The organism is Mesorhizobium sp. M0848, from assembly GCF_040319805.1.
Lineage (GTDB): Bacteria > Pseudomonadota > Alphaproteobacteria > Rhizobiales > Rhizobiaceae > Mesorhizobium.
Genome location: NZ_JAMYOM010000006.1, coordinates 1 through 56,713, shown reverse-complemented (window position 1 = coordinate 56,713; position 56,713 = coordinate 1). Strand labels below are relative to the sequence as shown.

Genomic DNA, 56,713 nt, shown 5'->3' with positions numbered 1-56,713 from the left:
GTGAAAGCACAGCCGCCCCTCGCCGCCGAGCACCACGACGTCACCGCTTTGCAGCCTGAACGACTTGGTGGCGCCATCACGCGTAGTCTGGCCGACTCGGAACAGGCAGTCGTCGCCGAGCGAGACGGAGACGACCGGCGCCGAAAAATCGGCCTCGTCGCGGTCCTGATGCAGCCCCATTTTTGCATCCGGCGTGTAGAAATTGATCAGGCATGCTTCCGGCGGGTGCGGATAGCCCGAGACCTCGCGCCACAGCTCGAGCAGCGCATCCGGAATTGGCGGCCAAGGCGCCCCGGTTACCGGATGCGCCGGCTGGTAACGATAGCCGTGCTCCTTGTCGGTGACCCAGCCGAGCGGCCCGCAATTGGTCATGCGCACGCTCATCTCCTTGCCGGTGCGCGGCATGGCCGGCACGAACAGCGGCGCCTGCTGCACGATCCGTCTCACCTCATCGACCAGCGCTTCCTGCACGGTGCGTGACAGATAGGCCGGCATGTGGCGGACACCTTTGGGCAGAACGAGCACGGATTCGGTCACCTCCCGGATGGTTCGGAACCGTAAAATGTCACGATCAAAAGAAAACGGCGACCCGAAAGCCGCCGTTCTAACTCTTTGTTTGGCACAATTCCGGACGGAAAACCGTTTCACACTTTTCCTGGAATTGCTTTTCGCAAATTGGCATCGCCTTGATCAGGCGAGATCTGGGATGCGCAGCACCTGGCCCGGATAGATCTTGTCGGGATGGGTCAGCATCGGCTTGTTGGCCTCGAATATGACCGTGTTCTTGACGCCTTGGCCCTGGCCGTAGCTTTTCTCGGCGATCTTCCAGAGATTGTCGCCCTTCTTCACCGTGTAAAAGGTGGGCTCCTTGGCCGGGGCGGCGGCCGTGCCAGACGCTGGCGCGACCTGCAATTCGTCCGCCTGCACCTTGGAGACGCCGAGCGTGTTGCCGACGGCGATGACTGCCTTTTCGAAGATCGATTGATCCTTGACCACGCCCTTCAGCACCGCCGTGTCACCCTTGACGACGACCTCGACGCCATCGGTGCCGAGTTTGTGCGAATCGAGCTCCTTCTTGAGTGTGTCGGCCGAGGGTGCGGCTTCGTCGTCACCGCCGATGCCCAGTTTCTTGCCGACGCTCTTGACGAAATCGAACATGCCCATCCTTGGGTCTCCCTTGCTAATGGCAATGGTTGAACCTTGCATCTGCGGTCCAAAATGGGAAGTCGTTTTGTGCGCGTGCCTAGATCCAAGAGATAGAGCATGATGTCGCCCGAAACCGCTTCACACTTTTCGGCATCATGCTCTGGTGTGGTGCTTAATCGTTCTCCACCCGGCCGCGCAGCTTCTTGATCGTGCCGCGCCCGGCCTTGCTCTTCAGCCGCCGCTCCACGGCGCCCTTCGATGGCCGTGTCTTCTTGCGCGGCGGCGGTGGCGGTTCGGCGGCCTTGGCGACCAATGCCGTCAGCCGTGCCCGCGCATCCGCCCGGTTCTGTTCCTGGGTGCGGAAGCGGCCTGCCTCGATGACGATGACACCGTCCTTGGTGGCACGCTGGCCGGCAAGTTTGATCGTCCGCTCGCGCACGCGCTCCGACAGACCCGTTGCGTTGGCCGCGTCGAAGCGCAGCTGCACCGCCGTCGCCACCTTGTTGACGTTCTGGCCGCCGGGGCCGGACGAGCGGATGAAATCCTCGTGCAGGTCGCCCGGATGGATAACCGCATCGCCTGATATGATGATGTTGTCGTCGCTCGCCATGCCGCAGTCATGGCGCGGCGGATCGAAAAAGAAAAGGCCCGATCGAACCGGGCCTTTCAACGAAAGCTGAACCCTGTGGCGCGATTACTCCGCCGCTTCCTGCATGCGCGGCGCGGCGCCCAGCACCACGGCATCGACATGGCTTTCGAATTTCTCGAAATTGACGGCGAACATGCCGACCAGCCTTGCCGCCTGCCGGTCATAGCCGGCCTTGTCGGCCCAGGTCGCCCGGGGGTCCAGAATCATCGGGTCGAGAATGCCGCTGTCGACGCCCGGGACAGCCACCGGCACCGCGAAACCGAAATGAGGGTCGGTGCGGAACTCGGCCGTCTTCAGCGAGCCGTCAAGTGCGGCGGCAAGCAAGGCGCGCGTCGCCTTGATCGGCATGCGCTTGCCGGTGCCGTAGGCGCCGCCGGTCCAGCCGGTATTGACCAGCCAGCAATCGGCGCCGTGGCCTGCAATCAGCTCGCGCAGCAGATTGCCGTATTCAGAGGGATGGCGCGGCATGAACGGCGCACCGAAACAGGTCGAAAACGTCGCTTCGGGCTCGGTTACCCCCTTTTCGGTTCCGGCCACCTTGGCGGTGTAGCCGGAGAGGAAGTGATACATCGCCTGCGCCGGGGTCAGCCGCGCGATCGGCGGCATCACGCCGAAGGCGTCGGCGGTCAGCATGAGGATGTTGTTGGGATGGTTGGCGCGGCCGGTCTTGCTGGCATTGGGGATGAAGTCCAGCGGGTACGCGCAGCGTGTGTTTTCGGTCAGCCTTCCGTCGTTGAAATCCGGCACGCCATCGGCGTCGAGCACGACATTTTCCAGCACCGTGCCGAAGCGCTGCGTGGTGGCGAAGATTTCCGGCTCGGCTTCCGCCGACAGCTTGATCGTCTTGGCGTAGCAGCCGCCTTCGAAATTGAAGATGCCGTGCGGTCCCCAGCCATGCTCGTCGTCGCCGATCAACGTGCGCGAGGGATCGGCCGAGAGCGTCGTCTTGCCGGTGCCCGACAGGCCGAAGAAGATGGCGGCGTCGCCGGCCGCACCCTCATTGGCCGAGCAATGCATCGGCATCACGCCTTTCGCCGGCAGGAGATAGTTGAGCATGGTGAACACCGACTTCTTCATCTCGCCGGCATAGGAGGTGCCGCCGATCAGCACGATCTTGCGCGAAAGATCGACGGCGATCACCGTTTCGGTGCGGCTGCCGTGACGGAGGGGATCGGCGCGGAAGGACGGCAGGTCGATGATCGTCATCTCGGGCACGAACTGCTCGAGTTCGGTGGCACCGGGACGAATGAGCAGATTGCGGATGAACAGCGAGTGCCAGGCAAATTCGGTGATCACCCTGGTCGGCAGCCTCGACTCCGCATCGGCGCCGCCGACCAGATCCTGGACGTATAGATCCTTGTCCGCGGCGTGCGCCTGGAAATCGGCGAGCAGCGTGTCGAACTGGGCCGGCGAGATCGCCTTGTTGTTCTCCCACCAGACATGTGGTTCGGTGTCACCGTTGCGGACGACGAACTTGTCCTTGGGCGAGCGGCCGGTGTGCTGGCCGGTCTCGGCGACCAGCGCGCCATGGGCGGTCAAGCGGGCCTCGCCGCGCCGGATCGATTCCTCATAAAGGGTAGCCGCACCGAAATTATAGCGCACCACGCTGGTGGTTTTCAGGCCGATATGATCGATCGCGCAGGCGGAATTGCGTTTGCCGACTTCCGACATCGAGTGTCCCTCTTGGATTTGCCGCATCTTTGCCGGCACGTTTCCAGCACGCCCACTACGCGGGCTGAGATGGTCAGAACCAGAAAAGGCAAATGATATCAAATCATTAATCGATTTAAATATTTTGAAAGTTGTTTAAATCGTTTATATGTGCAAAAAGTTTCGCGGTTGCCCAAAGGATTGGCGATGTACGTTCGTCCAACCCATGTCGAGGTAGGATTGTGGCCGCCGGCATGCCGCGCGTGACAGCGGACAAGGCCTATGCCACATTTTGTACCTAATTTGTCCTGCAAAAGCCCCTTCTCTACGACAGAAGGGACAGCTCATGAGGGAGCCGCTTGAAATGGCAACAATCGCGCTTGTCGATGACGACCGCAACATTCTGACATCGGTGTCGATCGCCTTGGAATCCGAGGGGTATCGCGTCGAGACCTACACGGATGGTGCGTCGGCGCTGGAAGGCCTGGCGGCACGCCCGCCGAACCTTGCCATCCTCGACATCAAGATGCCGCGCATGGACGGCATGGAACTGCTGCGCCGGATGCGCCAGAAGTCCGACCTGCCGGTGATCTTCCTGACCTCCAAGGACGATGAGATCGACGAGTTGTTCGGTCTCAAGATGGGCGCCGACGACTTCATCCGCAAACCCTTCTCACAGCGCCTGCTGGTCGAGCGCGTGCGCGCCGTGCTGCGCCGCGCCAGTGCCCGCGAGGCTGCCGCCAAGACGCCAAGCCAGCAGGCCCGCTCGCTCGAGCGCGGCCAGCTCGTCATGGACCAGGAGCGCCACACCTGCACCTGGAAAGGCGAGCCGGTGACGCTCACCGTCACCGAGTTCCTGATACTGCATTCGCTGGCGCAGCGTCCTGGCGTCGTTAAAAGCCGTGATGCGCTGATGGATTCGGCTTATGATGAACAGGTCTATGTCGACGATCGCACCATCGACAGCCACATCAAGCGGCTGCGCAAGAAGTTCAAGGCCGTCGACGACGACTTCGAGATGATCGAAACCCTTTACGGAGTCGGATACCGGTTCCGCGAAGCGTAAGTAGCAGGGCCTGCTATTCGATGGCAGTGGAAACACAGCGAACAAGACCGGCGGGCGCCTCCAGGCGGCCGTCCCGGATCATGCCGTCCTTCGTCTCGAAGATCACGGTGCCGATGCGCCGCTTCCTCGGCCATCATATCTTTTCCAGCCTGACGCGGCGTATCCTGTTCCTCAACCTTGCCGGCCTCGCCGTCCTGGTGACCGGCATCCTCTATCTCAACACCTTCCGCGACGGACTGATCGACGCCCGCGTCGAAAGCCTGATGACCCAGGGCGAGATCATCGCCGGCGCCATTGCCGCGTCGGCGACCGTCGAGACGGATTCGATCAGCATCGACCCGGAAAAGCTGCTTGAGCTGCAGGCCGGCGAAAGCCTGGGACCCGGCTCCGACCAGCTCGACAATCTCGACTTCCCGATCAACCCGGAGCGGGTCGCGCCGGTGCTGAGAAGGCTGATCTCGCCGACCAGGACCCGCGCACGCATCTATGACCGCGACGCCAATCTGCTGCTCGATTCGCGCCACCTCTATTCGCGCGGCCAGATCCTGCGCTACGATCTGCCGCCGGTTGAAGAGGAAGAGCCCGATCTTGTCGAGCGCATCCAGAAATTCGTCTTCGACTTCTTCCGCAACACCGAGCTGCCGGTCTATCACGAGCAGCCGGGCGGCAATGGCGCCGCTTTCCCGGAAGTGGTCAAGGCTCTCACCGGCAGCCCGTCGACCATCGTGCGCGTCAGCGAGCAGGGCGAGCAGATCGTTTCGGTGGCGGTGCCGATTCAGCGCTTTCGTGCCGTCCTCGGCGTGCTGATGCTGTCGACCGAAGGCGGCGACATCGACAAGATCGTCGCCGCCGAGCGCAAGGCGATCCTGCGCGTCTTCGGTATCGCGGCCCTTGTCACCGCCATCCTGTCGATGCTGCTTGCCTCCACCATCGCCAATCCGCTGCGCCGGCTGTCGGCGGCGGCGGTGCGGGTGCGGCGCGGCGTCAAGAGCCGTGAAGAGATCCCCGATTTTTCCGACCGTCAGGACGAGATCGGCAATCTGTCGATCGCCATACGCGACATGACCAACGCGCTCTACGCCCGCATCGAGGCGATCGAAAGCTTCGCGGCCGATGTCTCGCACGAGTTGAAGAACCCGCTGACGTCGCTGCGCAGCGCGGTGGAAACCTTGCCGCTGGCCAAGAACGACGATTCGCGCGGCCGGCTGATGGATATCATCCAGCACGATGTCAGGCGGCTGGACCGGCTCATCACCGATATTTCCGACGCATCGCGCCTGGACGCGGAGCTCGCGCGTGAAGATGCCGGGACGGTCGACCTGAAGAAATTCATCACCGATCTCGTCGCCGTTTCGCGCGAGGCGACGCGTAACAAGAAGGCGGTCGAGATCGAGTTCAAGGCCGCCAAACTGCCGCAGGGCGTCAAAGGCTACGTCGTCGTCGGGCATGATCTGCGCATCGGCCAGGTCATCACCAATTTGATAGAGAACGCCCGCTCCTTCGTCCCCGAGGATCATGGCCACATCAGCCTGTCGCTGGCGCGTGCCGGCAAGTTCAACATCGTCACCGTCGACGACAATGGCCCCGGCATCCGCGCCGACAACATCGACCGCATCTTCGAGCGCTTCTACACGGATCGGCCGGCCGGCGAGGCATTCGGCCAGAATTCGGGCCTTGGCCTGTCGATATCCAGGCAAATCGTCGAGGCCCATGGCGGCACGCTGACCGCCGAGAACATCCCCGGCACCAAACCCGGCGAGATCAAGGGCGCACGCTTTGTGGTGACATTGCCGGCCGAAGGCTGAGAGCATGAATTCCAACCACGCTTGGTCCAGCCGTGCAGCCTGAAAACATTCACGCGACAATGGTTTTGATCGGCGAGCGCGGCATTCTCGTCACCGGAGCATCCGGCTCGGGCAAGACGACGCTGGCACTGGCGCTCATCGACCATTGTCGCCATCGCGGCCTGTTCTCGCGGCTCGTTGGCGACGATCAGCTCTTCGTCGAGGCGCATGCCGGGCGGCTGCTGTGCCGCGCTCCCGCCGCCATAGAAGGCCTCGCCGAGGTGCCGGGGCTCGGCCCCCGACCTCTGCCATTCGAGCCGGCAGGCCTCGTCGACCTCCATGTCCGCCTGGTGCCGGCCGGCGAAGCGGTGCGCTTCCAGGAGGATACCGCAAGCAGCATTGCGGGCTGTCTGGTGCCGCGGGTCGACGTGGTCGAACGCAATGTCCCAGCGGTCTTGCCGGTCGTGATGGCGCGGCTGTCGATCGCGCCTTTTCTATGATCCGTTCCGGGTTTTTTGCTGCAATGCGTCAAAATGGCATGTGCCTGCGCAATTTTGGGCTTGTCAACGGGCCGTGCGTCGACAAGATAGCGCTCCCGCCGCCTGGATTGGCTGGCGAGCATAAAATGCGCCTGTGAAGCGGCGATGACGGGAGCCACCAAAGAATGATCGGACTCGTGCTTGTAACGCACGGTCAACTGGCCACCGAGTTCCGACATGCCGTCGAACATGTCGTCGGGCCACAAGACAATTTCGAAACCGTGGCGATCGGTGCCGACGACGATATGGAGCAGCGTCGCCGCGACATCGTCGACGCTGTTGCCCGTGTCGATACCGGGGCGGGCGTCATCGTGCTGACCGACATGTTCGGCGGCACGCCCTCCAACCTTGCCATTTCGGTGATGGAATCCGGCCGCACCGAGGTGATCGCCGGCATGAACCTGCCGATGCTGATCAAGCTCTCCTCGATCCGCAAGGGCGACAATATGGCCGCCGCGCTCGATGAGGCTCAGGCCGCCGGTCGCAAATACATCAACGTCGCCAGCCAGCTTCTGAGCAGCAAATGAACGCCCTGTCCCCGGAAAAAGATCAGATTGTCCGGGACTTTCCCATCATCAACCAGCGTGGCCTTCATGCCCGCGCTTCGGCGAAGTTCGTCCAGCTGGCCAGCGGCTTCGATGCCTCGGTGCATGTCGAGAAGGATGGCGTCAAGGTCGGCGGCACCTCGATCATGGGCCTGATGATGCTGGCGGCAAGCCCCGGCTATTCGATCCGCGTCACCGCCAGCGGGCCGGAGGCCCGGCAGGTCATCGACGCCCTGGAGCAGCTGGTGGCGTCCCGCTTTGGCGAGGAATGCTGAGTGCAGATGCGCGCCTGAGAGACATGCAGGGATAAAGATTTCTTTATATCCCATTGTCGACCCTGCTCCGATCTGCTAGTCAGGCCGGCAATTCGCGCCCTTCGACGCGCCGACCGGCGCGGGCGTGTCCGCAACAAATTCGCAAGCACAACATTCGCATCGGAGTACTGCCATGACGGGTAGCAAGGACTATGTGGTCGCCGACATCTCGCTTGCCGGCTGGGGCCGCAAGGAACTCGAGATCGCCGAAACCGAAATGCCGGGCCTGATGGCCTGCCGTGAGGAATTCGGTCCCAAGCAGCCGCTCAAGGGCGCGCGCATCACCGGTTCGCTGCACATGACGATCCAGACGGCGGTGCTGATCGAGACGCTGAAGGAGTTGGGCGCCGATATCCGCTGGGCCTCCTGCAACATCTTCTCGACCCAGGACCATGCGGCCGCGGCCATCGCCGAAGCCGGCATCCCGGTGTTCGCCGTCAAGGGCGAGTCGCTCGAGGAGTATTGGGACTACACCGACAAGATCTTCCAGTGGGCCGATGGCGGCCTCTCCAACATGATCCTCGATGATGGCGGCGACGCCACCATGTACATCCTGATCGGCGCCCGCGCCGAGGCCGGCGAGGATGTGCTGTCCAACCCGCAGAGCGAGGAAGAGGAATACTTCTACGCCCAGGTCAAGAAGCGCCTGAAGGCTTCGCCCGGCTTCTTCACCAAGCAAAAGGCGGCGATCCGCGGCGTCACCGAAGAGACGACCACCGGCGTCAACCGGCTCTACCAACTGCAGAAGAAGGGCCTGCTGCCCTTCCCCGCCATCAACGTCAACGACTCGGTCACCAAGTCGAAGTTCGACAACAAATATGGCTGCAAGGAATCGCTGGTCGACGGCATCCGCCGCGGCACCGACACGATGATGGCCGGCAAGGTCGCTGTCGTGTGCGGTTATGGCGACGTCGGCAAGGGCTCGTCGGCCTCGCTCAAGGGCGCCGGCGCCCGCGTCAAGGTCACCGAGGTCGATCCGATATGCGCCCTGCAGGCGGCGATGGACGGTTTTGAAGTCGTCACGCTGGAAGATGCGGCCCCCACCGCCGACATCGTCATCACCACCACCGGCAACAAGGATGTCGTCACCCTCGACCATATGCGCTCGATGAAGGACATGGTCATCGTCGGCAACATCGGCCATTTCGACAATGAGATCCAGGTCGCCGCGCTGCGCAATTTGAAATGGACAAACGTTAAGCCGCAGGTCGACATGATCACCTTCGCGGACGGCAAGCGGATGATCCTTTTGTCGGAAGGGCGGCTGCTCAATCTCGGCAACGCCACCGGCCACCCGAGCTTCGTCATGTCGGCATCCTTCACCAACCAGGTGCTGGCCCAGATCGAGCTCTACACCAAGCCCGGCCAGTACGAGAACCAGGTCTATGTCCTGCCCAAGCATCTCGACGAAAAGGTCGCGCGCCTGCATCTCGACAAGCTCGGCGCCCGCTTGACCGAACTGTCGGGTGAACAAGCCGCCTATATCGGCGTCACGCCGCAGGGTCCGTTCAAGCCGGAACACTACCGCTATTAACCAAAGCTAAAATTACTACCAGATATTGAGGCCGGGCGATTGACTTTTCGCCCGGCCATATTTTTGCGCGCCATCAGCCTTCACGTCGATTCGGCGAGGGGTTATTGTCAGGTGATTCGGCGATGCTTCCAGCCCAAGAGGGTCAAGAGAAGCACGCATCAGGGCGGTCTTGCATTCAGGCGGCGGAGAGGACCAAGACATGCCGGGGCAACACCCGCACAGGGCGGGACGGGCCGTTTCCGGCGGCCATGACGATTCGGGGATTGCTGGCTCCGCCCTGGAAGGCGGGAGCCTGTCCTGGTGCGCCCGCGCGTCGACATTCCTTGCCACCGCCGCGCTCGCGGTCCCCTTGACAGGCGCCGTCGCGCATGCCGAAACCGCTGCTGCCAGCGTGGCTGGACTGTCGCTGAGCGCCATCGAGGTCATGCAGCTTGCCGTGTTCGTCGGCGTGACTGGTGCCGCACTGATATCGGCCATCGTTCTCATCCGCGAAAGAGCCCGCACCTCGGCGGAGAATGTCGAACTCAGGAGCCGCCTCGCCGACATCAACGCGGCGCTCCGCCGCTCGGAGGCGCTGCTCAATCTGCGCGACCAGCGCGTGGTCGTCTGGGCGGCGGAAAACAAGAAGCCCGAGCTCATCGGCACATTGCCCGTCGAAAGCGGCGCTCCCGAGGATAGGGCCGCTTTTCTTGCTTTCGGCCGCTGGCTGATGCCGCGTTCGGCGGCGGCACTCGAACATGCCGTCGCGGGATTGCGCGAGAAGGCCAAACCCTTCGACCTCGTCATCGAATCGCAGGCCGGTGCGCCGCTCGAAGTGCATGGCCGCAAGAGTGCCGCGCATGTGCTCGTGCGTTTTGTCTCGCTCTCGGAGACGCAGCGCAGCCAGGCCAGGCTGAAGATCGAGAACCAGCGGCTGGCCGCCGACCACGACACGATGATCGGCCTGCTCGACGCGCTGAACATGCCGGCATGGCTCCGCGGCGAGGACGGCGGGCTGAAGTGGGTCAACCGCGCCTATGCCGATGCCGTCGAAGCCGAAAATGCCGAAGCCGCGGTTCGGGAGAAAAAGGAGTTCCTCGGCGGTCAGGCGCGCGATGCGATTGCCGCCCAGCACAAGACGCATCCGGTTTTCGAGCAGTCGCTGTCCACGGTGATCGAAGGGGATCGCCGTGTGTTCGCGGTCACCGATTTCGCCGGCAGCGATGGCTCGGCCGGCCTTGCCTGCGACACCAGCGCCATCGAGACCGTTCGCGGCGAATACGAACGGACCGTCAGGAGCCACGCCGACACGCTCGACCAACTCAATACGGCGGTCGCCATTTTCGATACCGACGAGAAGCTGCGGTTCTTCAATCAGGCCTTCCAGAAGCTTTGGGGCCTCGATGCAGGCTTCCTGCACAGCGCTCCCGACAATGCCTTGCTGCTCGACCGGCTGCGCAGCGAAGGCAAGATCGCCGAACAGCCTGAATGGCGCCGCTGGAAGGAAGGCCTGCTCGGCGCCTATCGCGCCGTCGAATCCCAGGAACATTGGTGGCATCTGCCGGATGGCAAGACCATTCGCGTCGTCGCCAATCCGCAGCCCAAGGGCGGCGTGACCTGGGTGTTCGAGAACCTGACCGAGAAGATGGACCTCGAAAGCCGCTACCAGACAGCGGTGCGGGTTCAGGGCGAGACGCTCGACAATCTTGCCGAAGGCGTGGCGGTGTTCGGACCCGACGGCAGGCTCCGGCTGTCGAATCCTGCCTTTGCCACTCTCTGGGGATTGAGCGGTGAAGCGGCCAAGCCCAGCGTCCATGTGTCGGCGATACGTGACCTCTGCGACCGGCAGGCTGCGGACAGCCCCTGGCCCAGCTTCGTTGCCGCCATCACCGGCTTTGACGACGAGCGCCGCGACCGCCACGGACAGACCGAGCTCAACAACGGCAATGTGCTGAGTTACGCCATGATCCCGCTGCCCAACGGGCAGGTGATGATGACCTTCGTCGACGTTACCGACAGCGTCCATGTCGAGCGGGCGCTGAAGGACAAGAACGAGGCGCTGCAAAAATCCGACCAGCTCAAGAATGAATTCGTCCAGCACGTCTCCTATGAACTGCGCTCGCCGCTGACCAACATCATCGGCTTCACCGAACTCCTGTCGCAGCCCACGACCGGTCCGCTGTCGCAGAAGCAGCGCGAATATGTCGAGCATGTCAGCTCGTCCTCCTCGGTCCTGCTCACCATCGTCAACGATATCCTCGACCTGGCGACGGTGGACGCCGGCATCATGCAGCTCGACATTTCCGAGGTGCAGGTCGATCGCACCATCGCCGCTGCGGCCGAACTGGTGGCCGACCGGCTGGAAGAGCATTCGATCAGTCTCCAGGTCGACGCCGTCGCGGCGCCGAAGACGTTTCATGGCGATGAGGTCCGCGTCCGCCAGATCCTCTACAATCTGCTCAGCAACGCCGCCAATTACGCTCCGGAAGCCAGCATCATCCGGCTCACTTGCCGCCATCTGGCGGATGGGGTGGAATTCTCGGTTCATGACGACGGCCCCGGCATGCCGCCGGATGTGCTTGATTCGGTGTTCCGCCGTTTCGAGCCGCGCGCCAATGGCGGCCGCCGGCGCGGCGCCGGCCTCGGCCTGTCGATCGTCAAGAGCTTCGTCGAGCTGCATGGCGGCAGCGTTCGCATCGAAACCGGCAAGGACAAGGGCACGACCGTCATCTGCACCTTTCCAGACATGCCGGGCATCCGCGCCGCGGCCGAGTAGCGCGTTCGATGACCGGATTGCTGCTGGAGCGATTACTCGCCGACGAGACCCACACAGCGCGGCTGGGCGAAGATCTGGCGCTGTCGCTGCGCCCGGGCGACGTGCTCGCCCTCAAGGGCGATCTGGGCGCCGGCAAGTCGACGCTGGCGCGGGCCTTGATCAGGACCCTGGCCGACGATGCCGGCCTCGACGTTCCGAGTCCGACCTTCACATTGGTGCAGAGCTACGACACCCGCATTCCGGTCCATCATTTCGATCTCTACCGCCTGTCCTCGGCGGACGAGCTCGATGAGCTTGGGTTCGACGAAGCCCTGGCGCAGGGTGCTGCTTTGGTCGAATGGCCGGAACGGGCGGAAGCCCATCTGCCGAAAACCACGATCCTGATAGAGCTCGTCCAGCATGGCCACGGCCGGCTGGCGCGATTGTCAGGGCAGGGTGATGCCTTCGATCGGGCGGCACGATCGCTGGCCATGCGCGACTTTCTCGTGAACGCCGGCTGGGGGGAAGCGCAGCGCCGCCATTTCATCGGCGATGCTTCGGCCCGCTCCTACGAGATCGTTTCGCTGCCGGACCAAAAGCCGCGGGTCTTAATGAACTCGCCACGGCTGGTTCTCGGCCCCCCTGTGCGCGACGGCAAGCCCTATGCCGAGATCGCGCATACCGCTCAGTCGGTCTCCGCCTTCGTTGCCATCGACCGCGCCTTGAAGGAAGGCGGCGTCAGCGTTCCGGAAATCCATGCCGAGGATCAGGAGCAAGGTTTCCTGCTTCTCGAACATCTTGGTTCCGAAGGTTTCCTCGGCGGCGATGGCCAGCCGCTGGCCGAGCGTTACGCAGCGGCGGCTGAGCTGCTGGCCATGATGCACGGCAGGGCCTGGCCGCAGCGCCTGGAAACAGGGCAAGGCGGCTTCCACGATGTGCCGCCTTTCGACCGCGACGCCATGATGATCGAAGCCGATTTGCTGGTCAACTGGTACGTGCCGGCGATATCGGGCGGCCCGCCAAGTGACAGCTTGCGCGCCGGTTACCACAGGGAATGGAACGCGCTCCTCGACCGGCTGCAAGGCCGCGAGTACACGCTGATGCTGCGCGACTTCCATTCACCCAACATCATCTGGCGCGGCGACCGTTCAGGGAATGATCGGCTGGGCATTGTCGATTTCCAGGATGCGCTGATCGGCCCTTCGGCCTATGATGTCGCCTCGCTCGCCATGGACGCGCGGGTCACCATCTCGCCCGAGATCGAGAAACAGACGCTGGATGCCTATGTCGCGGCGCGCTACACAGCCGGTGCTTTCGACGAAGCAAGCTTCCTGGAATCCTACGCCATCATGGCGGCGCAGCGAAATTCCAAGATCCTCGGCATCTTCGTCCGTCTCGAAAAACGCGACGGCAAGCCCTACTATCTGAAGCACCTGCCGCGCATCCGCGATTATCTGCGCCGGGCCTTGTCTCATCCGGCGCTGGCAAGCCTGCGCGAGTTCTACGACGCCCACGGTTTGCTGGAGGAGCGAGCGCTGTGACAGCAGGACCCGACACCGCCATCGTACTTGCCGCCGGGCTCGGCAAGCGCATGCGGCCGATTACCGACACCATCCCCAAGCCGCTGGTCAGGATAGCCGGCAAGACGTTGCTCGACTGGAGCCTCGACAGCCTGGCCGCCGCCGGCGTCGGCAAGGCGGTCGTCAACGTCCACTATTTTCCCGAACAGATCGTCGCCCATGTCGCCGCGCGCCGCGCGCCAAACATCGTCATTTCCGACGAGAGCGAACAACTGCTCGATTCCGCCGGCGGCATCGTCAAGGCGTTGCGGGAACTGGGCGATCAGCCCTTCTACATCCTCAACGCCGACACGTTCTGGATCGATGACGGTCCTCTCAATCTCCAGCGCCTCGCCCTTGCATGGGACGCGGCGAAAATGGATATTCTGCTGATGCTGGCGGATCTCCAACAGGCGACCGGACACTGCGGCAGCACCGATTTCCTGGTGGCGCCGGATGGCGGCTTGCGGCGTTCGAAAGGCGACCCGGCGGGGCTGATCTATGCCGGGGCGGCGATCGTCCATCCGCGCCTGTTCGAGGGTGCACCGGCCGGGCCGCACTCGCTCAACGCCTATTTCGATTCCGCCATCGCGGCCGGCCGCCTGTTCGGCATGCCGATGCATGGCCACTGGATCACCGTCGGCACGCCCGATGCCGTACCGCTCGCGGAAGCGGCGGTCGCCGGTGCGCTCATCGAGTCGCAATGAGCGGCTCCAGCCGCGTTTTCTCGATCCCGCCCGGAGCGCCGTTTCTGCCGACGCTTGCCGAGGCGCTGCTTGCCGGCCGTCTTGTCCCGGGGTTTCGATTTGACGGCGACCCGCTCGCTTTGGCCGATGTCACCATCTATGTGCCGACACGCCGTGCTGCGCGCGCTCTGCGGGGTGTCTTCGTCGACAGCCTGGCGGCACGCGGCGGCGGCGGCTCGGCGATCCTGCCGGTCATCCGGCCACTGGGCGAGTTCGACGAGGATGAGGCCGCATTCGAGACGGAGGCATCGGCGGCCATCGATCTCGCGCCGCCGATTTCGGCAACCGAACGCCTGTTGCTGCTGACGCCGCTGGTTCGGGCCTGGAAACGCCGGCTGCCGGCGCATGTCGCCGCCCTTTTCGCCGAGGAGATCGTCATCCCGGCTTCCACCGCCGACGCAATCTGGCTGGCGCGCGATCTCGCCCGGCTGATGGACGAGATCGAGACGGAAGGCACCGACTGGGCCAAGCTCACAGATCTGGTGACCGGCAATCTTGCCGGATGGTGGCAGGTGACGCTCGAATTCCTCGGCATCGTCACCGAAGCCTGGCCGAAATTCCTCGCGGAAAGCGACCGCTCCAATCCGGCCGCGCATCGCAGTGCGCTGATCCGCGCCGAGGCGGCGCGGCTGCTGCGCAATCCGCCCGCCGGCCCCGTTATCGCCGCGGGCTCGACCGGCTCGATACCCGCCACGGCCGAACTGCTTGCCGCCATCGCCGGCCTGCCCGGCGGCGCCATCGTGCTGCCCGGCCTCGACCGTACGCTGGACGAAGCGTCGTTCCAGGCAATCGCCGCGCCAGGCGCGCGTCCAGCCGTGCTCGGCCACCCGCAATATGGCCTGGCCAGATTGATCGCCAAGGTCGGCGGGCTGCGCGGTGACGTCGACGAGCTCGGCGTGGCCGAGCCGCGTCTGGCGCTCCGCGCCGCTCTTGTCGGCGAAGCGCTGCGGCCGGCCGAGACCACCGAACTCTGGGCCGAGACACGTGCGGGCTTCCCGGCCTCCGATATGGCCGGCGCCTTCGCCGGGGTGACCTTGCTCGAAGCTGCAAGCGAACGTGATGAAGCCGTCGCCATCGCCGTCGCGCTCAAGCGCGCGGTTGAACAGCCCGGCCAAAGGGCGGCTCTCGTCACCGGCGACCGCGCGCTGGCGCGGCGCGTCTCGATCGAGCTCCAGCGCTTCGGCGTCGCCGCCGACGATTCCGGTGGCACGCCGCTCGCCAACACCCCCGCGGCCAGCCTGCTCAGGCTGGCGCTCGAGGCATTATTCAGGCCAGGCGATCCGGTCGGCCTGCTGTCGCTGCTCAAGCATCCGCTGCTTGGCCTTGGCCTCGAACGGGCCGATGTGCGCCACGCGGCGGAACTGGTCGAGCTGGTGGCGCTGCGCGGCGGCACCGGCCGCCCCGACATCGTTTCGCTGCCGGAACTGTTTGAGGCCCGCCTCACCGGCCTGGGCGGCGGCAGCCGGCAGCCCTTCTGGTTTTCCCGGCTGACCGTGCGCTCCATCGAAACCGCCCGGAATTTGCTTGAACGTCTCAAGCAGGCGCTGGCGCCGCTCGCAGCCTTCCGCGGCCGGGACGATGCCGACCTTGCCGCGCTTGTCAGGGCCAGTGTCGCCATCCTCGAAAATCTCGGCCGCACCGTCGATGGCGGCCTTGCCGAACTCTATGCCGGTGACGCCGGCGAGAAGCTTGCCGAACTGCTGCGCGGGCTGGTCGCGGCTTCGGCTTCGCTATCCTTCGCGGCGACCGAGTGGCCCGATATCATGGCGGCGCTGATCGCGCCTGAAACGGTCAAGCCGGCACACGGCACCGACCGGAACATCGCCATCTGGGGCGCGCTGGAAGCGCGCTTGCAGACCGTCGATACGCTGGTCATCGGCGGGCTCAACGAGGGCGTGTGGCCGCGCAAGCCAGAGAGCGACCGCTTCATGTCGCGGCTGATGAAGACCGGCATCGACCTCGAACCGCCGGAACGGCGCATCGGCCTTGCCGCGCATGATTTCCAGATGGCCATGGGGGCTGGGAAGGTCGTGCTGTCCCGCTCGGCGCGTGCCGGCGACGCACCCGCCGTGCCATCACGCTGGCTGCAGCGGCTGTTGACCTTCATCGGCAACGATCAGGCAGCAGAGTTGCGCCGGCGTGGCGACGAACTGCTCGCCTGGGCGCGCGCGCTGGATACAGGCCCAAGGCAGGATTTCGCGCCACGGCCGCAGCCGAAGCCGCCCTTGTCGGTGCGCCCGACGCATTTCTCGGTCACCGAGATCGAGACCCTGCGCCGTGACCCCTACGCCGTCTATGCAAGACGCATCCTCGGCCTGATGCCGCTCGGTCCGGTCATTCGCGATCCTGGTGCGGCCGAGCGCGGCACGCTGTTTCACGCCATCCTGCACCTGTTCTCAGGCAGCGTCGCCGATCCGCGCGCGCCCGATGCGCTTGCCGGCCTTATCGCCGCCGGTCACGCCTGCTTTGCCGAAGCCGCCCTTCCTGCCGATGTCGAGGCGGTGTGGTGGCCACGTTTCGAGAAACTCGCCGCAAACATCATCGAGTGGGAGCGCACGCGCGCCGATGCGGTGACAAGGCGCCATGCCGAGGAGCGCGCCGGAAAGACCGTCGTCGGCCAGTCCGGCGTGACGCTGTCCGGCTACGCCGACCGCGTCGATCTGCTGGCCGGCGGCATGGCCGACATACTGGATTACAAGACGGGGTCCTCGCCGTCCAAGGCGCAGGCGCACACACTGCTTGCGCCGCAACTGGCGTTGGAGGGCGCGCTGCTCAGGCGCGGCGCCTTCAAGGATCTGGGCGCGCGCGAGCCCTCTCAACTGGCCTTCATCAGGCTGAAGCCGAATGGCGAGGTGTTCGAGGAATCCATCCTCGAACACAATCGCCAGCCGCGGACCGCGACCGATCTTGCCGAAGAGGCCTGGGCGCGGCTGGAAAAGCTGTTGATCCACTATGCCGATCCTGCGACGGGTTATCTGTCGCGCGCGCTGCCGTTCCGCGAAGGCGAGACCGATGGCGACTACGACCATCTTGCCCGCGTGCTCGAATGGTCGGCAGGCGGCGATGCCGGTGACGAGGGAGGGGAGGCATGAAAAAGGCCTATCCGATCCCCAGCGACACCGCGACCAGCCAGGCCCGCGCCGCCGATCCCGGCAATTCCGCCTGGGTGTCGGCGAATGCCGGATCCGGCAAGACCCATGTGCTGGCCCAGCGCGTCATCCGGCTGCTGCTGCGCGGCACCGATCCGTCAAAGATACTGTGCCTGACCTATACGCGTGCCGCCGCCGCCAACATGTCGAACCGGGTGTTCTCGACGCTGTCGGAGTGGACGACGCTTGGTGACGCGGACCTTGCGGCAAAGGTCGAGGCGCTGGAGGGCCGCCGGCCCGATCTCGAGACCATGCGCCGGGCGCGGCGCCTGTTTGCTGAGGCGCTTGAAACGCCTGGCGGGCTGAAGATCCAGACCATCCACGCCTTCTGCGAATCGGTGCTGCACCAGTTCCCGCTGGAAGCCAATATCCCGGCCCATTTCGAGATGCTCGACGGCCAGATGGAGGCATCGCTTTTTGCCGCGGCGCGCCGCGAGATGATTTCGGGCACATCCGCCGGTGACAGGGATCTGGCCGAGGCTTTTGCCGCCATTCTCGATCGGGGCGGCGAAGCCGGGCTAGACGCCTTGCGGGGTGAGATCGTGCGCAAGCGCGACGGCTTGCGCAATTTCATCGACGCCGTCGGGCGTGACGGCACGCGCTTCCAGGCCCTGTTCGACGAATTCCATTTCCACCCAGGCCAGACGGCCGAGGGCATAGCCGCTTCGGTATGGCCGTTGCCGGGTTTCCTGCCCGACTATTTTGCCGGCTTCGCCCACGCAGCCGAGGCCACCGACGCCAGATCGGTGCTGAACAACATCTTGCCCTATGCGCGGCAGGCTTTCGCCGAGGGCGATCCCATTCGGCGCCTGCAACTGCTCGCGCGAGCCTTCCTCAAGACGGATGGCGACGCCTACGACCCGGCAAAGGCCTTCAAGAAGGCCCTGGTCGACCGGCTGCCGGATCTGGCGGAGCGCTATCTCTCGGCCGCCAACGCCATCGTCGAAACCACCGACCGGCTGGCCCTGTTCCGGATGCTGGAGGGCACAGCTGCCGCGCTGACCATCGCCGACTGGCTGATCGCCCGCTACGAAATGCTGAAGCGCAGCCGCGGCTTTCTCGATTTCAACGACCTGATCACCCGCACCGTCAACCTGCTGGCGCGACCAGACGCCGGCCCCTGGGTGCAGTACAAGCTCGACCAAGGCATCGACCATATCCTGCTCGACGAGGCGCAGGACACCAGTCCGGACCAATGGGAAGTGGTGAAACGGCTGGCGGAAGAATTCTTTGCCGGCTTTGGCGCGCGCGACAGGGTCCATCGCACGGTCTTCGCCGTCGGCGACGAGAAGCAGTCGATCTATTCGTTCCAGGGTGCCGCCCCGGACTCCTTCGCCGACAGCCGGCTGTTGTTCGCGGGACGAGTGCGCGACGCAAAGGCGTCCTTTGCCGACCTCAAGCTGACCTGGTCGTTCCGCTCGACCGACGATGTTCTGACCGCGGTCGACCGCGTCTTTGCCGACGCGAGCGTGCGGCGCGGCATCAGCCATGATCCCGATCCGCTGCGCCACCAGGCGATCCGCACCGACGCACCGGGCTATGTCGAGGTGTGGCCGTCAGTCGGCGCCGATGTCGTCGATGAGCCCGACGACTGGACGCAAGCCATCGACCATGCGCACGCGCCGGCGGTGCGCGTGGCCGAGAACGTCGCCGCCACCATAGCCGGCTGGATCGGCACCGGTGAGATCATCGAGGGTCGCGGCAAGCGGCTGCGGCCGGGCGATGTCCTGGTGCTGGTGCGCAAGCGCGATCGCTTCGTCCATGCGCTGACCCGCGCACTCAAACGCCGCGACATTCCGGTCGCCGGCGCCGACCGGCTGAGCCTGCCCGGGCACATCGCGGTCAAGGACCTGATTGCGCTCGGTCACCTCCTCATCCAGCCGCAGGACGACCTGTCGCTCGCCGCGGTGCTGCGCAGCCCGATCTTCGATCTGCCGGAAGAGACGCTTTTCACGCTCGCCGCGCAGAGGCCGGCTGGCCTGTCGTTGATCGCATCGCTGCGCCAGCACGCCGGCGAAAGCGAGAGAATGGCGAAGATCGTCGCTCAGGTCGACATCTGGACGAACGAGGCCGCCTTCAAACCGGTGTTCGAGTTTTACGCTTGCCTGCTGGCGCGCGATGGCGTGCGCCGCAAGATGATCGCGCGGCTTGGGCCCGAAGCCGGCGACATTCTCGACGAGTTCCTGAGCTTCTGCCTTGCCGAGGAGCGGACCGGCCTGCCGGGGCTGGAAGCCTTCCTGTCGACGCTGGAAAACGCCGGTCCCGAGATCAAGCGGGAGATGGACCAGACCCGCGACGAGGTCCGGGTCATGACCGTGCACGCTGCCAAGGGGCTGGAAGCGCCGGTCGTGTTCCTGGTCGATGGCGGTTCCGCCCCGTTCAGCGACCAGCATTTGCCGCGCCTGATGCCCTTCGACGGCTCCGGCGCGAACTGGGACGGCAAGGGCTATCTCTGGCGCTCGGCCAGCGACGTCGCCAACGGCTTTTCCAAAGCAGCGGCAGCGCGGGCACGGGAACTCGCCGACGACGAATACCGCCGGCTGCTCTATGTCGGCATGACCCGTGCCGAGGACCGGCTGATCGTCTGCGGCTATCACGGCAAGCGGGCGCCGAACGCCGGCACCTGGCACTCGATCGTCAGCCGCGCGCTGATCGGCGCGCCGGAAAGCGAACAGCGTGCGCATCCCGCCGGCGGCGAGCCGGTGCATCGTTTCCATGTCACCAAGCTGCCGCCGGTCGCACAGGCTTCCAGCGAGCAGGCGCGGCGGACGGATGCTTTCGGACCTTTGCCGGCGACTTTGTTCCGGCCCTTGCCGCCCTTCGAGGATCTGCCGCGTCCGCTGTCGCCATCCGGTGTCTCGGCGCTGATAGACGAAGGCAAGGAAGCTGTGGTCGACAAGACGTCTCCGGTGCTGGACGCCGATGCCGAGCCGGGCTTTGCCGTGCTGCGGGGGCTTGCCCTGCACAAACTGCTGCAGATGTTGCCCGGCATTGCGGAGCCTGACCGCTCGGACGCCGCCGAGCGCTATCTCGCACGAACGGGTGCTGATTGGCCTCCGTCAGAGCGTAAAAAGGCCCTGGCGTCGGTCACGTCAATCCTTGCCGATCCCGGCTTCGGTCAGCTGTTTGCACCGTCGTCGCGCGCCGAGGTCGCGATCATGGGCAGCCTGGAGGTCAAGGGCAAGAAGCGCTCGATTTCCGGCAAGATCGACCGGCTGGCGGTGACATCGGACAGTGTGTCGATCGTCGACTACAAGACCAATCGGCCGGCGCCCGGCTCTCTGGCCGAGGTTACGCCGGCCTATGTCCTGCAGCTCGCGCTCTATCGCGCCTTGCTGCAACCGCTCTATCCCGGCCGCATGGTCAAGGCGGCCTTGCTGTTCACCGAGGCGCCACGGCTGATCGAACTGCCGGCCAGCGCCATGGACGACGCTCTTGCTCGACTCACGCGAGCGTGACACAACACCTGCTTGAAGAAGGGCGCGATCGCCACCACATTTGGTGGTACAAAAACTTTCAAAAGGATTTTTCCATATGGCAACCGTGAAGGTCGACAAGAGCAACTTCCAGGCTGACGTGCTTGACGCCAGCGTACCGGTCGTCGTCGATTTCTGGGCGGAATGGTGCGGCCCCTGCAAGCAGATCGCTCCGGCGCTCGAAGACATCGCCACCGAACTCGGCGCCAAGGTCAAGATCGCCAAGCTGAACATCGACGAGAATCCCGAGCTTGCCGCCCAGTTCGGCGTGCGCTCGATCCCGACGCTGATGATCTTCAAGGGCGGCGAAATGGCCGACATGAAGGTCGGTGCGGCGCCGAAGACCGCGCTGTCGCACTGGATCAATGGCAACCTCGCCTGACCTATCTGAAATTCCTGATATCAAGCCCGGCCTCGCGCCGGGCTTTTTGTTGGCGTCATTGGTAACAGGCTCTGGCCCTCACATCCGGGCAATCCATGTCTTCTGTTGGCAGCGCAAGCAGGGAGAAATGATATGACCGGATCCGCCAAGGCCACCGTCTTCATCGACAATGAGCGCGTCATCGTCACCGAATACCGCTTCCAGCCCGGCGACAATACTGGCTGGCATCGCCATGGCCATGACTATGTCGTGGTGCCGCTGATGGACGGCAAGGTGAAGCTGGTGACCAAGGATGGCGAGAACTTCGCCGAGATGAAGAAGGGCGCACCCTATTTCCGCAAGGAAGGCGTCGAGCACGACGTGATCAGCGCCAATGAGGGTGAATACGCCTTCATCGAGATCGAGCTGAAGTGATGGCGTGCCATCATCTGCCATCTTGATGGCAGGGGCAGGAAAGGCTATATCTTTTCAAAAGGGAGTTTGAAATGGCCGAACCCCAGCTTTCCGTCCGCAGCGCAAAAGCACGTGATCTTGCGCATCGACTCGCTCGTCGCGAAAACCGCTCAATAGCTGATATCGTCGAACGCGCGCTTGAATCCTATGAGATTCGCGAGGCCGGGCGAGAACCGGCATCCGCCTTCTACTCCCGCCTGACGGCAAGCGTTGGCGTCGACATCGATCTGGAAAAAATCATCCGGGAAAACCGCAAGGTCCATACAGGGCCGGAGCTTTGATTTTCGTCGACACCAATGTGATTTCTGAGAGCCTTGGAAAGGCGCCTGACGCGGCTGTCATGGCTTGGCTGGTTCGCAACGATACCGAACTGGCGCTTCCCACGGTGGCGATTGCCGAAATCGCTTTCGGTATCCAAAAGATACGACCTGACGAGCGTGCCGATCGCCTGGAGCAAGGTCTCTCCCAATGGCGCCATCGCTTTGCCGGTCGCATTTTTGGGCTGACGGAGGAGGCGGCTCTGGCTTATGGCGAGATTATGGGAACGGCGACGCGCAAGGGCCGGGGCATGTCGGCACCCGATGGCATGATTGCAGCGATAGCGCGCGTGAATGGCGGTCGGCTGGCAACGCGTAACCTGAACGACTTCGGCCCGGCCAACCTCGAGCTGATCTCACCTTGGGATTTCTAATGCATGTCGCCCAAAAGTGATCTCTGTTTTGGGAAGACGACATGCATAAAAACAATGGCCTAAAGCGGGTCACCTGAATCCGTTCAGACGCGACACGCGTTAGGGCGTTTCACCGTTTCACGGAAAAGGAGGAATGCTCTACCAATCGGCGATGCGGTCGCCGCCGGCGAACTGTGCGCTTTTGCCGGTGTATTCGAACAGCTCGATCTTCACGCCGTTGTGATCGCGGATCCACGCCTGGAAAGTGTCGTCGCAGGCGTGCTTCTTGGCCGTGACGTCGATGCCCTTCGATTTGATGTGATCGATCGCAGCATCGATGTTTTCCACCTCGAGGCAGAAATGGTTGATCTGGTTCTGCTCGGTGTAGGCCGTGCCGTCCTTCTGGAACACCTCGATGTGGCTGCGCCCGCCGCAATTGAGGTAGAACCCGAAAATGTTGCCGTCGCGCAGGAAATTGAACTGCGTATCCAGGCCCAGCACGTCGCGATAGAAGCTTCGCGTTGCCTCCAGGTCATGCGCGAAGATGCAGACGTGAGCGAGCTGCTTGACCTTGATCATGACGGGTTCCTCGCAACTCCGACCTCAGGTCGGCGGAGTGCCGTTCTCGGCCAGCACCGCGCCGGTCAGATACAACGAACCGCTGATCAGGATGCGTGGCGCCGGGCCGTCCCAGGTGTCGCGCAGCAGCATCAGCGCGCTGGCGACGGAACTCACCGGCTCGGCGGTCAGCCCGGCTTCCGTCGCGCGGATCGCCAGTTCGTCATTAGGCACGCCGGCCTCGCTGAGGCTCACCGGCACCGTGTAGACATGCCGGGCGAGGCCCTTGAAGGCACGGAAATAGCCGCTCTGGTCCTTGGTGTTGATCATGCCCGAGATGAGGAACAGCGGACGCGGGTTCTTCTCTTCCTGCTCGGCCAACGCTTCGGCAACCACCACGCCGGCGCCCGGATTGTGGCCACCGTCGAGCCAGATGTCGGCGCCCTTGGGTGCCAGTTCGGCCAGCCGGCCCTGCATCAGCTTCTGCATGCGGCCGGGCCAGGCGACATTGATCATCGCCTTTTCGGCGGCGCGATGGCTGATCTCGAAACCGGCCGCCTTGACCGCGGCGATCGCCGCCGCCGCATTGGCGAACTGGTGGCGTCCGGGCAGCCTGGGCGGCGGCAGGTCCATCAAGCCGTCTTCGTCCTGGTAGACCATGCGGCCGTTTTCCTCGAAGGCAAGGAAATCCTGGCCGTAGACGAAGGTGGGGCATTCAAGCCGCTCGGCGGTTTCGATCAGCACCTGCAGCGCCGTCTCGCTCTCCTGCGCGCCGATGACCACCGGACAGCCGGGCTTGATGATGCCGGCCTTTTCGGCCGCGATCAGTTCGACACGGTCGCCGAGATAGGCCTCGTGGTCGAGCGACACCGGCATGATCACCGACACGGCGGGCTCCTTGACGACATTGGTCGCGTCGAAGCGGCCGCCGAGCCCGACCTCGATGATGGCGGCGTCGGCCTGGTGTTCGGAAAACAAGAGGAAGGTGACTGCGGTGAGAATCTCGAAGACGGTGATCTTCTCGCCCTCATTAGCCCTGGCGGCACGGGCAATAGCATCGGCGAAAACCCTGTCTTCGACCAGCCTGCCGCCGCCATCGGCGGCCAGCCGGTAACGCTCATGCCAGTTGACCAGATGCGGCGAGGTATGGACATGGACGCGGTAGTCCGCGGCCTCGAGCAGGGCGCGCGAAAAGGCGGCGCACGAGCCTTTGCCGTTGGTGCCGGCGATGTGGATGACCGGGGGCAGCCGATCCTGCGGATTGTCAAGCCGCTCCAGCAGCCGCGAAATGCGGTCGAGCGAAAGGTCGAAGCCTTTCGGATGAAGTGCCATCAGGGCTTCGATTTCGCGGTCGGCGGCAAGCGTCGTCATGGGTAGAATCCTAGCGCATGAGCCTGAAAACCAGAATCGTTTCGGATGGCCATGGCAATCAAAAGCTACAGCGCGCCGAAGCCCTCGTGCAATCGCGGTCGCGGCGCCTCGTGTCGCTTCAGGCTTGCGGCCGAGCTTCCGCGGCGACCGCCGCCGGCGGCAGGATTTCCGGCTCCAGCGGCTTTTGCTCCTCCGGCAGCTTGAGCAGCATCTTGAGCAGCCGCGATATGGTTTCGCGCAGCTCCAGCCGCGACACCACCATGTCGACCATGCCGTGCTCCATCAGATATTCGGAGCGCTGGAAGCCGTCGGGCAATTTCTCGCGGATCGTCTGTTCGATGACGCGCGGTCCGGCAAAGCCGATCAGCGCGCCGGGCTCGGCAATGTGCACGTCGCCCAGCATGGCGTAGGAGGCGGTCACGCCGCCCGTGGTCGGGTTGGTCAAAACGACGATATAGGGCAGGCCGGCTTCCTTCAGCCGGTCGACACCGATCGTTGTCCGCGGCAATTGCATCAGGGACAAAATACCTTCCTGCATGCGGGCGCCGCCGGAAGCGGCGAACAGGATCAGCGGCCGCTTGCGCTGCAGGGCCACTTCGAAGCCATGCACGATGGCGTCGCCGGCAGCCATGCCGAGCGAGCCGCCCATGAAGGCGAAGTCCTGCACCGTGACCACCACCGGCAGACCCTCGACGGTGCCCAGCGCATTGATGATCGCGTCCTCAAGGCCGGTCTTGGCCTTGGCGTCCTTCAACCGGTCGACATAGCGCTTCTCGTCGCGGAATTTCAGCGGATCCTGCATCACCTTGGGGTTGTCCAGGGTCTCGTATTTGCCGCCATCGAAGAAGAATCTCAGCCGCTCCTTGGCCGAAATCTTCATATGATGGCCGGACGAGGGAATGACGAACTGGTTGGATTCCAGGTCCTTGTGGAACACCATCTCGCCGGTCTCCGGATCCTTGATCCAGAGGTTCTCGGGCATGTCGGTGCGCCGGCCGAGCATCGAATTGATCTTCGGGCGAACGTAATTGGTGATCCAGTTCATCGCTTCGGCTCCTGTCCTGACGAAGAGTTAGTGCATGTCGCCTAAAAGTGGAAACCGGTTTTGGGATAACGACATGCGCAAAAGCTGAGGTAGGAGAACTATTCGGCAGCAGCAAGGCGGGCCGAACGCACGCCTTGCGCAAGGCCGCTGACCAGCGTGGCGACGGCTTCGGCCGGATCGGCGGTCTTTTCGCCCTTCGGTCCCAGCACATTGGCTACCGCATTGACGATCGCGGTGCCGACGACCACGCCGTCGGCATTGGCGCCGATCACCCGGGCCTGCTCGGCGGTCTTGACGCCGAAGCCGACGCAGACCGGCAGGTCGGTATGGCCCTTGATGCGCTTGACCGCCGCCGCCACCTTGCCGGTGTCGGCCAGCGCCGAGCCGGTGATGCCGGTCATCGAGACGTAATAGACGAAGCCCGACGTGTTCTGCAGCACCTTGGGCAGGCGCTTGTCGTCGGTGGTGGGTGTGGCCAGCCGGATGAAATTGATGCCGGCTTTCAGCGCCGGAATGCACAGTTCCTCGTCCATCTCCGGAGGCAGGTCGACGACGATCAGCCCGTCGATGCCGCTGGCGATCGCGTCCTTGAGGAAGCGGTCGACGCCATAGATGTAGATCGGATTGTAGTAGCCCATCAGCACGATCGGCGTCTCATTGTCGCCGGTCCGGAAGTCGGCTGCCATCTTCAGCGTCTTGACCAGCGTCTGGCCGCCTTTCAGCGCCCTGAGACCCGCCGCCTGGATTGCCGGGCCGTCGGCCATCGGATCGGAGAACGGCATGCCGAGCTCGATGATGTCGGCGCCAGCCTTGGGCAGTGCCTTCATGATCGACAAAGAGGTGTCGTAGTCCGGGTCGCCGCCCATGAAATAGGTGACGAGCGCCGGGCGGCCTTCGGCTTTCAGTTTTGCCATGCGGCGGTCGATGCGGGTCACCATGATCAGATCTCCATGCCCAGCATCGAAGCCACCGTGTGCACGTCCTTGTCGCCACGGCCGGACAGGTTGACGATGACGATCTGGTCCTTGTCCATGGCGGGCACGATCTTCACCGCATGCGCAATGGCATGCGCGGATTCCAGCGCCGGGATGATGCCTTCGACGCGCGTCGTCAGCTTGAAGGCCTCCAGCGCTTCGTCGTCGAGGATCGGCACATATTCGACGCGGCCTGAATCACGCAGCCACGAGTGCTCCGGGCCGACACCAGGGTAATCGAGGCCGGCCGAGATCGAATGGCCATCCATGATCTGGCCGTCAGAGTTCTGCAGGAGATAGGTACGGTTGCCGTGCAGCACGCCGGGCGCGCCGGCATTCATCGACGCGCAATGCTCGATGCCGTCGAGACCGCGCCCGCCGGCTTCGATGCCGATGATGCGGACATCCTTGTCGTCGAGGAACGGATGGAACAGGCCGATGGCGTTGGAGCCGCCGCCGACAGCGGCGATGATCGTGTCCGGCAGCCGGCCCTCCTGTTCGAGGATCTGCGCCCGCGCCTCGATGCCGATCACCGACTGGAAATCGCGCACCAGCTCCGGATAGGGATGCGGGCCCGCAGCGGTGCCGATCAAGTAATAGGTGTCCTCGACATTGGTCACCCAGTCGCGCAACGCCTCGTTCATGGCGTCCTTCAGCGTGCCGTGACCGGCGGTCACCGGCCGCACTTCGGCGCCGAGCAGCTTCATGCGGAAGACATTGGGGCTTTGCCGGGCGACGTCGGTGGCGCCCATATAGACGACGCAGGGAAAGCCGAAGCGGGCCGCGACCGTGGCCGACGCCACGCCGTGCTGGCCGGCGCCGGTCTCGGCGATGATGCGCTTCTTGCCCATGCGCTTGGCCAGCAGGATCTGGCCGAGGCAATTGTTGATCTTGTGCGAACCGGTATGGTTCAGATCCTCGCGCTTGAAATAGACCTTTGCGCCGCCGAGATGCTTCGTGAGGCCTTCGGCGAAATAAAGCTTCGACGGCCGTCCGGCATAGTGGGTCGACAGGTCAGTCAGCTCGGCCCTGAAATCCGCATCGTTCTTGACCTCGTTCCAGTGCCGCTCCAGATCGAGGATCAGCGGCATCAGCGTTTCGGCAACGAAACGACCGCCGAAAATGCCGAACATGCCCTGTTCGTCGGGTCCGGTGCGGAAGGAATTGGGTGTCGCCGGCTTGTTCATCGCCGATCTCCTGGCTTGTCGTTTACAGCACGCTCAGGCTGCGCGGGTGTTCCGCGCGGCCCTGACGGCCCGGAAAAACTGTTCGATCAGCGCCGGATCCTTGATGCCCGGCGCGCTTTCCACGCCTGAGGAAATGTCTATTCCGGGCGGGTCGGCAAGCCGAAGGGCATCGCCGATATTGGCGGCGTTGAGCCCACCGGAAAGCATGTAATCGACGCTGCCGTCAAGGCCGGCGAGGATGTGCCAGTCGAAGGCCACGCCGTTGCCGCCCGGCAGTTGCGAGCCTTTCGGCGGCTTGGCGTCGAACAGGAACCGGTCGGCTATGCCGATGAACGGCTTTATCCGTTCGAGATCGGCGGCCTCGCTGAGCGGCAGCGCCTTCATCACCGGCAGGCCATAGCGGGCTTTGACCTCGGCGACGCGCTCGGGCGTTTCCGCACCATGCAGCTGCAGCATGTCAGGCTGCATTTTGGCAACGATTTCATCAAGGAAGGCGTCGCTGGTATCTACGGTGACGGCAACCGCCATCGCCTTGCCGCGCGCAGTCTCGCGCAGACGGCCAGCCTCGGCAGGTTCGACATAGCGCGGGCTTTTGGCGAAGAAGATAAACCCGACATGGCTGGCGCCGCCGGCCAGCGCCGCGGCCATTGCCCCGTCGGTCTTCAAGCCGCAGATCTTGATGTCGAGTGCCATGGCGCGGGAATTGGCATGAAAAGCGAAAAGAGTCGAGAAAAAGCATGCTGTTTGCCGACACGGCCAAAGGCGCTACCTATGGATGAACAGGACACGGCGGGAGCACGATCATGACCGACAGGACAATTGCCGAACTCAGGCAGAAGGTCGCGCAGGCGCGCGAGGTCATCGCGCACCTGATCGACAAGGCTGCCTTCAACGGCGCCGAAGCGCACCGGGCGCTCGACTATTTCGGCGGCGATGAATTCGACGGCAATTTCCTGCCGTGGCCGCATCATGGCGATGAGGGGTTGCGGCCGGAAGAGCTTAATGCGGCGAATGACGACTGAATTTCGTCATCCTAGGGCGGAGCGACGCGAAGCGGAGCGCAGACCCTAGGATCCATGCCGTGACATCCACCGAAGGATGCGGCGGTGGAGAATGAACGCGTTGCTGAAAAGGTCGTTTTGTTCTGGCGGATATCCGAGACCTGCACCGTTGCGGCGCTCGTGCGTCACGGCATGGATCCCAGGGTCTGCGCCGCGTCGCTTCGCTCCTTGCTCCGCCCTAGGATGACGACGTTGGAGATAGCTTCGCCAATCTCCAACGGTCGCGCGAGTAGCCTACTGCGCTCGACGTGCCGCTCGGCTGCCGCCTACTCGAACATGATCGCCTGCAGCGCACCGCCATTGCGCTTCAGCCAGTCCTTGCAGCGATCGGTGTCGGGGCAGAGCTTTTCGCACAATTTCCAGAATTTCGGACCATGGTTCATCTCCTTGAGATGCGCCACTTCATGCGCGACGAGATAGTTGATGACCGGCGACGGCGCCATCATGATGCGCCAGGAGAAGGACAGATTGCCTTCGGAGGTGCAGGAGCCCCAGCGGCTCGACGTGTCCTTGAAGCGGACGGCCTTGGCGCGTTTGCCCAACGCCTGGGTGTGCTTGAGCACCAGCTTCTCGATGTCCTTCTTGGCCTCGCGCTTGAGGAAGTCGGCGATGCGGCGCGGTAGGTGTATGCGATCGCCGTGCACGATCAGCAGCGGGCCGCGCTCATCGCTCGACACCGTCACGGTCCCGCGCTTTGATGGCTCATGGACGATGCGGTGCGCCACGCCACGCACCGGGATCCTGATGCCGGGCCGCACCTGCGGCCGCGTCGGCACCTTGGCCAGTCGCTGCTCCAGCCAGTCCTGGTGCCGCTCGAGGAACCTGTCCACCTCGCCGCGGCGCAGGCCTGGCGGCACGGTGATGCGCAGACCCTGACCGCCTGAATCGATGCGCAGCGTCATTCGGCGCGCCCTGGCGCTCTCGACGATCTTGAGCGGCAGCGTGCGGCCGGCGACGCAATATTCGCGTTCCACGACAGGCGTGGGCTTGGGCTTTGTCAGATTGCGAAAGAAGCCGAGAGTCATGGCGGGACGATACGCGATTCGAGAAAAACGACTAGAACAAAAAAGAAACGGCGCCGCTCGCGCGACGCCGTCGTCATACCTTGGCCTGTCCTACAGAGCCGCGCGTCCTCTGGGACGCGCAAAGGACGCTGTAGCACTTTAAGTTGGCGCATGATCCTTTCCGAAAACCGGTTCCGATTTTCGGGGTCATGCGTCGGGCCTCAGTCGTCAAGCAGGTTCGAACCCTTGCCACGCTTGGTGGTCGTCGTTCCGGCGCCCGGATCGGTCTTCGTCGGAGCCGTCGACTTGTTGCGGTTGGCCATGAACCGGTCGAACTCGTCCTGATCCTTGGCGCGGCGCAATTCGCGGGCATACTCGTCGAACTGGGTCAGCATCTCGTCGAGCTTGCGACGCTCTTCGTTCAGGCGCTCCAGTTCCTTTTCGCGCCAGTCGTCGAAAGCGACGTTGCCGGTGCGGGCGGAGCCATTGCCCCAGCGCGCGGCCTTGTCGGAACCGCGGCGGCATCCGGCGAAGATGCCGTCGGTCGCGCGGTTGACGTCACGCTTGAAGCCATCGAGGCGGTCGCCCCAGATGATGTAGGCGAGCATGGCGAAGCCGAGTGGCCAGAACACCATGAAACCCACAACCATCAACGCGATGGTTGCCGGCGTCCAGGCCGGACGGATCAATGCGGATGTGTTCATTTTCTCCCATTCCTTCGGTTGGAGACAGCCAAACCCGGCTGCGTGGAATCGAAATGGGAAGAGAAAAACGGCGATTCAAGACAATGTCCGCCAAATCCGGACAAGCATCTGAAATGATTATCGCTTTTTGATCATATCGAGGAAAAGCACGACCAGCCCGGCAATCAGGCCCCAGAATGCGGCGCCAACGCCGAACAGCGTCAGACCCGACGCGGTGACGACAAAGGTGACGGTGGCGGCCATGCGATCCGCCTCTTCCTTCAGCGCGATAGACAGCGCGTTGGCGAGCGACGCCATCAGCGCCAGGCCTGCCACCAGCACGATCAGGCTCTGCGGCAGCACCGCGAAGATCGCCACCAGCGAAGCGCCGAAAATCGCAAAGATGAGATAGGCGAGCGCATAGAACGGGCCGGTCTTCCAGCGCTCGGCGGGATCGGGGTGGACGTCCGGCCCGGTGCAGATCGCCGCCGAGATCGCCGCCAGATTGGTCGTCGAGCCGCCGAACGGCGCCGAGAGCAGCGAAAACAGGCCCGTGACACCGATCAGCGGGCCGGGCTCCGGGTGATAGCCGGCGGCGCGCAGCACGGCGAGGCCGGACAGGTTTTGCGACGCCATGGTGACGAGATAGAGCGGCAGTGCCAGGCCGATCACCGCCTTGGTGGTGAAGTCAGGCGCAATCAGCGTCAGCGTCGACAGTTCCGGTGTCGGCAGGCCACCGACACGGCCGGTGAGGAAAGCGGCGAGGCCACCGCCGATCAGAACCGCCAGCACCGACAGCGCCGGGTTGAACAGCCTGATAACGAAGAAGACGGCGATCAGCGGCAGGATCAGCCACGGGTCGATCGGAATGGTCTTCACCGCATTGAGCGCGAAGGTGACGACGATGCCGGCCAGCATGCCCGAGGCGACGGAGGGCGGTATCCTCGAGATCAGCTTGGTCAGGGGCCGAAACAGCCCTGTGGCGATCAGAAGGACGCCGGTGACGATGAAGGCGGCGACGGCCTCGCTCATCGAAAAGCCGCTCGATGCCGCGATCAGCGCCAGGCCCGGCGTCGACCAGGCGGTGATGACAGGCATTTTCGTGCGCCATGACAGCCACAGGCTCTCGATCGCCATGGCCAGGCAGATCGTCGTCACCCAGCTTGCCGTCTCGATCTGCGTCGCACCGACTGCGGTGGCGGCTGCGATGACGATGGCCAGCGTGCCGCCGAAGCCGACGATCGCCGCGACGAAGGCGGATATCGGGATGGAAAGGCGCATCAGTTTCCCCTCTGCGCCATCGCATCGACGGCCCGCACCAGCATGTCGAGATCTTGGGGTCGCGACAAGCGATGGTCGCCGTCGGGGATCAATGACAGTGTCACGTCGTCGGCGGGCAGCAAGCTGACCAGCTTCAGTGCGTGGCTTGCAGGCACGTCCGCATCGGCCAGGCCCTGCAGGATGTGCACCGGGCAATGGGTGTCGATCGGGCCTGTCATAACCCGGTTGTAGCGCCCGTCCTCGATCAGGGCGCGGGTGTAGATGTAGGGTTCCGTGGAATAGTCCGACGGCTCTTCGAAGAAACCTTTTTTGGCGAGATCGCGCTTCTGCGCCTTGGTCAGCACCGGTTCGACCAGGTCGGCGGTGAAATCCGGGGCTGGCGCCAGCAGCACCATGCCGGCGACGTTGCTATCGCCTGCCTTGCGCAATTCCTGCACCATGCGCAGCGCGATCCAGGCGCCCATCGAGGAGCCGACCAGGATCTGGCTGCCCCGGGTGAAATGCCGGAACACGGCAAGGCTCTGCGCAAGCCATGTCGAAATCGTGCCGTCGGCAAAGGCGCCGCCGGATTCGCCATGGCCAGAATAATCGTGGCGCAGGAAGGCGCGGCCTTCTTTGGCCGCCCAGTCCGTCAGCGTCTGCGCCTTCGTGCCCAGCATGTCCGACTTGTAGCCGCCGAGCCAGACGATGCCTGGCGCAGAGCCAGCAGTATGGCGCACCGCGATGCGCGATCCATCTACATCCAGAAAGATTGGGGGCGTAGCAGTCATGGCTTTTCCTCAACGCGGGTCTTGTGACACAGCCGGTGGCGTGGCGAAAAGTGCTCACGATGTTGTTTGTTTGGTGCAGAGCAGCGATCAGGGTGATTTTCTGTCAATGCTGTGCTATTGACTCCGCCCGCGCGCTCACCACATTGCGCGTCCACGCATCAACACTGACGAACCTGAACGAAACGGCCAAGGAGACCACGACCATTCGCAGACCTTTCAAAGCAGCGGCGCCGACCAAGGATGGCCCGCGCTCCAACCGTGACATCCGGGTTCCCCGGGTCCAGCTTATCGACGCCGATGGCCAGAACCGCGGCGATATTTCCATCAACGATGCGTTGCTGCTCGCCGAAGAGGCTGGGCTCGATCTCGTCGAGATATCGCCCAATGCGGTGCCCCCCGTCGTCAAGATCCTCGATCTCGGCAAGTTGAAATACGCCAACCAGAAGAAGGCGGCCGAGGCGCGCAAGAACCAGAAGGTCATCGAGATCAAGGAGATCAAGATGCGCCCGAACATCGACAGCCATGACTACGAGACCAAGATGAAGGCGGTTCGCCGCTTCTTCGAGGAAGGCGACAAGGTCAAGCTGACGCTGCGCTTCCGTGGCCGCGAGATGGCGCATATGGAACTCGGCATGCAGCTTCTGAACAAGGTCCGCGAGGAAGTGGCGACGATTGCCAAGGTCGAAGCGGAACCGAAGCTCGAAGGCCGCCAGATGATGATGGTGCTGTCGCCGCGCTAGAGCGATCCCCGTCAAAAGCAAAGGCCGCTTCGGCGGCTTTTGTTTTGTTTTGCCTCCGCCATGATTTCTCCGCAAGTTGCTTCGACAAGGATTCTGGTTGCCGGTCCTCGCGGCGAAAGGATTCTCCCATGACCGCTGCGGCACGTTCTACAAGTGAAATGGGTCGCTATCAGCGGCGCCGGCGCGTCCTGCTGGCGCTGCTAATCGGCGCTTTTTGCGCTTTGCTGATCTTCGGCGGCTCCCCGCACGATGAACTGACCCACGAACGCATAGAGGCGCACGGGATCGCCCTGATACTGATCGGAATCGGCGGCCGGCTCTGGTCGATCCTCTATATCGGCGGCCGCAAGTCGGCCGAAGTGGTTGCAACCGGCCCATATTCGGTGATGCGCAACCCGCTGTATTTTTTCTCCACCGTAGCGGCCGTCGGCATCGGCACCCAGACCGGCAGCGCGATCGTCGCGGTAGCGTCGGCGGTTTTGTGCGCGGCCGCGTTCCACATCGTCACGCTGCGCGAGGAACGGCATTTGACGACCGTGCTCGGGGCGCCGTACAAGGACTACGTTGCACGGGTGCCGCGTTTTTTTCCCAATCCCCGGCTTTATCGCGATCAGGCCGAGGTCACCTTCACACCGCGCATCTTCAATCACACGCTGCGCGACGGCTTGATGTTTCTGGTTTCCATACCGTTTTTCGAACTCATCGAGTCCGGACAGGAAAGCGGTGTAATTCCCGTCCTCTTCTGGCTGTATTGAGCTGCGGTAGGCAGTCAAAAGAGGCGACATGCATTAAATCCGCCTGAATTATCCTGCAAGCCGTCCCAACGATCGGCGGGGCCCTGTTTTCTTGGCCAGAAGCTGCGATCGCCGGCAAGTTTTTCGACGATCGGATTCCGCCATGGTCAATGAAATCAAGTCTGCGCCCGTCGAGGCACACGGGCTGGGCAACTACCAGCATATGCGCCGCATGGTGCTTGCGGTGCTGGTGGTGGTGCTGTTTCTGGCACTGCTGTTCGGCCAATCGACGTTTCCGCCTGAAACCTGGGTGCATGAGTCGATCGAAATGTTCGGCGTGCTGCTGATTTTCCTCGGCATCGTCGGGCGCCTTTGGGCGACGCTCTACATAGGCGGGCGCAAATCTTCCGAGGTGGTGACCGGCGGGCCTTACTCGATCACCCGCAACCCACTTTATGTGTTCTCGACCGTGGCCGCGGCGGGCGTCGGCGCCCAGATCGGCTCGTTCTCCGGCATCATCCTCTTTGCGCTGCTGTGCGCGGGTGCCTTCCACATCGTCATCCTGCGCGAAGAGAAGTTCCTCAAGGAAGCGCTCGGCGCGCCGTACCAGGCCTATCTGGAGAAGGTGCCGCGCTTCTTCCCGAAGCTGTCGCTCTACCAGGAGGGCGATACGGGCAGCTTCAAGCCCCGCCTGTTGCTGACCACGCTGCTCGACGGCCTGGTCTTCCTCGTCGCCCTGCCGGCCTTCGAGCTGATAGACGGAGCCCAGCTGTCAGGCATGTTGCCGGTCTGGTTCACGCTGCCCTGACCAAGGACACAGCGCCGCATCTCCACAGGTGTTGCACGCGGGCCGTCTTTGACGTATAGCACCGCCGTTCAAGAAAACCGCCCGGCAGGGCATGCCGTGGCGGTTTCATTTGCTTTTCGGGCTTTGGTCGGCCCGAAGCGAACAAGAAGCGCGATAGTGCGCCAACAATACGGAGTAGCAAAATGCCCAAGATGAAGACCAAATCGGCCGCCAAGAAGCGGTTCAAGATCACAGGTACGGGTAAAGTCCTGTCGGCTGCGGCCGGCAAGCGTCACGGCATGATCAAGCGTTCCAACAAGTTCATTCGAAATGCCCGCGGCACGATGGTTCTGGCTGAACCGGATGGCAAGAAGGTCATCAAGAATTTTCTGCCGAACGGTCTCTAGGGAATGATGCCAAAAAGTTGCAGACTTTTTGGAAAACATCATTCGCCAAAATAAGATCATTCGGTCCGGACACGCATTTGTTTTACGCAATTCCGAACGGAAAACCGCAAGGCACTTTTCCTGGAATTGCTTTTAAGGAGATCATGACATGGCACGCGTAAAAAGAGGCGTCACTTCGCACGCCAAGCACAAGAAGGTCCTGAAAGCCGCCAAAGGCTTCTACGGCCGCCGCAAGAACACCATCCGCATCGCCAAGCAGGCGGTGGAAAAGTCGATGCAGTACGCGTATCGCGACCGCAAGAACCGCAAGCGCTCGTTCCGCGCGCTGTGGATCCAGCGCATCAACGCCGCGACGCACGAGCATGGCCTGACCTATGGCCGCTTCATCGACGGCCTCAACAAGTCGGGCATCGAGATCGACCGCAAGATCCTGTCGGACATGGCCATCCATGAGCCGCAGGCTTTCGCAGCCCTGGTCGCCAAGGCCAAGGTGGCGCTCGAATATCTGAAGAACACCACGCCGAACGCTTTTGAAAGCGCTGTCGCCTAAGACCAGCGCTTCCCAAGCATTCGCAATTCTGATTTGGGGAACCCGCGCTGGCACGGCTGGCGCGGGTTTTTCTTTTGCCTGAACTTTCAACTTAAAAGTGACTTTCACTTTGAGCTGATTTCCAACGTAGCGAGTTTGACCGTGAACGACGCAACCACTGGCCTGGATACGCTTGAAAACTCACTTCTGGCCGAAATCGCCTCGGCCGCCGATGAGCCGGCCATCGAGGCCGTGCGCATCGCTGCTTTCGGCAAGAAGGGCGCCGTGTCCGAGATGCTGAAGACCCTTGGCGCCATGACCGCTGAGGAGCGTCAGGTCAAAGGCCCCGCAATCAACGGACTCAAGAACCGCGTCACAGATGCGCTGACGGTGCGCAAGGCCGAGTTGAAAGATGTGGCGATCACCGCCCGCCTCGCCGCCGAAAGGGTCGATGTGACGCTGCCGGTGCGGCAGTCGCCGGCCGAGCGCGGCCGTATCCACCCGATCAGCCAGGTCATCGATGAGATCGCGGCGATCTTCGGCGACCTCGGGTTTTCCATCGCGGAAGGTCCCGATATCGAGACCGATTACTACAATTTCACTGCGCTGAATTTCCCCGAAGGCCATCCGGCGCGCGAGATGCACGACACCTTCTTCTTCCAGCCGGACGAGAAGGGCGAGCGCAAGCTTCTGCGCACCCACACTTCGCCGGTGCAGATCCGCACCATGGAGACGAAGAAGCCGCCGATCCGCATCGTCATTCCGGGCAAGACCTACCGCCAGGATTCGGACGCCACTCACTCGCCGATGTTCCATCAGGTCGAGGGGCTGGTGATCGACAAGACGGCCAACGTCGCCAACATGAAGTGGGTGCTGGAGGAGTTCTGCAAGGCCTTCTTCGAGGTGCCGCAGGTCAAGATGCGCTTCCGGCCGTCCTTCTTCCCGTTCACCGAGCCGAGCCTCGAGGTCGACATCCAGTGCGACCGCTCCAGGCCCGGCGAAGTGCGCTTCGGCGAAGGCTCCGACTGGATGGAGATCCTCGGCTGCGGCATGGTCCATCCCAACGTGCTGCGCCATGGCGGGCTTGATCCGGACGAATATCAGGGCTTTGCCTGGGGCATGGGCATCGACCGCATCGCCATGCTGAAATATGGCATGCCGGACCTGCGCGCCTTCTTCGACGCGGACGTCCGCTGGCTGTCGCATTACGGCTTCAGGCCGCTCGACATGCCGACGTTGTTCGGAGGCCTGAGCGCATGACAGCGCCCTACGCCGGCGGCTGCCGCTGCGGCGCCGTGCGGTTCGAAGCTTCCGTCGAACCGCATCACGTCAGCTATTGCCATTGCGGCGATTGCCGGCGGGCCAGCGGCGCGCCGGTGTCGGCCTTTGTCGGCTTCCTGGTCGATCAGGTCGCGTTCACCGGCAAGGCGCTGAAGATGTATGAGAACGGCCCGGTGACGCGCTCGTTCTGCGGCACTTGCGGCTCGCCCATCGCCTATGTCGACGAGCGGCTGGAAGACGACATCTACTTCATGCTCGGCGCCATGGACATGCCGGCCGATTTTGAGCCGACGCAGCATGCCTATGTCGGCGAACAGCTTGCCTTCCTGCATATATCCGACGACCTGCCGAGACATCTGAAAACAAGCGTCAAAAGACCAGACGGAACAGTCCCATGAAATTCACCCTCTCCTGGCTCAAGGACCACCTAGAGACCGACGCCACGCTCGACGAGATCGTCGAGCGACTGACCTCGATCGGCCTCGAAGTCGAGCATGTCGACGACAAGTCGAGCCTGAAGCCCTTCGTCATCGCCAGGGTGCTGACGGCGGTCCAGCATCCCGATGCCGACCGGCTGCGCGTGCTGACCGTCGATACGGGCGACGGCAAGTCACCCGTGCAGGTCGTCTGCGGCGCGCCAAACGCCCGCGCTGGCCTGATCGGCGCCTTTGCTGCGCCCGGCACCTATGTGCCCGGCATCGACGTGACGCTGGCGGTCGGCAAGATCAGGGGGGTCGAGAGCCACGGCATGATGTGTTCCGAGCGCGAGCTGGAACTGTCAGACGAACACAACGGCATCATCGACCTGCCCGAGGATGCGCCGGTCGGCACCAGCTTCGCCGCTTATGCGCATATCGACGATCCGGTCATCGAGATCAATTTGACGCCGAACCGGCCGGACGCCACCAGCGTCTATGGCGTCGCCAGGGATCTGGCGGCGAGCGGGCTTGGCCGCCTCGTCGGCGGCGCCATCATGCCGCATGTCGGCAACGGCATGTGTCCGGTCAAGGTAACGATCGAAGCGCCGGAGCTTTGCCCTGGCTTCGCGCTCAACCTGGTCAAGGGCGTCAAGAATGGGCCGTCGCCGAAATGGCTGCAGCAGCGGCTGATCGCCATTGGCCTGAGACCCATCAGCGCGCTGGTCGACATCACCAATTACGTCACCTTCGACCGCGGCCGCCCGCTGCATGTGTTCGACGCCAGCAAGGTTGCCGGCAATCTCGTCGTGCGCCGCGCGCGCGATGGTGAAAAGGTGCAGGTGCTCGACGGCCGCGAATACACGCTGACGCCGGAAATGTGTGTCATCGCTGATGACAATGGCGTCGAGTCCATCGCCGGCATCATGGGCGGCGAGCATTCGGGCTGCGACGAGAACACGACCGACGTGCTGATCGAATCCGCCCTTTGGGATCCGATCACCACGGCGCGCACCGGCCGCACGCTCGGCATCATCACCGACGCGCGCTACCGCTTCGAGCGCGGCGTGGACCCCGAATTCATGGTTCCCGGCGTCGAGTTGGCAACGAAACTGGTGCTCGATTTCTGCGGCGGCACGCCGACCGAAATGGAAGTCGTCGGTTATGCCGACTATCAGCCGAAGATCGTTTCCTTCCCGCTGGCGGAAGTGAAGCGGCTGACCGGCATCGAGGTCGACGAGGATGAGAGCCTATCTATCCTTGAGCGCCTGGGTTTCAGTGCAGAGCCAACCTATCGACCCCATGCCAACTATGTTGCTCCGCCGCCCGGCACACGAGATTTCTCGTCTCAAGAAAAGATATCGGGCGTCTTCGACGTCGCCGTGCCGTCCTGGCGCCCCGACGTCGATGGCAAGGCAGATCTGGTCGAGGAAGTCATGCGCATCCACGGCGTCGACAACATCGCGCCGCAGCCGCTCGGTGCGCATGACGCGGTCAACGCCAGGATACTCACCACGCTGCAGGTCCGTACCCGCACCGCCAAGCGCGCGCTTGCCGTGCGCGGCATGATGGAAGCCGTCACCTGGTCGTTCATTCCGGCCAAGCATGCCGAGCTGTTCGGCGGTGGCCAGACCGCGCTGAAGCTCGCCAACCCGATCGCCGCCGACATGTCCGACATGCGGCCGTCGCTGCTGCCCGGGCTGATCGCCGCTGCACAGCGCAATGCCGACAAGGGTATTGGCGACGTGGCGCTGTTCGAAGTGTCGGGCACCTATGAGGGCGACGGCGCCGACCAACAGCGGCGCGTCGCCGCCGGTGTGCGTCGCGGCACCGCCAAGCTCGACGGCTCCGGCCGCAACTGGGCCGGCAATTCGGGTGCGGTCGGCGTGTTCGACGCCAAGGCCGACGCGATCGCCGCGCTCGAAGCCTGCGGTGCGCCGGTCGAGCGGCTGCAGATCGAGGCCGGCGGTCCAGCCTGGTACCATCCCGGCCGTTCCGGCACCATCAAGCTCGGCCCGAAAACCGTGCTCGGCACCTTTGGCGAATTCCACCCGAAGACGCTGGAGGGGCTCGATGTTTCCGGGCCGCTGTGCGGCTTCGAGGTGTTCGTCGATGCGGTGCCCGAACCGAAGGCCAAGCCGACGAAAACCAAGCCGAAACTGGAACTGTCCCCCTTCCAGGCGGTCAAGCGCGACTTCGCTTTCGTCGTTGACAAGTCGGTCGAGGCCGGCGCGCTGGTCCGCGCAGCCCTTGCCGCCGACAAGAAGCTGATCACCGCGGTTTCGGTCTTCGACATCTTCGAAGGCGCTTCGCTGGGCGAGGGCAAGAAGTCTATTGCAATCGAAGTGTCGATCCAGCCGGTCGAAAAGACGCTGACCGACGAGGATTTCGAGGCACTGGCGAAGCGTATCGTCGAGAATGTCGGCAAGCAGACGGGTGGCGTTCTGCGCGGCTAAGACTTGCGAGCAGATGGCGAATCGCCCTCCAAAGGGCGATGGACCATCTGCGGTATTCCGGACTTCCTTTCGAAGAACAGCGCGCGGCGTTTCTCGCCATCGTGCCTGCCGACCCGCTGGTCCGCGACGCGCTGGCGCGGGCTCACACGCTCGACCTGCCGGACTGGCTGGTGGTGTCCGGCGCGCTCTACAACAGTGTCTGGAACCACCTGACCGGCAAGCCCCCGGGTTACGGCATCAAGGATGTCGACCTGTTTTATTTCGATGACGCCGATCTATCCTACGAGGCGGAGGATGCGGTGATCCGCCGGGCGGAGAAGCATTTCGAAGGACTGCCGCTGCCGGTCGAGGTGCGCAACCAGGCGCGGGTGCATCTGTGGTATCCGCAGAAATTCGGGCAACCGTGCCCGCGCTATTCCAGCTCCAGCGAATCCGTCAGCTATTTCGCGTCGAAGACCCATGCGGTGGGTGTGCGATACGATGCGGATGGGCAGCTCGAGATCGTGGCTCCATTTGGTCTTGACGATATTTTTTCGTTCCGCATCACACCGAACCGGGTGATGGACAATCAGCGCACGCATGAGGTGAAGGGCAGACGCGCCCAGGAGTATTGGCCGGAGACCACTGTCGTGCCTTGGTAGGGAGTTGCCCGAATGTTGGCGCGAGGCACCCCCCTCTGGCCTGCCGGCCATCTCCCCCGCAAGGAGGGAGATTGGCAACTTCATCGGCGGCACCCTTCTTGCAACGTTGGTGATTGGCGAAAGCCGGCGTGACATCCGATCTCCCCCCTTGCGGGGGAGATGTCCGGCAGGACAGAGGGGGGTGCCTCGCGCCAACGTCACGCAACCTTCTGCACCATCGCGCATGAAAAGGGGCGCCGAAGCACCCTCTTCCGCTTACTCACCAGCTTTCACCCATTCACCAGCGCCAACTCCTTCTGCGCATAGCGCCTACCGACCACCTTGTCGGGCGACAGCGCATCGCCAATCGCCTGCACCTCGACCGCGCTCAGCGCGATCCCGGCCGCTGCCGCATTCTGCTTGAGATGGCGGATCCTTCTTGCACCGGGGATCGGCACGATGAAATCGCCCTGGTGCAGCACCCAGGCTAGCGCCAGCTGCGCCGAGGTTGCGCCCTTTTCAGCCGCCAGCTTTTCCAGCGTGGCGATGACGGCGGCATTGGCTTCCATCGCCTCGGCCTGGAAGCGCGGCAAGGTCCGGCGCCAGTCGTCGTCGCTCAAGGCCTCGGGCTTGCCGATCGTGCCGGTCAGCAGGCCACGGCCGAGCGGGCTGTAGGGAACGAAGCCGATGCCGAGTTCGCGGCAGACGGCGAACACCTCGTCTTCCGGGTCGCGGCTCCACAGCGAATATTCGCTCTGCACGGCAGCAATCGGATGCACGGCATGGGCCCGGCGTATGGTCGCGGCACTCGCCTCCGACAGGCCAAGCGCGCGCACCTTGCCCTCGCGCACCAGTTCGGCCATGGCGCCGACCGTATCCTCGATTGGCACGTTGGGGTCGACGCGGTGCTGGTAGTAGAGGTCGATCACATCCGTGCCCAGCCGTTTCAGCGAGGCCTCGGCGACCGCCTTGACGTGCTCGGGGCGGCTGTCGACGCCCGCCATGCGGTCGAGGCCTGTGCCTTCCTCCAAAATCTTGAAGCCGAATTTTGTCGCGATCGTCACCTTGTCACGCACCGACTTTAGCGCCTTGCCGAGCAGGATCTCGTTCTCGTAAGGGCCATAGACTTCCGCCGTGTCGAAGAAATTGACGCCGATGTCGACGGCGCGGTGGAGCGTGGCGATCGCATCGGCTTCCGCTTGGCCGCCATAGGCGAAGCTCATGCCCATGCAGCCGAGGCCGACGGGGTAGACGTTCAATTCAGTTCCTAGCTTGCGGGTTTGCATAACGCGTCTCCTTGTTGCGATGTGGCAGAAATAGCGCCTTGCCTTGTGTTCGATAATCGGTTTTCATCCGCACGGGCTGTACTAAAAGATAGATCAATGAATCGAGCGCATCTTTCACAACTGGCGGTGCTGGCGACTGTCGCTCAATGCGGCAGCTTTCGCGGCGCTGCCAGGGAATTGGCCATCGCGCCTTCGGCGGTTAGCCACGCGGTATCCAGCCTCGAAGCCCGGCTTGGCGTGCGCCTGTTGGCACGCAGCACGCGCAGCGTTGCCCCGACCGAGGAGGGCGCGCAACTGCTCGAGCGATTGCGGCCGGCGCTTTCCGAGATCGACCTGGCGCTGGAGACGGCAATCGAAGCGCGCGACCGGCCGGCCGGCAATCTGCGGCTGACCGTGCCGCGCACGGCGGCCCATTTGGCGCTGACGCCACGGCTGGGCGCCTTTGCGTCGGCCTATCCCGACATCGTGCTGGAGATCGTCATCGAGGACCGCTTCACCGACGTGGTGGAAGGCGGCTTCGATGCTGGCGTCAGGCTAGGCGAGAGCCTGCAGCGCGACATGATCGCGGTGCGCATCGGGCCGGACCTTCGCGGCGCGGTGGTCGGCGCCCCGGTCTATTTCGAGGTGAGCCCCAAGCCGCTCCACCCGCGCGACCTAGCCGGCCACCGCTGCATCCGCTTCCGCTTCTCCAGCGGCATCCTCTACCGCTGGGAATTCGAGAAAGGCCGCGAGACGATCGAGATGGCGGTGGAGGGACCGCTGATCCTCGATGAGGACCATCTGATCGCGCAGGCGGCGGTCGACGGCGCCGGGCTCGCCTTCGTCTTTGAGGATTATGTCCGCGCCCCGCTCGCCGACGGCAGGCTGATCCGCGTGCTGGAGGATTGGTGCCCGCCCTTCGACGGCTTCTTTGTCTATTATCCGAGCCGCCGTCAGATGCGGCCAGCGCTCAGGGCGTTTGTCGATTTCTTCAAGGTGAGTGGCTAGCCCACCCTCCCCCTTGTGGGGAGGGTCGCGTAGCAAAATGCCGCGAAGGCGGCTTTTGCGAAGCGGGGTGGGGGCCTCGTAGGGCGCATCCCCACCCCGTCTCGCAGTCTTCGCTTCGCTCCGACCGCGGGTCGACCCTCCCCACAAGGGGAGGGTGAAGCGCGCGTCGGAAGAAAGCCGCCTCACCGTTCGTTCACGTCCCATGCAAACATCGATCACCAACAGCACCCGCTATGGCTGGGGCGCGATCATTCTCCACTGGCTGATTGCGCTGATCTTCATCGGTCAGTTCGGGCTCGGCTTCGTCATGGTTCGGCTGACCAGTCAGCGCACCGCCTTCGAACTGATCCAACTGCACAAATCCTTCGGCTTTCTGCTGCTCGGTCTGGTGGTGCTGCGCGTCGCCTGGCGCCTCGGCAATGCAACGCCGCCGCTGCCGCGCTCGGTCGGAACCCTGGAGCGTCGGGCCGCCCCGCTGGTCCATTTTGCGCTCTACGCGTTCCAGCTTGCCTTGCCCTTGTCCGGCTGGGCGCTGGTGTCGGTGTCGATGCTGGAGATCCCCAGCCTGCCGTTCAACCTGTTCGTCATGCCGAACCTGCCGCTGGCTGAATCGGATGGCGCCGAAAGCTTCTGGGCGGCGGCGCACTGGTATCTCGGCTATGCCGGCATGGCTCTGGTCGCGCTCCACGTCGCGGCGGCACTGCGGCATCATTTCCAGCTCAGGGATGGCGTGCTCACGCGCATGATCACGCCTTCGTCAGATCCGGAATAGAGCGAGCGGTTCATTCGTTCATGGAGTGAGGGCGCAAGAAATGCGCTGCCTCCAACAAGGAACATCCCATGTACACGCGCATCCTCGGATTTGCGGCGGTCGCCGCTTGCCTTGCCATGCCTGTTTCAGCGGCCGTCGCGCTTGGTGACGCCGCCGGCAGCTATTCGATCAGCCCGGCCAGCTCCAGCATCCGCTTCTCCATCGACAAGGTCGGCGGCGGCGGCCTCAATGGCGCCTTTGCCCGCTTCAAGGGGTCGATCCGCATCGACAACAGCGATGTCGGGCGCTCGCAGGTCAATTTCACCATCTTTCCCGAAAGCGTCGGCACCGGCCAGGGCCGTATCGATGCCTTCCTGCGCTCCGACGCGGTGTTCGATGCCGCCAAGAACCCGGAAATCCAGTTCCGCTCGACCAGTGTGACCCGAACCAGCGACACCACGGCCCTGGTCTCCGGTAGGCTGACGGCGCGCGGCAAGACGTTCCCGGAAAAATTCACGGCCGAGCTTGGCGGTCTCAAGGCTGGCACCATAAAATTCCATGTCACCGGCAAGGTGTTGAGGTCACGCTACGGCATGGATGTCGGCACGCCGATCTATTCCAACATCGTCGACTTCGACATGACGCTGACCGGCAAAAGGGGCTGACCTTGTCATTGGCTTTTCCGGCGATTTCGGGCAAACCTCGTCGCCTGTAATCGAGAGGAGAAGCCTGATGTTCCGATGGGGTGTGTTGTCGACGGCCAAGATCGGCCGCGAGCATTTGTTGCCGGCCATGGTCGAGGCGGAGAACGGCGTGCTGTCGGCGATCGCCAGCCGCGACCTGTCGAAGGCCAAGGCGCTGGCCGACCGCTTCGGTGCGCGGCATGCCTTCGGCTCCTATGAGGAACTGCTCGCCTCGAAAGAAGTAGACGGCGTCTACATCCCGCTGCCGACCTCGCAGCATGTCGAGTGGGCGGCCAAGGCCATCGAAGCCGGCAAGCACGTGCTGGTCGAAAAACCGCTGGCGCTCGACGCCAAGGACATTCTTCCGCTGATCAAGCTGCGCGACCAGAAAAAGGTGCTGGTCTGCGAGGCCTTCATGGTCATCTACCACCCGCAATGGATCAAGGTACGCGACCTCATCGCCAGCGGCGCCATCGGCCGGCTGCGCCATGTGCAGGGTGCCTTCTCCTACTACAATGTCGACCCCAGCAACATGCGCAACCAGCTCGACCTCGGCGGCGGCGCGCTGCCCGACATCGGCGTCTACCCGACCGTGTCGACGCGCTTTTCGACCGGCAAGGAGCCGCTGCGCGTGCAGGCGACGATCGAGCGCGACAAGACATTCGGCACCGACATCTACTCCTCGATCCGCGCCGATTTCGGTGACTTCGAACTGTCCTTCTACCTGTCGACGCAGATGGCGGCGCGCCAGGTGATGGTGTTCCACGGTGAGAAGGGTTTCATCGAGCTGTTCTCGCCCTTCAATGCCGGGCTCTACGACCACCACCGCGTGGAACTGCACAACCAGAACCACACCGAGGCGCAGGTGTTCCGCTTTCCCGGCACGCAGCAGTACCGGCTGGAGGTCGAGACCTTCGCGCGTGCGGCACAGGGCGGCAAGGAGCGCGTCTTCACGCTGGAGGAATCTGTGCTCAACCAGAAAGTCATCGATGCGATCTTCCGCGCCGGCGGCACGGACGGCTGGGAGACCGTCTGACCCCGGCAATAAAGTAGCCGGCTAATTCTGGGAGGAAAGATGGCTGACGATGCGGACGTGATCATTGTCGGCGCTGGCCTTGCCGGGCTGGTTGCCGCCGCCGAGCTTGCCGAGGCCGGCAAGAGAATCATCATCGTCGACCAGGAGCCGGAGCAGTCGCTCGGCGGCCAGGCGTTCTGGTCGTTCGGCGGCCTTTTCCTCGTCGATTCGCCCGAGCAGCGGCGCATGCGCATCCGCGATTCGCATGACCTGGCGCTGGAAGACTGGCTGGGCACCGCGGCTTTCGATCGGCCCGAGGATTTCTGGCCGCGCAAATGGGCGGAAGCCTATGTCGGCTTTGCCGCCGGCGAAAAACGCTCCTGGCTGATGCAGCGCGGCCTGAAATTCTTCCCCGTGGTCGGCTGGGCCGAGCGCGGCGGCGGCAATGCCATCGGCCACGGCAATTCGGTGCCGCGCTTCCACATCACCTGGGGCACCGGCCCCGGCGTTCTCGAACCGTTCGTGCAGCGCGTGCGCGAGGCGCAAAAACGCGGATTGATAAGCTTCAAGTTCCGTTATCGGGTCAATGAACTGACGCGGACGGGTGCTGTTGTGACCGGTGTGCGTGGCGACATCCTGCAGCCCAGCGCTGTCGAGCGCGGCCACAAGAGTTCGCGCGAAATATCAGGTGATTTCGAGCTTCACGCCCAAGCGGTGATCGTCGCCTCCGGCGGCATCGGCGCCAACCATCAACTGGTGCGGGAGAATTGGCCCAAGCGGCTTGGCACGGCGCCCAAGCGCATGATCACCGGTGTGCCCGACCATGTCGACGGCCGCATGCTGGCGATCACCGAACGGGCCGGCGGCTCGATCGTCAACCGCGACCGCATGTGGCACTATGTCGAGGGCATCAAGAACTGGGCGCCGATCTGGACCGACCATGCGATACGCATCCTGCCCGGCCCGTCATCGCTGTGGCTCGATGCGCGCGGCAAGCGCTTGCCGGTGCCGCTCTATCCCGGTTTCGACACGCTGGGCACGCTCTCCCACATCATGAGCACAGGCTTTGACTATTCCTGGTTCATCCTGACCAAAAAGATCATCCAGAAGGAGTTCGCGCTGTCGGGCTCCGAGCAGAACCCTGATTTGACCGGCAAGAGCTGGCGCCAGGTGCTCGGCCGCGCCACATCTGGCATTCCGGGTCCGGTCAAGGCGTTCATGGAGAAGGGCGAGGATTTCATCGTCGAGGCTGATTTGCCGGCGCTGGTCGCGCGCATGAACGCGCTTGCCGGCGGTGAGCCGCTTCTTGAGGTGGCCCAGGTCGAGCGCGAAATCCGCGCCCGCGACCGGCAGCTCGACAATCCGTTCTCCAAGGACATGCAGATCACCGCTTTGCGCGGCGCCCGTGCCTATCTCGGCGACCGGCTGATCCGCACGGCAAAGCCGCACAAGATGCTCGACCCGGCAAACGGCCCGCTGATCGCGGTGCGGCTCAACATCCTGACCCGCAAGACGCTGGGTGGCCTGCAGACCGACCTCGACAGCCGCGTGCTGGATGCCGATGGCCAGCCGGTCGCGGGACTCTACGCCGTCGGCGAAGCCGCCGGTTTCGGCGGGGGCGGTGTGCATGGCTATGCGGCGCTCGAAGGCACATTCCTCGGTGGGTGCATCTTTTCCGGCCGCGGCGCCGGGCGGGGGGGGGCCGCGGCCGTGCAATAAGGCCCAAACCGCGAGACGATAGAACCACTCACCAGAGCCAGGCGCCCTGTCCAAGGGCGGCCACCGCATCGACGATCCGGGTAAAACTCGCTCGGGCGCGGCCCACCGTGTGCCGGGCTCTGAGATAGCCATGCACCAGCCCTGGTTCCTCGAACCAATATGCCCGTCCGCCGGCCGCGACGATGCGGTCGCGATAGGCTTCGCCGTCGGACGACAGGGGATCGCATTGCGCGGTGATCAGCACTGTCGGCGGCAGGTTGGCGAAATCGGCGTCGGCAAGCGGCGACTGCGTGATGTCGCCGGTGCCGTCTTGCCCGCCGGTGCGGATGTTCTGGTAGAATTCGAGATCGCGCGTGGTCAGCATCGGCGCTTCGGCATGCGTTATGTACGATCCTTGCGACCGGTCGCCGCCGAGGCCGGGATAGATCAGAACCTGGCCGATCGGCGTTTTCGAATGGCCGCGCGTTGCATGGCTGACGGCGGCGCAGAGATTGCCGCCGGCGCTGTCGCCGCACAGCAGGATCTGGTGCGAAGGGGTCGCGGCGGCCCATTCGAAAGCGCTCATCACGTCGTCGAAGGCGGCCGGATGCAGATGTTCAGGCGCCAGCCGATAATCGACCGAGACCACCTCATAGCCGGTGCGGGCACAAAGCTCGGCGCAGACATCGTCATGGCTGTCCAGTCCGCCGAGGATGAAGCCGCCGCCATGGACATAGAGCACCGTCACGGCTGCCTGGAGTGGGCTTCGATAGATACGGGTCGGGATATCGTGCGTGGACGTCGCGATGGCTGAGGTTTCGACAGCAACGCCGTCGGGATAGCCGGCAAAGAATTCGCGGCAGATGCGGTCGTAGATCTCGCGCTGCTGCGCGATCGTGTAGTCGATTGTATCCGGCGGGTAATAGGAATTGGTGCGCTCGATGAAGGCCCAGGTCTCGGCGTCGATGAGGGTTTTGTAGTCGGTCATGAGTGAGGCTGCCGAAGTCGAACCTGGGCACCCCCCTCTGGCCTGCCGGCCATCTCCCCCGCAAGAGGGGAGATTGGCAGTTTCGATCGCGGTGCTCTTCTTGCAACGTTGACGATTGGCGAAAGCAGAAACGACATCCAATCTCCCCCCTTGCGGGGGAGATGCCCGGCAGGGCAGAGGGGGGTGTGACGGGACGCCATCGTTCCCACTACTTCCCCTTCCACACCGGATCGCGCTTTTCCGCAAACGCACGAAAGCCTTCCATATTGTCCTCGGAGCCGTAGAGCGCATCGACCGTCGGCAGCTGCCGGCGCGTCACCCTGTTCATCGCGTCCTGGAAAGTCAGCGATTCCGCCACCCGCGCCGTTTCCTTGATCGCGGCAAACACCAGCGGCGGGCCGCTGGCGAGCAACCGGGCGATCTCCCAGACGCGATCTTCCAGCCTTTCCTTGGGCAGTACCTCGTTGACCAGGCCCCAGCGATGCGCCTCGGCGACATCCATCCAGCGGCCCGTGAGCAGAAGGTCCATGGCGACATGGTAGGGGATGCGCTTCGGCAGTTTGATCGTTGCCGCGTCGGCCAGCGTGCCGGCGCGGATCTCGGGCAGTGCGAAGGAGGAATGATCGGAGGCGTAGATGAGGTCGCAGGACAGCGCCAGCTCGAAGCCACCGCCGACCGCCATGCCGTTGACGCAAGCGATGACCGGCTTGTTGAGGTCGCGCAACTCCTGCAGCCCGGCAAAGCCGCCGACGCCATAGTCGCCGTCGACCGCATCGCCGCCGGCGGCCGCCTTCAAATCCCAGCCGGCACAGAAGAATTTGTCGCCGGCGGTCTTGACGATGGCGACGCGAAGCTCCGGATCGTCGCGGAACGCCATGAAGGTCTCGCCCATCAGCCGCGAGGTCTTCAGGTCGATGGCGTTGGCCTTGGGCCGGTCGAGCGTGACTTCGAGGATGGTGCCCTCGCGGCGGGTCGAAATGACGTCAGACATTCTTCTTGTCTCCCAGCACCAGCAGTGCGTCGGCGATCCAGGCGCCTTTGCCCTCCGCGCAGACGATCAGCGGGTTGATGTCGAGTTCCTCGATCTCACCGGCATTCTGCTGCACGAAGGCGGCAATGCCCGAAATGGCATCGATGGCAGCCGCGACATCGGCTTTCGGCCGGCCGCGATAGCCTTCGAGCAGCGGGAACAGTTTCAGGCCGCGCAGCGCCGCCTCGATATCGTCGCGGGTCGCCGGCAGCATGAGCGTAACGCTGTCGCGCAACAGCTCGACCAGCACGCCGCCGGTGCCGAGCGTCATCACCGCGCCGAACATCGGATCGCGGGTGAAGCCGACGATGAGTTCGGCGACACCGTCGCGCACCATGCGCTCGACATAGAGCCCGGTGCCGAGCGGCAAGAGGTCATGCGCCGCGGTGCTGACGGATTCGGCATCCCTGAGATTGAGCCTGACGGCGCCAACTTCGGATTTGTGGCTGACGCCGAGCGCCTTCAGCGCCACCGGGAAGCCAAGCGCCATGGAAGAGATCACCGCCTCGACCGCATTGGCGGCGCGTTCGCCCTTCGGCACCGGCAGGCCAGCCTTGATCAGCCGTGACTTCGCCTCGGCCTCATCGGGCGTGACGTGGTCGCCGCCAGGCGCACCGGATGCGGACGTGTCGATCGGCTGCGCCTGCGGTTCAGCCCAAGCCCAGCCGATGAAGGCCGCCGCCCCGGCTGCATCCATGGCTTCCGAAATGCCGAACAACGGCACCATGCCGCGCGCCATCAACTCGGCCGTGTATTCCTCCGGCAGGTTCTCCGGCAGCGAGGAGACGATCGCGCCATGCGCCTTGTTGGTCTTCAGCGCCGATTCGAAGGCGCGTAGCGTCGCCCACCAGTCGGTGACCGAGCAGCGGTCGGGACGCGGAAAATCGAGCACCAGCATGTTGAGGTCGAAGCCGCCCGACACCATGGCCGTGAAGGTGGCGGTCATCGCCGGCTCGTTGTTCCAGATGAAGGTGTGGTAGTCGAGCGGGTTGGCGACCGCGACCAGCGGCCCGAGCGTCGATTTGACATGGGCGCGGTGGCTGTCGGTCAGTACAGGGAAATTGACCCAGCGCCCTTCGGCGCTGTCGGCCATGACAGAGGCCTCGCCGCCCGAGCAGCTCATCGACGACAGCCTGTAGCCGGGCAAAGGTCCGGTGATGTGCAGCAGCTTCAACGCTTCGATGAAGGCGGGGATCGAATCGACACGCGCAATGCCGAGCCGCCGCAGGAACGCACCCGAGGCCGCGTCCGAGCCGGCCAGCGAGGCGGTATGCGAGACAGTCGCCTGCCTGGCCTGTTCGGAACGGCCGACCTTCATGGCGATGATCGGCTTCTTCAGCTTGCGCGCCCGTGCCGCCAGCCGCTCGAAGCCGGCTACCGAATCGAAAGCCTCGATATGCAGGCCGAGCGACGTGACCCGCTCGTCCTCGATCAGGCCGAGCGCCATTTCGGACAGGCCGGTCTGCGCCTGGTTGCCGGCGGTCATCAGGAAGGCGATCGGCAGGCCGCGCCTTTGCATCGTCATGTTGATGGCGATGTTGGAGGACTGGGTGATGATGGCGACGCCCTTGCCGCCCTCGGCCAGTCTTATCCCGCCATGCTGGTCGGGCCACAGAAGCGCGCCGTCGGCATAATTGATCAGGCCGTAGCAATTCGGCCCGATGATCGGCATCGAGCCGGCCGCCCCGACCAGCTCGGCCTGCAGCCGCTCGCCGTCGTCGTCATAGGCCTCGGTTTCGAGGAAGCCGGCGGCAAAGCAGACGGCACCGCCAGCACCGCGTTCGGCCAGCGCCTTGACCACCTCGATGGTCAAATGCCGGTTGACGCCGACAAAGGCAGCGTCCGGTGCGCTCGGCAAATCGGCGACCGAACGATAGGCCCTGCGGCCGGCAACCTCGTCCTTGGTCGGATGCACCGGCCAGATATCGCCGGCAAAGCCCATCTTGATCGACTGCGCGACGACGGCTGCGGCCTGTGCACCGCCGAAGACGGCGATCGATTTCGGCCGCAGGAGACGCTCAAGCTTGTGCATATGTTATGCCCCAAACGGACGCAGCAGCGCCCGTGAAATGATGTGGCGCTGGATTTCCGACGTGCCCTCCCAGATGCGCTCGACGCGCGCGTCGCGCCAGATGCGCTCCAGCGGCAAATCGTCCATCAGCCCCATGCCGCCATGGATCTGGATCGCTTCATCGGCAACGTATGCAAGCATTTCGGTGGCCTTCAGCTTGGCCATGGCCATGTCCTGATCGGTGACGGTGCCCTGATCGTACTTCCAGCCGGCTTCGAACACCATCAGGTCGGCGGCCTTCAGTTCGGTCGCCATGTCGGCGAGTTTGAACGACACGCCCTGGAATTTGCCGATCTGCTGGCCGAACTGCTGGCGTTGTGCTGCGTATTCCACGGCATGACCAAGCGCTCGTTCGGCACGGCCGAGGCAAGTGGCGCCGACCTGCAGGCGGGTGGCGCCGAGCCATGAATTGGCGACGTCGAACCCTTTGTGGACTTCGCCCAACACTTGGGCGGCGGGAAGCCGGCAATCGTCGAATTCGAGGATGGCGTTGGTGTAGCCGCGATGCGAGACGTTGCGGTAGCCATCGCGGACGGTGAAGCCTTTGGTGCCCTTGTCGACGAAGAAGGCGGTGATCTTCTTGCGCTTGCCGCGCGGCGAATCCTCTTCGCCTGAGGCCATGAAAACGATGGCAAAGTCGGCGAGGTCGGCGTGGGAGATAAAATGCTTGGTGCCGTTCAGCACCCAGTCGTCGCCGTCCTGCACGGCGGTCGCCTTCATGCCGCGCAGGTCGGAGCCGGCGCCCGGCTCGGTCATCGCCAGGCAGTCCCATTTCTCGCCGCGGATGCAGGGGAACAGATACTTCTCGCGCTGCTCGGGTGTGCCGGCCAAGAGGATGTTGGAGGGCCGCGCCACGCAGGTCCAGTGCAGCGCATAGTTGGCGCGGCCGAGTTCCTTTTCGTAGAGCAGCCAGGTCACCGTATCCAGGCCAGCGCCGCCGACATCGGCCGGCATGTTGGCGGCATAGAGCCCGGCTTCGATCGCCTTGACCTTGATCTCCTCGATCAGGTCGCGGCGCAGCACGCCGGTGCGCTCGACCTCGCGCTCATGCGGGTATAGCTCGTTCTCGACGAACGCCTTCGTCGTCTCGACGATGAGCCTCTGTTCTTCCGACAGCCCGAAATCCATGCTTCAGCCCTTCTTCTTGCCGGTCTTTTTCTTCGGCTTCTCGGCTTTTTTCACCGGCTTCAACGCCTTGGCCTTCTCGGCCGCCTTGGAGGCCGTGGGCTTCTTCGCCGCCAGTTTGGCCAACTGCCTAGTATAGTCCTTGTGCAGGGCGCCAGCGCCCCAGCCCTTGCCTTTGTTCTGCTTCGACAGCGCGTCCATGATGGCGACCAGATTATCGTCGCGGATCTTTTCCAGTTCGCGGATCGACAGGCCATGCGCCTGGTCGTCCGACTGCGTGGCGATCAGGTCGACCAACTCGTCGTTGAACTCCGGCACATCCATCAGCTTGGTCCATGGCCATTTCAGGCAGGGCCCGAACTGCGCCATGAAGTGGCGCATGCCGGCCTCGCCGCCGGCGACGCGATAGACCTGGAACATGCCCATCTGCGCCCAGCGCAGGCCGAAGCCGTAGCGCATGATGTCGTCGAGTTCCTCGACCGTGCAGATGCCGTCCTTGATCAGCCACAGCGCCTCGCGCCATGCCGCTTCGAGCAGGCGGTCGCCGACGAAGGCCTCGATCTCCTTGCGGATCACCACCGGCTTCATGCCGATCGAGGCATACATTTCCTTGGCGACCTCGATCGCCTCTGGGAAGGTCTGTTCGCCGCCGACGATCTCGACCAGCGGCAAGAGGTAAACGGGGTTGAACGGATGCCCGACGACCAGCCGCTCCGGGTGCTTCTTCATCGCCACCTGCATGTCGGTCGGCTTGATGCCCGAGGTCGAGGAGCCGACAATGGCGTTGGCCGGCGCATGGGTATCGATCTCGGCCAGCACGCGGTGCTTGAGGTCAAGCCGCTCCGGCACGCTCTCCTGGATGAAGTCGGCATCGGCGACCGCCTCGGCGATGGTCTTGGCGAAGGTCAGCTTGCCCTCCATGGGCAGGCCGCCGGGCACCATCTGCTTGTAGGCGCGCCGCGCGCCCTTCATCACTTCGCCGACCTTGCGCGATGCCTCGGGATCGGGATCGAAGATCGACACGTCGATGCCGTTGAGCAGCAGGCGCGCCACCCAGCCGGCGCCGATGACGCCGCCACCGATGGCGGCTGCCTTGTTGATGATGCTCATGCGGAAGCTCCGGCTCTTGTCGTGGCTGTTGCGGGATCGATGAGCGGCACGCGTTCGCCGGCGCGGATCACGGACGGGTCGTAGGCCTTGCGGGCAAAGACTTCGAGCACGAAGGGCCGGAACAATTCGATCGGCAGCGTGTCATAGTCGGGGTCGAAGCTCGACTGGTCCCAGCGTTCGCAAAACTGGTCGCAATCGTCGAAATAGGCGTGGCCGGCAAAGCGGTCGCGCGCATGGCGGTTACCGCCCAGATGATGGGCATAGTAGAGCCGCTGGAAGTCGCCATGCTTTTCCACCACCCAGGTGCATTGTTCGCGCACGAAGGGTTTCAGGATCGAAGCGGCATATTCGTCGTGATTGTATGGCGCGTAAATGTCGCCGATGTCGTGCAGCAGCGCGCAGGCGATCCAGTCGGTGTCGGCGCCGTCGCGCCAGGCACGCGTCGCCGCCTGCAGCGAATGGCCGAGCCGGGTGATCTTGTAGCCCGACAGGCCCGCGTCGAGCTGGACCAGCGCATCGAGCAGCCGCTCGCCGGTCCTTGCCGCATAGTCGATCTCATGCGCGGTCAGGAACTCGTAGTCGTCCCGGTCGCCATCCTTCATCGCGGTGAATTTTACGGTAGTCATGCCGCCCCTCCCGATGAATAAGTTATGCCGCGATCGGCGCCCGCTTGGTGAGGTTGAGCTTTTGCCGCACCTCTTCCGGCCCAAGAATCCTGGCGCCCAGATTGGTGACGATGCTGGCGGCACGCTCGACCAGCTGAGCATTGGTCGCCAGCACGCCCTTGTCGAGCCACAGATTGTCTTCGAGACCTACCCGGACATTGCCACCGGCCAGCACCGCCGCCGCGGCATAGGCCATCTGGTTGCGGCCGATGGCAAAGGCCGACCAGTTCCAGGTGGACGGGACATTGTTGACCATGGCCATGAAGGTGTTGAGGTCGTCAGGCGCACCCCACGGCACGCCCATGCAGAGCTGCACCAGCGCATCCGGGTTCAGCACCTTTTCCTCGACCAGTTGCTTGGCGAACCACAGATGGCCGGTGTCGAAGGCCTCGATCTCCGGCTTGACGCCGAGCGCCGTCATCATGCCGCCCATGGCGCGCAGCATGCCGGGCGTGTTGGTCATGACATAGTCGGCTTCGGCGAAATTCATGGTGCCGCAGTCGAGCGTGCAGATTTCCGGCAGGCACTGGCGCACATGTTCCATGCGGTTGGTGGCGCCGCCCATGTCGGTGCCTTTTTCGTTGAGCGGCAGCGGCGCTTCCGGCGATCCGAACACCATGTCGCCGCCCATGCCGGCGGTCAGGTTCAGGATGACGTCGACTTCCGCCGCGCGGATGCGCTCGGTCACTTCGCGGTAGAGATGCACATCGCGCCTCGGCTTGCCGGTTTCGGGATCGCGCACATGGCAGTGCACGATCGCCGCACCCGCCTTGGCTGCGTCGATGGCGGAATCGGCGATCTGCTTGGGCGAGCGTGGCACATGCGGGCTGCGGTCCTGCGAGCCGCCGGACCCGGTCACGGCACAGGTAATGAAGACCTCACGGTTCATCGCAAGCGGCATGGAACTCTCCTCCGATAGAAACAGACCACAACAATGCCCGACTTGCCGGAAACTGTTTTGCGCTTTACGAAGCTTCCATGACAAAAAGCGAAAAACCGACGATATTTCGCGCCGAGCGTCTGCCGCTCAAGGTGACGCTGCTGGTGTTTTCGGGCTCGTCGATCATGTGCGTGGCCTCGGCCGTCGATCCGCTGCGCGCCGCCAACCGTATCTCCGGCGAGACCCTGTTCGATTTTCGGCTGGTCTCGGTGACCGGCGAGGCTCCGGTCACCACCTGCGGACTGCCGGTGGCGGTCAGTGGCCGTTTCGACGCGGGCGAGCCAACCGACGTCCTTGTCGTCGTCGCCGGCTTCGGCACCCAGAACTATGCAACTTCGGCTTTGTTGTCCGGACTGCGCCGGGCCGCACGCACGGCGCGTGCTTGCGGCGGTGTCGAGGCGGGCACTTGGCTGGTGGCACGCGCCGGCCTGCTGGAAGGGCGCAGCGCCACCACCCACTGGGAGGACATGGAGGATTTTTCCTCGGCGTTCCCTGGCGTCGATGTCCGCCCGGATCGCTACGTCATCGACGGGCCGGTGTTCACCTCGGGCGGCGCTTCGCCGACCTTCGACCTGATGCTGCATCTCATCCGCACGCGGCTCGGCATGGCGGTGGCGCTCGATGTCGCCAGCGTCTTCATCTATGACCAGGCGCGCGCCGCCACCGACGCACAGCCGCTGGTCTCGCTCGGCCGGCTCGACGGCTACGATCCGCGGCTGGCGCATGCGATCCGGCTGATGGAAGCGCATGTCGACCAGCCTCTGACCATAGAGGCGATGGCAAAGCGTGCCGGGGTGACGGCACGGACGCTGGAAAGCATCTTTCGCAAATCTATCGGCGAGACACCGGGCGCCTATTACCTCAGGCTGCGCCTCGGCGCCGCGCGCCGGCTGGTGGTCGATACGAGGGTTGCCATGGCCGATATTGCCGGGCGGACCGGGTTCTCGTCCGCCGCCGCATTTTCGAGAGCGTTTTCAAGGACTTTCGGCGAAGCGCCGGTCAGATTGCGGAGGGGGTAGGTTTCAACGGGCGATCACGCCGCGTTCTGACGGTCGCCGTCGATCTGCGAGCGCATCTGCCTGGCCAGACGGGTCTCGAAGCGGCTGGCGACAGCGCGATCCCATTCGTTCGCAATCTTGGCGTCGTCGGATTTCCTCGGCATCGCCATCAGCCGGTCGATGATCGATCCGGCCTCGCCAGGTGAGAGCAGGGCGTCGATTTCACGTTCGTTCTGCATATCGGTTCGCCTCCTTCTTCCTCTCCCGCCACGAGCCAGTCTTATACGAGATTCGTGACGGCAGTTTGAAGGCAAGAGCGAGGTCATTGAAGGGCGTCGAAGGGCAAAACCATGTCGCGGGACCGGGCAATGCGCAAAGCTGTTCCTGCGCCTTGGCAGGTCAGGTCAAGGAGAGATCTACAGCCGCTTTTCGAACAGCACCGTGGTGAAGCCACTGTCCCATTCGTCGTCTGGATAGCGGTTTTTCTCGATATAGCCGACCGCCTTGTAGAGTGCTTGTGCGGGCAGATTGAACGTGTCGGTTTCCAGCCGCGCCTGCGCCAATCCGGCGGCGCCGATCGCCTGTTCGGCGTGGGAAAGCAGCTTGCGGCCGACACCTTGCCCTTGACGGGATGCCGTCACGTGCAGGGCCTCGATGAAATCCGCGCGCCAATGGATCAGGCCGGCGACCTCGCCATCGATCTCGGCAACGGCGAATTCAGGCCAGCTCTGGTCGACATAGCGCCCGCCAATATCCGTCTCGACATAGCGCCGCGCCGCTGCTTCGGTGATGTTCGGCAGCCATGTGCCTTCGAAGGTTTCATGCAGCACCTGCTTCAACGCCGGAATATCGCTCGCCTGCGCCGGGCGCACGATGATTCGATCCTCTGCCATTTTCCGTCTCCCGCCAATGCATGTCGCCCAAAAGCGCACAGCGATTTTGGGATGGCGACATGCATAAAATAAAGGCTGCCGCACGGGCCTAATGCAGTTCACTTAGGCACCTTCAGTGTTCTGACAGGATATTTGGCTGGTAGCTTTTTGACGACACGGGGGCATGATCGCCC

Annotated in this window: 55 protein-coding genes (1 of these 55 cut by a window edge); 31 read left to right on the top strand and 24 right to left on the bottom strand. The window is 63.8% G+C overall.

The genetic code is table 11. From position 1 onward, the window contains the following. The 4 genes from NKH95_RS08270 to NKH95_RS08255 all read right to left on the bottom strand — a co-directional run. Positions 1-525: the 5' portion of an alpha-ketoglutarate-dependent dioxygenase AlkB family protein gene (locus NKH95_RS08270; RefSeq protein ID WP_023810636.1), read on the bottom strand. It extends 105 nt beyond the left edge of the window; 525 of the gene's 630 nt are visible here — the first part of the coding sequence; it begins with the start codon at positions 523-525; its stop codon lies off the left edge, out of view. Positions 526-690: 165 nt separating this feature from the next. Further along, entirely contained in the window at positions 691-1,164 is a 474-nt protein-coding gene (lysM, locus tag NKH95_RS08265) for a peptidoglycan-binding protein LysM (RefSeq protein WP_023810635.1), read from the bottom strand. Positions 1,165-1,318: 154 nt separating this feature from the next. Beyond that, complete coding sequence (gene arfB, locus NKH95_RS08260; RefSeq protein ID WP_023810634.1) at positions 1,319-1,756, bottom strand: alternative ribosome rescue aminoacyl-tRNA hydrolase ArfB; 438 nt, start codon at positions 1,754-1,756, stop codon at positions 1,319-1,321. An 84-nt stretch (positions 1,757-1,840) separates the two neighbouring features. After that, entirely contained in the window at positions 1,841-3,466 is a 1,626-nt protein-coding gene (locus tag NKH95_RS08255) for a phosphoenolpyruvate carboxykinase (RefSeq protein ID WP_352891314.1), read from the bottom strand. A gap of 343 nt (positions 3,467-3,809) precedes the next feature. Here NKH95_RS08255 and NKH95_RS08250 point away from each other — a divergent pair, with 343 nt between their 5' ends. From NKH95_RS08250 to NKH95_RS08180, 15 genes are all read left to right on the top strand, one after another. Further along, complete coding sequence (locus tag NKH95_RS08250; RefSeq protein WP_013528337.1) at positions 3,810-4,511, top strand: response regulator transcription factor; 702 nt, start codon at positions 3,810-3,812, stop codon at positions 4,509-4,511. A gap of 20 nt (positions 4,512-4,531) precedes the next feature. Continuing rightward, positions 4,532-6,316, top strand: coding sequence for a sensor histidine kinase (locus NKH95_RS08245; protein WP_023810632.1), 1,785 nt, complete (start codon positions 4,532-4,534; stop codon positions 6,314-6,316). Positions 6,317-6,348: 32 nt separating this feature from the next. Then, a complete protein-coding gene (locus NKH95_RS08240) occupies positions 6,349-6,795 on the top strand; it encodes an HPr kinase/phosphorylase (protein WP_023810631.1) in 447 nt (148 codons plus the stop codon). 164 nt (positions 6,796-6,959) lie between these two features. Beyond that, entirely contained in the window at positions 6,960-7,361 is a 402-nt protein-coding gene (locus NKH95_RS08235) for a PTS sugar transporter subunit IIA (protein WP_010912939.1), read from the top strand. After that, entirely contained in the window at positions 7,358-7,654 is a 297-nt protein-coding gene (locus NKH95_RS08230) for an HPr family phosphocarrier protein (protein ID WP_023810630.1), read from the top strand. Before NKH95_RS08235 ends, NKH95_RS08230 begins: the two co-directional genes overlap by 4 nt. Positions 7,655-7,826: 172 nt before the next feature. After that, a complete protein-coding gene (gene ahcY / locus NKH95_RS08225; RefSeq protein ID WP_023810629.1) occupies positions 7,827-9,227 on the top strand; it encodes an adenosylhomocysteinase in 1,401 nt (466 codons plus the stop codon). A 199-nt stretch (positions 9,228-9,426) separates the two neighbouring features. After that, on the top strand, positions 9,427-11,982 hold the full coding sequence (locus tag NKH95_RS08220; protein ID WP_352753063.1) for a sensor histidine kinase: 2,556 nt from the start codon (positions 9,427-9,429) through the stop codon (positions 11,980-11,982). An 8-nt stretch (positions 11,983-11,990) separates the two neighbouring features. Continuing rightward, complete coding sequence (gene tsaE / locus NKH95_RS08215; protein WP_352753065.1) at positions 11,991-13,502, top strand: tRNA (adenosine(37)-N6)-threonylcarbamoyltransferase complex ATPase subunit type 1 TsaE; 1,512 nt, start codon at positions 11,991-11,993, stop codon at positions 13,500-13,502. Further along, on the top strand, positions 13,499-14,227 hold the full coding sequence (locus NKH95_RS08210; RefSeq protein ID WP_352611034.1) for a nucleotidyltransferase family protein: 729 nt from the start codon (positions 13,499-13,501) through the stop codon (positions 14,225-14,227). Before tsaE ends, NKH95_RS08210 begins: the two co-directional genes overlap by 4 nt. Beyond that, on the top strand, positions 14,224-17,358 hold the full coding sequence (addB, locus tag NKH95_RS08205) for a double-strand break repair protein AddB (RefSeq protein ID WP_352773858.1): 3,135 nt from the start codon (positions 14,224-14,226) through the stop codon (positions 17,356-17,358). Before NKH95_RS08210 ends, addB begins: the two co-directional genes overlap by 4 nt. After that, positions 17,355-20,873, top strand: a complete 3,519-nt coding sequence (addA, locus tag NKH95_RS08200; RefSeq protein ID WP_352891312.1) for a double-strand break repair helicase AddA — start codon at positions 17,355-17,357, stop codon at positions 20,871-20,873. Before addB ends, addA begins: the two co-directional genes overlap by 4 nt. Positions 20,874-20,949: 76 nt before the next feature. Then, positions 20,950-21,273, top strand: coding sequence for a thioredoxin (gene trxA, locus NKH95_RS08195; protein ID WP_352440514.1), 324 nt, complete (start codon positions 20,950-20,952; stop codon positions 21,271-21,273). Positions 21,274-21,405: 132 nt separating this feature from the next. Beyond that, entirely contained in the window at positions 21,406-21,687 is a 282-nt protein-coding gene (locus NKH95_RS08190) for a cupin domain-containing protein (RefSeq protein WP_023810622.1), read from the top strand. Positions 21,688-21,758: 71 nt separating this feature from the next. Further along, positions 21,759-22,007 carry a plasmid stabilization protein gene (locus NKH95_RS08185; RefSeq protein WP_352440513.1) on the top strand — a complete coding sequence of 83 codons (249 nt, stop codon included), beginning with the start codon at positions 21,759-21,761 and terminating at the stop codon, positions 22,005-22,007. After that, positions 22,004-22,417, top strand: a complete 414-nt coding sequence (locus NKH95_RS08180) for a type II toxin-antitoxin system VapC family toxin (protein WP_352440512.1) — start codon at positions 22,004-22,006, stop codon at positions 22,415-22,417. Before NKH95_RS08185 ends, NKH95_RS08180 begins: the two co-directional genes overlap by 4 nt. Before the next feature lie 138 nt (positions 22,418-22,555). Here the strand turns inward: NKH95_RS08180 and NKH95_RS08175 are convergent, their stop codons facing one another. The 6 genes from NKH95_RS08175 to NKH95_RS08150 all read right to left on the bottom strand — a co-directional run bounded on the left by NKH95_RS08175 (position 22,556) and on the right by NKH95_RS08150 (position 28,224). Next, complete coding sequence (locus tag NKH95_RS08175; protein WP_352891311.1) at positions 22,556-22,975, bottom strand: VOC family protein; 420 nt, start codon at positions 22,973-22,975, stop codon at positions 22,556-22,558. Between the two features lie 24 nt (positions 22,976-22,999). After that, positions 23,000-24,325, bottom strand: coding sequence for a bifunctional folylpolyglutamate synthase/dihydrofolate synthase (locus NKH95_RS08170; RefSeq protein ID WP_352440510.1), 1,326 nt, complete (start codon positions 24,323-24,325; stop codon positions 23,000-23,002). Positions 24,326-24,443: 118 nt separating this feature from the next. Then, the gene (accD, locus tag NKH95_RS08165; RefSeq protein ID WP_023810617.1) at positions 24,444-25,370 is read right to left on the bottom strand and encodes an acetyl-CoA carboxylase, carboxyltransferase subunit beta; all 927 of its coding nucleotides are present in this window, start codon (positions 25,368-25,370) and stop codon (positions 24,444-24,446) included. 98 nt (positions 25,371-25,468) lie between these two features. Beyond that, positions 25,469-26,308: a tryptophan synthase subunit alpha gene (trpA, locus tag NKH95_RS08160; protein ID WP_352611037.1), complete on the bottom strand. Its 840-nt coding sequence runs from the start codon at positions 26,306-26,308 to the stop codon at positions 25,469-25,471. A gap of 2 nt (positions 26,309-26,310) precedes the next feature. Next, positions 26,311-27,531, bottom strand: coding sequence for a tryptophan synthase subunit beta (trpB, locus tag NKH95_RS08155; protein ID WP_023810615.1), 1,221 nt, complete (start codon positions 27,529-27,531; stop codon positions 26,311-26,313). A 33-nt stretch (positions 27,532-27,564) separates the two neighbouring features. After that, the gene (locus NKH95_RS08150; RefSeq protein WP_352798319.1) at positions 27,565-28,224 is read right to left on the bottom strand and encodes a phosphoribosylanthranilate isomerase; all 660 of its coding nucleotides are present in this window, start codon (positions 28,222-28,224) and stop codon (positions 27,565-27,567) included. Positions 28,225-28,334: 110 nt separating this feature from the next. Between NKH95_RS08150 and NKH95_RS08145 the strand changes: the two genes are divergently transcribed. Further along, positions 28,335-28,553, top strand: a complete 219-nt coding sequence (locus tag NKH95_RS08145) for a hypothetical protein (protein WP_352798317.1) — start codon at positions 28,335-28,337, stop codon at positions 28,551-28,553. Between the two features lie 305 nt (positions 28,554-28,858). Here the strand turns inward: NKH95_RS08145 and NKH95_RS08140 are convergent, their stop codons facing one another. The 4 genes from NKH95_RS08140 to NKH95_RS08125 all read right to left on the bottom strand — a co-directional run bounded on the left by NKH95_RS08140 (position 28,859) and on the right by NKH95_RS08125 (position 32,330). After that, positions 28,859-29,617, bottom strand: a complete 759-nt coding sequence (locus NKH95_RS08140) for a M48 family metallopeptidase (RefSeq protein WP_352611041.1) — start codon at positions 29,615-29,617, stop codon at positions 28,859-28,861. 200 nt (positions 29,618-29,817) lie between these two features. Further along, on the bottom strand, positions 29,818-30,300 hold the full coding sequence (locus NKH95_RS08135) for a DUF2852 domain-containing protein (protein WP_023810611.1): 483 nt from the start codon (positions 30,298-30,300) through the stop codon (positions 29,818-29,820). A gap of 117 nt (positions 30,301-30,417) precedes the next feature. Beyond that, a complete protein-coding gene (locus NKH95_RS08130; protein WP_352798314.1) occupies positions 30,418-31,560 on the bottom strand; it encodes a benzoate/H(+) symporter BenE family transporter in 1,143 nt (380 codons plus the stop codon). After that, on the bottom strand, positions 31,560-32,330 hold the full coding sequence (locus NKH95_RS08125) for an alpha/beta hydrolase (protein ID WP_023810609.1): 771 nt from the start codon (positions 32,328-32,330) through the stop codon (positions 31,560-31,562). The genes NKH95_RS08130 and NKH95_RS08125 overlap by 1 nt, the downstream gene beginning before the upstream one ends. Positions 32,331-32,533: 203 nt before the next feature. Between NKH95_RS08125 and infC the strand changes: the two genes are divergently transcribed. From infC to NKH95_RS08080, 9 genes are all read left to right on the top strand, one after another. Then, positions 32,534-33,070 carry a translation initiation factor IF-3 gene (gene infC, locus NKH95_RS08120; protein ID WP_023810608.1) on the top strand — a complete coding sequence of 179 codons (537 nt, stop codon included), beginning with the start codon at positions 32,534-32,536 and terminating at the stop codon, positions 33,068-33,070. Between the two features lie 128 nt (positions 33,071-33,198). Next, positions 33,199-33,825 carry a methyltransferase family protein gene (locus NKH95_RS08115; protein ID WP_023810607.1) on the top strand — a complete coding sequence of 209 codons (627 nt, stop codon included), beginning with the start codon at positions 33,199-33,201 and terminating at the stop codon, positions 33,823-33,825. Between the two features lie 142 nt (positions 33,826-33,967). After that, positions 33,968-34,612: a methyltransferase family protein gene (locus tag NKH95_RS08110; protein WP_023810606.1), complete on the top strand. Its 645-nt coding sequence runs from the start codon at positions 33,968-33,970 to the stop codon at positions 34,610-34,612. Between the two features lie 182 nt (positions 34,613-34,794). After that, on the top strand, positions 34,795-34,998 hold the full coding sequence (gene rpmI, locus NKH95_RS08105; protein WP_006201248.1) for a 50S ribosomal protein L35: 204 nt from the start codon (positions 34,795-34,797) through the stop codon (positions 34,996-34,998). A 148-nt stretch (positions 34,999-35,146) separates the two neighbouring features. Continuing rightward, on the top strand, positions 35,147-35,548 hold the full coding sequence (gene rplT, locus NKH95_RS08100) for a 50S ribosomal protein L20 (protein WP_023672281.1): 402 nt from the start codon (positions 35,147-35,149) through the stop codon (positions 35,546-35,548). Between the two features lie 141 nt (positions 35,549-35,689). After that, a complete protein-coding gene (gene pheS, locus NKH95_RS08095) occupies positions 35,690-36,787 on the top strand; it encodes a phenylalanine--tRNA ligase subunit alpha (protein ID WP_352554632.1) in 1,098 nt (365 codons plus the stop codon). Beyond that, positions 36,784-37,206 carry a GFA family protein gene (locus NKH95_RS08090; RefSeq protein ID WP_352773865.1) on the top strand — a complete coding sequence of 141 codons (423 nt, stop codon included), beginning with the start codon at positions 36,784-36,786 and terminating at the stop codon, positions 37,204-37,206. Before pheS ends, NKH95_RS08090 begins: the two co-directional genes overlap by 4 nt. Continuing rightward, complete coding sequence (gene pheT, locus NKH95_RS08085; protein ID WP_352891309.1) at positions 37,203-39,680, top strand: phenylalanine--tRNA ligase subunit beta; 2,478 nt, start codon at positions 37,203-37,205, stop codon at positions 39,678-39,680. The genes NKH95_RS08090 and pheT overlap by 4 nt, the downstream gene beginning before the upstream one ends. Positions 39,681-39,718: 38 nt before the next feature. Beyond that, a complete protein-coding gene (locus NKH95_RS08080) occupies positions 39,719-40,321 on the top strand; it encodes a nucleotidyltransferase family protein (protein WP_352891308.1) in 603 nt (200 codons plus the stop codon). 269 nt (positions 40,322-40,590) lie between these two features. On the opposite strand, the gene NKH95_RS08075 is transcribed toward NKH95_RS08080, so the two are convergent. Further along, positions 40,591-41,586 carry an aldo/keto reductase gene (locus tag NKH95_RS08075; RefSeq protein WP_352891307.1) on the bottom strand — a complete coding sequence of 332 codons (996 nt, stop codon included), beginning with the start codon at positions 41,584-41,586 and terminating at the stop codon, positions 40,591-40,593. Positions 41,587-41,682: 96 nt separating this feature from the next. On the opposite strand from NKH95_RS08075, the gene NKH95_RS08070 reads away from it, so the two are divergent. From NKH95_RS08070 to NKH95_RS08050, 5 genes are all read left to right on the top strand, one after another. After that, positions 41,683-42,573 (top strand): LysR family transcriptional regulator, encoded by an 891-nt coding sequence (locus NKH95_RS08070; protein WP_023810600.1) that lies wholly within the window; start codon positions 41,683-41,685, stop codon positions 42,571-42,573. Positions 42,574-42,775: 202 nt separating this feature from the next. Further along, on the top strand, positions 42,776-43,345 hold the full coding sequence (locus NKH95_RS08065) for a cytochrome b (RefSeq protein ID WP_352891306.1): 570 nt from the start codon (positions 42,776-42,778) through the stop codon (positions 43,343-43,345). Positions 43,346-43,413: 68 nt separating this feature from the next. Further along, the gene (locus tag NKH95_RS08060) at positions 43,414-43,989 is read left to right on the top strand and encodes a YceI family protein (RefSeq protein WP_023810598.1); all 576 of its coding nucleotides are present in this window, start codon (positions 43,414-43,416) and stop codon (positions 43,987-43,989) included. Positions 43,990-44,056: 67 nt separating this feature from the next. Then, positions 44,057-45,043: a Gfo/Idh/MocA family protein gene (locus NKH95_RS08055; protein WP_352891304.1), complete on the top strand. Its 987-nt coding sequence runs from the start codon at positions 44,057-44,059 to the stop codon at positions 45,041-45,043. Positions 45,044-45,082: 39 nt separating this feature from the next. Further along, positions 45,083-46,741 (top strand): FAD-binding dehydrogenase, encoded by a 1,659-nt coding sequence (locus NKH95_RS08050; protein WP_352891302.1) that lies wholly within the window; start codon positions 45,083-45,085, stop codon positions 46,739-46,741. A 28-nt stretch (positions 46,742-46,769) separates the two neighbouring features. Here NKH95_RS08050 and NKH95_RS08045 read toward each other — a convergent pair whose 3' ends face one another. From NKH95_RS08045 to bcoG, 7 genes are all read right to left on the bottom strand, one after another. Then, complete coding sequence (locus NKH95_RS08045; protein WP_352891300.1) at positions 46,770-47,708, bottom strand: alpha/beta hydrolase; 939 nt, start codon at positions 47,706-47,708, stop codon at positions 46,770-46,772. Between the two features lie 208 nt (positions 47,709-47,916). After that, entirely contained in the window at positions 47,917-48,699 is a 783-nt protein-coding gene (locus NKH95_RS08040; protein ID WP_352891299.1) for a carnitinyl-CoA dehydratase, read from the bottom strand. After that, positions 48,692-50,770 (bottom strand): acetate--CoA ligase family protein, encoded by a 2,079-nt coding sequence (locus NKH95_RS08035; protein WP_352891298.1) that lies wholly within the window; start codon positions 50,768-50,770, stop codon positions 48,692-48,694. The genes NKH95_RS08040 and NKH95_RS08035 overlap by 8 nt, the downstream gene beginning before the upstream one ends. Positions 50,771-50,773: 3 nt before the next feature. Continuing rightward, on the bottom strand, positions 50,774-51,937 hold the full coding sequence (locus tag NKH95_RS08030; RefSeq protein ID WP_352440490.1) for an acyl-CoA dehydrogenase family protein: 1,164 nt from the start codon (positions 51,935-51,937) through the stop codon (positions 50,774-50,776). Positions 51,938-51,940: 3 nt separating this feature from the next. Then, positions 51,941-53,044 carry a carnitine 3-dehydrogenase gene (locus tag NKH95_RS08025; RefSeq protein ID WP_352891297.1) on the bottom strand — a complete coding sequence of 368 codons (1,104 nt, stop codon included), beginning with the start codon at positions 53,042-53,044 and terminating at the stop codon, positions 51,941-51,943. Beyond that, a complete protein-coding gene (locus NKH95_RS08020; RefSeq protein WP_352554621.1) occupies positions 53,041-53,670 on the bottom strand; it encodes an HD domain-containing protein in 630 nt (209 codons plus the stop codon). The genes NKH95_RS08025 and NKH95_RS08020 overlap by 4 nt, the downstream gene beginning before the upstream one ends. Positions 53,671-53,692: 22 nt before the next feature. Continuing rightward, the gene (gene bcoG, locus NKH95_RS08015) at positions 53,693-54,610 is read right to left on the bottom strand and encodes a 3-dehydrocarnitine:acetyl-CoA trimethylamine transferase BcoG (RefSeq protein ID WP_023810589.1); all 918 of its coding nucleotides are present in this window, start codon (positions 54,608-54,610) and stop codon (positions 53,693-53,695) included. Between the two features lie 77 nt (positions 54,611-54,687). On the opposite strand from bcoG, the gene NKH95_RS08010 reads away from it, so the two are divergent. Further along, positions 54,688-55,668 (top strand): GlxA family transcriptional regulator, encoded by a 981-nt coding sequence (locus tag NKH95_RS08010; protein ID WP_352891296.1) that lies wholly within the window; start codon positions 54,688-54,690, stop codon positions 55,666-55,668. A gap of 14 nt (positions 55,669-55,682) precedes the next feature. On the opposite strand, the gene NKH95_RS08005 is transcribed toward NKH95_RS08010, so the two are convergent. Then, complete coding sequence (locus tag NKH95_RS08005) at positions 55,683-55,886, bottom strand: hypothetical protein (protein ID WP_023810587.1); 204 nt, start codon at positions 55,884-55,886, stop codon at positions 55,683-55,685. A gap of 177 nt (positions 55,887-56,063) precedes the next feature. Then, the gene (locus tag NKH95_RS08000; protein WP_352440489.1) at positions 56,064-56,540 is read right to left on the bottom strand and encodes a GNAT family N-acetyltransferase; all 477 of its coding nucleotides are present in this window, start codon (positions 56,538-56,540) and stop codon (positions 56,064-56,066) included. Between the last annotated feature and the right edge of the window lie 173 nt (positions 56,541-56,713).

Bases quoted from the DNA above. Each gene is read 5' to 3' on its own strand.
- lysM (WP_023810635.1), bottom strand. From the start codon at position 1,164: ATGGGCATGTTCGATTTCGTCAAGAGCGTCGGCAAGAAACTGGGCATC.
- arfB (WP_023810634.1), bottom strand. From the start codon at position 1,756: ATGGCGAGCGACGACAACATCATCATATCAGGCGATGCGGTTATCCAT.
- NKH95_RS08255 (WP_352891314.1), bottom strand. From the start codon at position 3,466: ATGTCGGAAGTCGGCAAACGCAATTCCGCCTGCGCGATCGATCATATC.
- NKH95_RS08250 (WP_013528337.1), top strand. From the start codon at position 3,810: ATGGCAACAATCGCGCTTGTCGATGACGACCGCAACATTCTGACATCG.
- NKH95_RS08245 (WP_023810632.1), top strand. From the start codon at position 4,532: ATGGCAGTGGAAACACAGCGAACAAGACCGGCGGGCGCCTCCAGGCGG.
- NKH95_RS08235 (WP_010912939.1), top strand. From the start codon at position 6,960: ATGATCGGACTCGTGCTTGTAACGCACGGTCAACTGGCCACCGAGTTC.
- NKH95_RS08230 (WP_023810630.1), top strand. From the start codon at position 7,358: ATGAACGCCCTGTCCCCGGAAAAAGATCAGATTGTCCGGGACTTTCCC.
- ahcY (WP_023810629.1), top strand. From the start codon at position 7,827: ATGACGGGTAGCAAGGACTATGTGGTCGCCGACATCTCGCTTGCCGGC.
- NKH95_RS08220 (WP_352753063.1), top strand. From the start codon at position 9,427: ATGCCGGGGCAACACCCGCACAGGGCGGGACGGGCCGTTTCCGGCGGC.
- tsaE (WP_352753065.1), top strand. From the start codon at position 11,991: ATGACCGGATTGCTGCTGGAGCGATTACTCGCCGACGAGACCCACACA.
- addB (WP_352773858.1), top strand. From the start codon at position 14,224: ATGAGCGGCTCCAGCCGCGTTTTCTCGATCCCGCCCGGAGCGCCGTTT.
- addA (WP_352891312.1), top strand. From the start codon at position 17,355: ATGAAAAAGGCCTATCCGATCCCCAGCGACACCGCGACCAGCCAGGCC.
- trxA (WP_352440514.1), top strand. From the start codon at position 20,950: ATGGCAACCGTGAAGGTCGACAAGAGCAACTTCCAGGCTGACGTGCTT.
- NKH95_RS08190 (WP_023810622.1), top strand. From the start codon at position 21,406: ATGACCGGATCCGCCAAGGCCACCGTCTTCATCGACAATGAGCGCGTC.
- NKH95_RS08185 (WP_352440513.1), top strand. From the start codon at position 21,759: ATGGCCGAACCCCAGCTTTCCGTCCGCAGCGCAAAAGCACGTGATCTT.
- NKH95_RS08175 (WP_352891311.1), bottom strand. From the start codon at position 22,975: ATGATCAAGGTCAAGCAGCTCGCTCACGTCTGCATCTTCGCGCATGAC.
- NKH95_RS08170 (WP_352440510.1), bottom strand. From the start codon at position 24,325: ATGACGACGCTTGCCGCCGACCGCGAAATCGAAGCCCTGATGGCACTT.
- accD (WP_023810617.1), bottom strand. From the start codon at position 25,370: ATGAACTGGATCACCAATTACGTTCGCCCGAAGATCAATTCGATGCTC.
- trpA (WP_352611037.1), bottom strand. From the start codon at position 26,308: ATGGTGACCCGCATCGACCGCCGCATGGCAAAACTGAAAGCCGAAGGC.
- trpB (WP_023810615.1), bottom strand. From the start codon at position 27,531: ATGAACAAGCCGGCGACACCCAATTCCTTCCGCACCGGACCCGACGAA.
- NKH95_RS08150 (WP_352798319.1), bottom strand. From the start codon at position 28,224: ATGGCACTCGACATCAAGATCTGCGGCTTGAAGACCGACGGGGCAATG.
- NKH95_RS08145 (WP_352798317.1), top strand. From the start codon at position 28,335: ATGACCGACAGGACAATTGCCGAACTCAGGCAGAAGGTCGCGCAGGCG.
- NKH95_RS08140 (WP_352611041.1), bottom strand. From the start codon at position 29,617: ATGACTCTCGGCTTCTTTCGCAATCTGACAAAGCCCAAGCCCACGCCT.
- NKH95_RS08135 (WP_023810611.1), bottom strand. From the start codon at position 30,300: ATGAACACATCCGCATTGATCCGTCCGGCCTGGACGCCGGCAACCATC.
- NKH95_RS08130 (WP_352798314.1), bottom strand. From the start codon at position 31,560: ATGCGCCTTTCCATCCCGATATCCGCCTTCGTCGCGGCGATCGTCGGC.
- NKH95_RS08125 (WP_023810609.1), bottom strand. From the start codon at position 32,330: ATGACTGCTACGCCCCCAATCTTTCTGGATGTAGATGGATCGCGCATC.
- NKH95_RS08115 (WP_023810607.1), top strand. From the start codon at position 33,199: ATGACCGCTGCGGCACGTTCTACAAGTGAAATGGGTCGCTATCAGCGG.
- NKH95_RS08110 (WP_023810606.1), top strand. From the start codon at position 33,968: ATGGTCAATGAAATCAAGTCTGCGCCCGTCGAGGCACACGGGCTGGGC.
- rpmI (WP_006201248.1), top strand. From the start codon at position 34,795: ATGCCCAAGATGAAGACCAAATCGGCCGCCAAGAAGCGGTTCAAGATC.
- rplT (WP_023672281.1), top strand. From the start codon at position 35,147: ATGGCACGCGTAAAAAGAGGCGTCACTTCGCACGCCAAGCACAAGAAG.
- NKH95_RS08090 (WP_352773865.1), top strand. From the start codon at position 36,784: ATGACAGCGCCCTACGCCGGCGGCTGCCGCTGCGGCGCCGTGCGGTTC.
- pheT (WP_352891309.1), top strand. From the start codon at position 37,203: ATGAAATTCACCCTCTCCTGGCTCAAGGACCACCTAGAGACCGACGCC.
- NKH95_RS08080 (WP_352891308.1), top strand. From the start codon at position 39,719: ATGGACCATCTGCGGTATTCCGGACTTCCTTTCGAAGAACAGCGCGCG.
- NKH95_RS08075 (WP_352891307.1), bottom strand. From the start codon at position 41,586: ATGCAAACCCGCAAGCTAGGAACTGAATTGAACGTCTACCCCGTCGGC.
- NKH95_RS08070 (WP_023810600.1), top strand. From the start codon at position 41,683: ATGAATCGAGCGCATCTTTCACAACTGGCGGTGCTGGCGACTGTCGCT.
- NKH95_RS08065 (WP_352891306.1), top strand. From the start codon at position 42,776: ATGCAAACATCGATCACCAACAGCACCCGCTATGGCTGGGGCGCGATC.
- NKH95_RS08060 (WP_023810598.1), top strand. From the start codon at position 43,414: ATGTACACGCGCATCCTCGGATTTGCGGCGGTCGCCGCTTGCCTTGCC.
- NKH95_RS08055 (WP_352891304.1), top strand. From the start codon at position 44,057: ATGTTCCGATGGGGTGTGTTGTCGACGGCCAAGATCGGCCGCGAGCAT.
- NKH95_RS08050 (WP_352891302.1), top strand. From the start codon at position 45,083: ATGGCTGACGATGCGGACGTGATCATTGTCGGCGCTGGCCTTGCCGGG.
- NKH95_RS08045 (WP_352891300.1), bottom strand. From the start codon at position 47,708: ATGACCGACTACAAAACCCTCATCGACGCCGAGACCTGGGCCTTCATC.
- NKH95_RS08040 (WP_352891299.1), bottom strand. From the start codon at position 48,699: ATGTCTGACGTCATTTCGACCCGCCGCGAGGGCACCATCCTCGAAGTC.
- NKH95_RS08035 (WP_352891298.1), bottom strand. From the start codon at position 50,770: ATGCACAAGCTTGAGCGTCTCCTGCGGCCGAAATCGATCGCCGTCTTC.
- NKH95_RS08030 (WP_352440490.1), bottom strand. From the start codon at position 51,937: ATGGATTTCGGGCTGTCGGAAGAACAGAGGCTCATCGTCGAGACGACG.
- NKH95_RS08025 (WP_352891297.1), bottom strand. From the start codon at position 53,044: ATGAGCATCATCAACAAGGCAGCCGCCATCGGTGGCGGCGTCATCGGC.
- NKH95_RS08020 (WP_352554621.1), bottom strand. From the start codon at position 53,670: ATGACTACCGTAAAATTCACCGCGATGAAGGATGGCGACCGGGACGAC.
- bcoG (WP_023810589.1), bottom strand. From the start codon at position 54,610: ATGCCGCTTGCGATGAACCGTGAGGTCTTCATTACCTGTGCCGTGACC.
- NKH95_RS08010 (WP_352891296.1), top strand. From the start codon at position 54,688: ATGACAAAAAGCGAAAAACCGACGATATTTCGCGCCGAGCGTCTGCCG.
- NKH95_RS08005 (WP_023810587.1), bottom strand. From the start codon at position 55,886: ATGCAGAACGAACGTGAAATCGACGCCCTGCTCTCACCTGGCGAGGCC.
- NKH95_RS08000 (WP_352440489.1), bottom strand. From the start codon at position 56,540: ATGGCAGAGGATCGAATCATCGTGCGCCCGGCGCAGGCGAGCGATATT.